This is a genomic window from Micromonospora sp. NPDC001898, from assembly GCF_042891255.1.
Classification (GTDB): domain Bacteria; phylum Actinomycetota; class Actinomycetes; order Mycobacteriales; family Micromonosporaceae; genus Micromonospora.
This window is the reverse complement of the sequence record NZ_JBIATC010000001.1, coordinates 942,186-986,744: the sequence shown is the minus strand read 5'-3', so window position 1 is coordinate 986,744 and position 44,559 is coordinate 942,186. Positions and strand designations below refer to the sequence as shown.

At 70.6% G+C, this 44,559-nt stretch carries 49 protein-coding genes and 1 tRNA gene (1 of these 50 cut by a window edge); 27 read left to right on the top strand and 23 right to left on the bottom strand.

Annotated features, from left to right (window positions below; genetic code table 11):
• Positions 1-379 precede the first annotated feature (379 nt).
• A complete protein-coding gene (locus ACFYZF_RS04710; RefSeq protein WP_387015976.1) occupies positions 380-631 on the top strand; it encodes a flavin reductase in 252 nt (83 codons plus the stop codon).
• A 164-nt stretch (positions 632-795) separates the two neighbouring features.
• Here the strand turns inward: ACFYZF_RS04710 and ssb are convergent, their stop codons facing one another.
• Entirely contained in the window at positions 796-1,635 is an 840-nt protein-coding gene (gene ssb / locus ACFYZF_RS04705; RefSeq protein ID WP_387015975.1) for a single-stranded DNA-binding protein, read from the bottom strand.
• 422 nt (positions 1,636-2,057) lie between these two features.
• Here ssb and ACFYZF_RS04700 point away from each other — a divergent pair, with 422 nt between their 5' ends.
• The 6 genes from ACFYZF_RS04700 (at position 2,058) to ACFYZF_RS04675 (ending at position 8,660) form a co-directional block, all read left to right on the top strand.
• Positions 2,058-2,483, top strand: coding sequence for an HPF/RaiA family ribosome-associated protein (locus tag ACFYZF_RS04700; RefSeq protein WP_387015973.1), 426 nt, complete (start codon positions 2,058-2,060; stop codon positions 2,481-2,483).
• Positions 2,484-2,579: 96 nt separating this feature from the next.
• Positions 2,580-3,650, top strand: a complete 1,071-nt coding sequence (locus tag ACFYZF_RS04695; protein ID WP_387015971.1) for an alpha/beta hydrolase — start codon at positions 2,580-2,582, stop codon at positions 3,648-3,650.
• Between the two features lie 152 nt (positions 3,651-3,802).
• Positions 3,803-3,875 (top strand) — tRNA-Arg (locus ACFYZF_RS04690).
• Between the two features lie 69 nt (positions 3,876-3,944).
• Entirely contained in the window at positions 3,945-5,462 is a 1,518-nt protein-coding gene (locus ACFYZF_RS04685; RefSeq protein ID WP_387015969.1) for a tyrosine-type recombinase/integrase, read from the top strand.
• Positions 5,463-5,800: 338 nt separating this feature from the next.
• On the top strand, positions 5,801-7,198 hold the full coding sequence (locus ACFYZF_RS04680; protein WP_387015967.1) for a pentapeptide repeat-containing protein: 1,398 nt from the start codon (positions 5,801-5,803) through the stop codon (positions 7,196-7,198).
• 427 nt (positions 7,199-7,625) lie between these two features.
• Positions 7,626-8,660, top strand: a complete 1,035-nt coding sequence (locus ACFYZF_RS04675) for an NAD-dependent epimerase/dehydratase family protein (protein WP_387015965.1) — start codon at positions 7,626-7,628, stop codon at positions 8,658-8,660.
• On the opposite strand, the gene ACFYZF_RS04670 is transcribed toward ACFYZF_RS04675, so the two are convergent.
• The gene (locus ACFYZF_RS04670) at positions 8,640-9,635 is read right to left on the bottom strand and encodes a hypothetical protein (RefSeq protein WP_387015963.1); all 996 of its coding nucleotides are present in this window, start codon (positions 9,633-9,635) and stop codon (positions 8,640-8,642) included. The genes ACFYZF_RS04675 and ACFYZF_RS04670 overlap by 21 nt on opposite strands.
• A 418-nt stretch (positions 9,636-10,053) precedes the next feature.
• On the opposite strand from ACFYZF_RS04670, the gene ACFYZF_RS04665 reads away from it, so the two are divergent.
• From ACFYZF_RS04665 to ACFYZF_RS04620, 10 genes are all read left to right on the top strand, one after another.
• On the top strand, positions 10,054-10,296 hold the full coding sequence (locus ACFYZF_RS04665) for a helix-turn-helix transcriptional regulator (RefSeq protein ID WP_387015961.1): 243 nt from the start codon (positions 10,054-10,056) through the stop codon (positions 10,294-10,296).
• Positions 10,297-10,644: 348 nt separating this feature from the next.
• Complete coding sequence (locus ACFYZF_RS04660) at positions 10,645-10,887, top strand: DUF6284 family protein (protein WP_387015959.1); 243 nt, start codon at positions 10,645-10,647, stop codon at positions 10,885-10,887.
• 12 nt (positions 10,888-10,899) lie between these two features.
• Positions 10,900-11,109, top strand: coding sequence for a hypothetical protein (locus tag ACFYZF_RS04655; RefSeq protein ID WP_387015958.1), 210 nt, complete (start codon positions 10,900-10,902; stop codon positions 11,107-11,109).
• The gene (locus ACFYZF_RS04650) at positions 11,106-11,897 is read left to right on the top strand and encodes an ABC transporter permease (protein WP_387015956.1); all 792 of its coding nucleotides are present in this window, start codon (positions 11,106-11,108) and stop codon (positions 11,895-11,897) included. The genes ACFYZF_RS04655 and ACFYZF_RS04650 overlap by 4 nt, the downstream gene beginning before the upstream one ends.
• Before the next feature lie 94 nt (positions 11,898-11,991).
• Complete coding sequence (locus ACFYZF_RS04645; protein WP_387015954.1) at positions 11,992-12,459, top strand: DUF3307 domain-containing protein; 468 nt, start codon at positions 11,992-11,994, stop codon at positions 12,457-12,459.
• Between the two features lie 21 nt (positions 12,460-12,480).
• A complete protein-coding gene (locus tag ACFYZF_RS04640; protein WP_387015952.1) occupies positions 12,481-12,675 on the top strand; it encodes a hypothetical protein in 195 nt (64 codons plus the stop codon).
• A 97-nt stretch (positions 12,676-12,772) separates the two neighbouring features.
• Positions 12,773-14,959: a cell division protein FtsK gene (locus ACFYZF_RS04635; protein ID WP_387015951.1), complete on the top strand. Its 2,187-nt coding sequence runs from the start codon at positions 12,773-12,775 to the stop codon at positions 14,957-14,959.
• 147 nt (positions 14,960-15,106) lie between these two features.
• Complete coding sequence (locus ACFYZF_RS04630; RefSeq protein WP_387015950.1) at positions 15,107-15,346, top strand: hypothetical protein; 240 nt, start codon at positions 15,107-15,109, stop codon at positions 15,344-15,346.
• Positions 15,343-15,645, top strand: a complete 303-nt coding sequence (locus ACFYZF_RS04625) for a hypothetical protein (protein WP_387015949.1) — start codon at positions 15,343-15,345, stop codon at positions 15,643-15,645. Before ACFYZF_RS04630 ends, ACFYZF_RS04625 begins: the two co-directional genes overlap by 4 nt.
• A 36-nt stretch (positions 15,646-15,681) precedes the next feature.
• The gene (locus ACFYZF_RS04620) at positions 15,682-17,637 is read left to right on the top strand and encodes a DUF3987 domain-containing protein (protein ID WP_387015948.1); all 1,956 of its coding nucleotides are present in this window, start codon (positions 15,682-15,684) and stop codon (positions 17,635-17,637) included.
• Positions 17,638-17,750: 113 nt separating this feature from the next.
• On the opposite strand, the gene ACFYZF_RS04615 is transcribed toward ACFYZF_RS04620, so the two are convergent.
• Positions 17,751-18,146, bottom strand: coding sequence for a hypothetical protein (locus tag ACFYZF_RS04615; RefSeq protein WP_387015947.1), 396 nt, complete (start codon positions 18,144-18,146; stop codon positions 17,751-17,753).
• Between the two features lie 260 nt (positions 18,147-18,406).
• Between ACFYZF_RS04615 and ACFYZF_RS04610 the strand changes: the two genes are divergently transcribed.
• The gene (locus ACFYZF_RS04610; protein WP_387015946.1) at positions 18,407-19,594 is read left to right on the top strand and encodes a hypothetical protein; all 1,188 of its coding nucleotides are present in this window, start codon (positions 18,407-18,409) and stop codon (positions 19,592-19,594) included.
• A gap of 726 nt (positions 19,595-20,320) precedes the next feature.
• Here ACFYZF_RS04610 and ACFYZF_RS04605 read toward each other — a convergent pair.
• Positions 20,321-21,040, bottom strand: a complete 720-nt coding sequence (locus ACFYZF_RS04605) for a hypothetical protein (protein WP_387015945.1) — start codon at positions 21,038-21,040, stop codon at positions 20,321-20,323.
• A gap of 379 nt (positions 21,041-21,419) precedes the next feature.
• Between ACFYZF_RS04605 and ACFYZF_RS04600 the strand changes: the two genes are divergently transcribed.
• A complete protein-coding gene (locus tag ACFYZF_RS04600; protein WP_387015943.1) occupies positions 21,420-22,838 on the top strand; it encodes an alpha/beta fold hydrolase in 1,419 nt (472 codons plus the stop codon).
• A gap of 65 nt (positions 22,839-22,903) precedes the next feature.
• On the opposite strand, the gene ACFYZF_RS04595 is transcribed toward ACFYZF_RS04600, so the two are convergent.
• Both ACFYZF_RS04595 and ACFYZF_RS04590 read right to left on the bottom strand, forming a co-directional pair.
• Complete coding sequence (locus ACFYZF_RS04595; protein ID WP_387015942.1) at positions 22,904-23,329, bottom strand: hypothetical protein; 426 nt, start codon at positions 23,327-23,329, stop codon at positions 22,904-22,906.
• Between the two features lie 126 nt (positions 23,330-23,455).
• A complete protein-coding gene (locus tag ACFYZF_RS04590; protein WP_387015940.1) occupies positions 23,456-23,938 on the bottom strand; it encodes a GNAT family N-acetyltransferase in 483 nt (160 codons plus the stop codon).
• Positions 23,939-24,014: 76 nt separating this feature from the next.
• On the opposite strand from ACFYZF_RS04590, the gene ACFYZF_RS04585 reads away from it, so the two are divergent.
• Positions 24,015-24,347, top strand: a complete 333-nt coding sequence (locus ACFYZF_RS04585; RefSeq protein ID WP_387015938.1) for a hypothetical protein — start codon at positions 24,015-24,017, stop codon at positions 24,345-24,347.
• Positions 24,348-24,458: 111 nt separating this feature from the next.
• Here ACFYZF_RS04585 and ACFYZF_RS04580 read toward each other — a convergent pair whose 3' ends face one another.
• A complete protein-coding gene (locus ACFYZF_RS04580; protein ID WP_387015937.1) occupies positions 24,459-25,208 on the bottom strand; it encodes a lysophospholipid acyltransferase family protein in 750 nt (249 codons plus the stop codon).
• A gap of 133 nt (positions 25,209-25,341) precedes the next feature.
• Between ACFYZF_RS04580 and ACFYZF_RS04575 the strand changes: the two genes are divergently transcribed.
• Positions 25,342-26,010 (top strand): alpha/beta hydrolase fold domain-containing protein, encoded by a 669-nt coding sequence (locus ACFYZF_RS04575; RefSeq protein WP_387015936.1) that lies wholly within the window; start codon positions 25,342-25,344, stop codon positions 26,008-26,010.
• Positions 26,011-26,078: 68 nt separating this feature from the next.
• Here the strand turns inward: ACFYZF_RS04575 and ACFYZF_RS04570 are convergent, their stop codons facing one another.
• From ACFYZF_RS04570 to ACFYZF_RS04530, 9 genes are all read right to left on the bottom strand, one after another.
• A complete protein-coding gene (locus ACFYZF_RS04570; protein WP_387015935.1) occupies positions 26,079-28,139 on the bottom strand; it encodes a glycogen debranching N-terminal domain-containing protein in 2,061 nt (686 codons plus the stop codon).
• Positions 28,139-28,510 (bottom strand): SCP2 sterol-binding domain-containing protein, encoded by a 372-nt coding sequence (locus ACFYZF_RS04565; RefSeq protein ID WP_387015933.1) that lies wholly within the window; start codon positions 28,508-28,510, stop codon positions 28,139-28,141. The genes ACFYZF_RS04570 and ACFYZF_RS04565 overlap by 1 nt, the downstream gene beginning before the upstream one ends.
• Positions 28,511-28,664: 154 nt before the next feature.
• The gene (locus ACFYZF_RS04560) at positions 28,665-29,081 is read right to left on the bottom strand and encodes a CBS domain-containing protein (protein ID WP_387015931.1); all 417 of its coding nucleotides are present in this window, start codon (positions 29,079-29,081) and stop codon (positions 28,665-28,667) included.
• 90 nt (positions 29,082-29,171) lie between these two features.
• The gene (locus ACFYZF_RS04555; protein WP_387015929.1) at positions 29,172-29,873 is read right to left on the bottom strand and encodes a TMEM175 family protein; all 702 of its coding nucleotides are present in this window, start codon (positions 29,871-29,873) and stop codon (positions 29,172-29,174) included.
• Between the two features lie 75 nt (positions 29,874-29,948).
• Positions 29,949-30,389 (bottom strand): PPOX class F420-dependent oxidoreductase, encoded by a 441-nt coding sequence (locus tag ACFYZF_RS04550; RefSeq protein ID WP_387015927.1) that lies wholly within the window; start codon positions 30,387-30,389, stop codon positions 29,949-29,951.
• 97 nt (positions 30,390-30,486) lie between these two features.
• The gene (locus ACFYZF_RS04545; protein WP_387015925.1) at positions 30,487-31,512 is read right to left on the bottom strand and encodes an aspartate-semialdehyde dehydrogenase; all 1,026 of its coding nucleotides are present in this window, start codon (positions 31,510-31,512) and stop codon (positions 30,487-30,489) included.
• A 288-nt stretch (positions 31,513-31,800) separates the two neighbouring features.
• Positions 31,801-33,147, bottom strand: coding sequence for a M16 family metallopeptidase (locus ACFYZF_RS04540; RefSeq protein ID WP_387015923.1), 1,347 nt, complete (start codon positions 33,145-33,147; stop codon positions 31,801-31,803).
• 85 nt (positions 33,148-33,232) lie between these two features.
• Positions 33,233-34,525, bottom strand: a complete 1,293-nt coding sequence (locus ACFYZF_RS04535; RefSeq protein WP_387015921.1) for a M16 family metallopeptidase — start codon at positions 34,523-34,525, stop codon at positions 33,233-33,235.
• Positions 34,526-34,707: 182 nt separating this feature from the next.
• Positions 34,708-34,923 carry a hypothetical protein gene (locus tag ACFYZF_RS04530; protein WP_387015920.1) on the bottom strand — a complete coding sequence of 72 codons (216 nt, stop codon included), beginning with the start codon at positions 34,921-34,923 and terminating at the stop codon, positions 34,708-34,710.
• Positions 34,924-35,193: 270 nt separating this feature from the next.
• Between ACFYZF_RS04530 and ACFYZF_RS04525 the strand changes: the two genes are divergently transcribed.
• From ACFYZF_RS04525 to ACFYZF_RS04515, 3 genes are all read left to right on the top strand, one after another.
• Positions 35,194-36,288: a 3-deoxy-7-phosphoheptulonate synthase gene (locus ACFYZF_RS04525; RefSeq protein WP_387015918.1), complete on the top strand. Its 1,095-nt coding sequence runs from the start codon at positions 35,194-35,196 to the stop codon at positions 36,286-36,288.
• A gap of 214 nt (positions 36,289-36,502) precedes the next feature.
• A complete protein-coding gene (locus ACFYZF_RS04520; RefSeq protein ID WP_387016074.1) occupies positions 36,503-36,745 on the top strand; it encodes a hypothetical protein in 243 nt (80 codons plus the stop codon).
• Positions 36,746-36,907: 162 nt separating this feature from the next.
• Positions 36,908-37,108, top strand: a complete 201-nt coding sequence (locus ACFYZF_RS04515) for a hypothetical protein (protein ID WP_387015916.1) — start codon at positions 36,908-36,910, stop codon at positions 37,106-37,108.
• Positions 37,109-37,253: 145 nt separating this feature from the next.
• On the opposite strand, the gene ACFYZF_RS04510 is transcribed toward ACFYZF_RS04515, so the two are convergent.
• From ACFYZF_RS04510 to ACFYZF_RS04500, 3 genes are all read right to left on the bottom strand, one after another.
• Entirely contained in the window at positions 37,254-37,793 is a 540-nt protein-coding gene (locus tag ACFYZF_RS04510) for a DUF1360 domain-containing protein (protein ID WP_387015914.1), read from the bottom strand.
• A gap of 65 nt (positions 37,794-37,858) precedes the next feature.
• Positions 37,859-38,194, bottom strand: a complete 336-nt coding sequence (locus tag ACFYZF_RS04505; RefSeq protein ID WP_387015913.1) for a hypothetical protein — start codon at positions 38,192-38,194, stop codon at positions 37,859-37,861.
• Complete coding sequence (locus ACFYZF_RS04500) at positions 38,194-38,520, bottom strand: DUF6158 family protein (protein ID WP_387015911.1); 327 nt, start codon at positions 38,518-38,520, stop codon at positions 38,194-38,196. The genes ACFYZF_RS04505 and ACFYZF_RS04500 overlap by 1 nt, the downstream gene beginning before the upstream one ends.
• Positions 38,521-38,637: 117 nt before the next feature.
• Here ACFYZF_RS04500 and ACFYZF_RS04495 point away from each other — a divergent pair, with 117 nt between their 5' ends.
• Both ACFYZF_RS04495 and ACFYZF_RS04490 read left to right on the top strand, forming a co-directional pair.
• On the top strand, positions 38,638-39,072 hold the full coding sequence (locus ACFYZF_RS04495; RefSeq protein WP_387015909.1) for a hypothetical protein: 435 nt from the start codon (positions 38,638-38,640) through the stop codon (positions 39,070-39,072).
• A gap of 51 nt (positions 39,073-39,123) precedes the next feature.
• Entirely contained in the window at positions 39,124-39,450 is a 327-nt protein-coding gene (locus ACFYZF_RS04490) for a DUF3817 domain-containing protein (protein WP_387015908.1), read from the top strand.
• Positions 39,451-39,466: 16 nt separating this feature from the next.
• On the opposite strand, the gene ACFYZF_RS04485 is transcribed toward ACFYZF_RS04490, so the two are convergent.
• Positions 39,467-39,949 (bottom strand): DUF6232 family protein, encoded by a 483-nt coding sequence (locus ACFYZF_RS04485; RefSeq protein ID WP_387015906.1) that lies wholly within the window; start codon positions 39,947-39,949, stop codon positions 39,467-39,469.
• Between the two features lie 537 nt (positions 39,950-40,486).
• Here ACFYZF_RS04485 and ACFYZF_RS04480 point away from each other — a divergent pair.
• The gene (locus tag ACFYZF_RS04480; RefSeq protein WP_387015904.1) at positions 40,487-41,482 is read left to right on the top strand and encodes an NlpC/P60 family protein; all 996 of its coding nucleotides are present in this window, start codon (positions 40,487-40,489) and stop codon (positions 41,480-41,482) included.
• 74 nt (positions 41,483-41,556) lie between these two features.
• Here the strand turns inward: ACFYZF_RS04480 and ACFYZF_RS04475 are convergent, their stop codons facing one another.
• The 3 genes from ACFYZF_RS04475 to ACFYZF_RS04465 all read right to left on the bottom strand — a co-directional run.
• A complete protein-coding gene (locus ACFYZF_RS04475; protein ID WP_387016073.1) occupies positions 41,557-42,546 on the bottom strand; it encodes an RNA polymerase sigma factor RpoD/SigA in 990 nt (329 codons plus the stop codon).
• Positions 42,547-43,034: 488 nt separating this feature from the next.
• Complete coding sequence (locus ACFYZF_RS04470; RefSeq protein ID WP_387015902.1) at positions 43,035-43,988, bottom strand: N-acetylmuramic acid 6-phosphate etherase; 954 nt, start codon at positions 43,986-43,988, stop codon at positions 43,035-43,037.
• Positions 43,985-44,559 carry the 3' portion of a MurR/RpiR family transcriptional regulator gene (locus ACFYZF_RS04465; protein WP_387015900.1) on the bottom strand. Its footprint extends 340 nt past the window's final position, so 575 of the gene's 915 nt are visible here — the last part of the coding sequence; its start codon lies off the right edge, out of view; its stop codon occupies positions 43,985-43,987. Before ACFYZF_RS04465 ends, ACFYZF_RS04470 begins: the two co-directional genes overlap by 4 nt.

Sequence of the window (44,559 nt, the reverse complement as noted above, 5' to 3'; positions counted from 1 at the left end):
ATCTCTTCACGTTCCCCCGCCGACAACCGCGCCGCCATCAGCAACCACCTCCACCACCATCAACGAAGGTGTTGCAACCACCGGTTGAGCCCAAGTGGAGGGGCCACTTCTCTCCAAGATCTTCAGTCATCCCAGGTAGTGGAACGTAAGTCCCGTTACATGGACGGCTGCGGGCAGGTTCGGCGGGGCGGGGGGCCGGGAACAGCGCGGCAGGAGGGGCTTCCGTGGGGTGGTGCAGGCGGCGGGACCAAGCAGCCGAGTTGCGCGGTGATCGCCACACCGGCGGCATCCACGTACGCGGCTCCGATCTGCGCGGCACCGGATACTCCGCGACTTTGCCGGGGTAGACGAGGCGAGCCGTCGCCCTGCGGGTGCGCGGATGACTCGCGGCCCCCGTCCCCACCTGCCCGTCCGCCCGGTCTGGCTGTGCTGCCGCTGCGGCCACCCCTGGCCCTGCGGCGAGGCCCGACTCTCCCTGCTGGTCGAGTACCGGGGCAACCGCCTCGGCCTGCTGATCTACCTCGCCGCGCTGAAGCTGGAGGCGGCCGAACACCTGAACCGGCTCAGCCCCGACTCACCCCCGGGCAACCTCACCGACCGCTTCCTGTCCTGGGCACGGGCGCGCGGGTAGCCGCCGCCGACCGCCCCGGTGCCGTCTCCTTCCCCCGTGGGAGAACCGGCACCGGGGCGGGTCTCTCCGCGGCGGCGGATCCGGGGTGACGACGCTCGACGGGCTGCCCCGTGCCGGCCCGTCGGCTGCCCCGTGCCCAGCCCGCCGAGCGCCTCGGCCGATCGTCAGGCGGACACCGGAACCCGTCCACGGCCCCGCCGGCCCCGGCGGTCGGGTGTCACCCCGTCCGGCTCCCCGCCGGGCGGTTCCGGGTCGTCGTGACCGCCCTGGGCCGACAGGCCGACCTCACCGGCCCCGGCGACATCGCCGGAGGGTGCCCCACCGTCGGGCAGCGGGGACAGGTCGTCCCCGCCGTCCCCGCCCAACTCCGTCAGCTCGTCGTCGGCGGCGGGGTCGGCCCGGTCGTCGAAGGGATCTCCCGCCAGGTCCTCGAAGCCGGGGCCGCCGGCCAGGTCCCGCCCGAGGTGTGGGGCGTCGAGCGAGCCCCGGGCCTGGTCGAAGCCGCCCGGCTCGAAGTCCTCGTCGAAGGGACGGCCGGCCGGCGAGGCGGGTGCCTGCCCCCGCGGGATCCGCTCGGTCGGCTCCCCGTGCACCCGGGTCTCCGCCTCGGCGTCCTCGACGATGCTGGTGGCCATGCTCGGCCGGTTGCGCAGGAACCGCCCCCGCCCCCGGGCCAGGTCGTGCCCGACCGCGACCGCCTCCATCTCGTAGAGGGTGCGGTGGTTGCCGGCCTCGTCGGTCCAGTCCCGGGTGTAGAGGCGACCGGCCACCACGACCGGATCGCCGACCATCACCGAGGAGGCGACCCCCTCGGCCAGCTTGCGCCAGCAGTTGACGCGTACCCGAAGGCTGTTGCCGTCGACCCACCGGCCGCTGTCCCGATCGAGCCGGCGGGCGGTGGAGGCGACCTTGAAATTGGCCACCAACGTGTTGCTCTGGGTGGTGCGCCGCCACTCGGGGGCGGTTAAGACGTTTCCGACAATCGTTACGTGGGTGTCAAACATCGTCCCTCCAGGGGAGAACCAGGACTTGCCATGGCGAGTCGACTCGCCGCCGAGCCTGGCCGTACCGGCCCCCCGTCGCCATCGACCGGTCGCCACCTGTGGACAACGGAGCGGCCTGTGGACGACGACCTGATCAAGGCCCCAGTGTGCTACGCCCCCCGGTGGAGTCAACGCCTCGGCCGGCGGCCGGTCGCCGACCGTCCGCGCGGACGGCGGGGGGAATGGCACCCGCCCCGGGACAGTCGGAGCCGGGGTGTTTCCGGACAGACCGTGGCTGGGTACAGCTTTGATCAAGCGAGCACCACCGACGGCGCGCCGGCTGACAGTAGGCGGCATGCCGTCCGATCAGAAGGGCCACGGAAGATGACTCTCTGCCGACTCCGTACGACCGGTTCCGTCCGCACCGAGGGCGAGGCCCGCCGATGAGCGCCGTGGCGAACCCCGCGACCGTGGGTGAGTGTCTGCGGGTCGGTGCCGGGTTCTCCCAGGGCGACCGGAACTGGATCGCCACGCAGTTCGCCACCCTCGACGCCCGGCTGGCCGGCTTCCACGCCGACGCCACCGAGCTGGAGGTGTCGGTGAAGGATCGGGAGGCCCGGGGGCAGAAGGTCACCCTGGAGTGCTGGATCGCCGGCCGACAGAAGATCGTCACCACCTCGTCGGAGGAGGACCTGCACGCCGCGCTCAACGACGTACGGGACGACCTGCGCCGCCGGCTCAACGATTCCAAGACCAAGCAGGAGCCCCGGCACAACAAGCACCTGCGCGACACCGGTCAGGTTGCGGCGAGCCCGGACGAGGTGGACCTCGACGTCGACGCGCTCCGGGTGAACGCCGAGACGGCCTGATCAGGACCTGAGCAGGACCGGCGGGAAGGTGGGCTTCGCCCCACCTTCCCGCTTCGGGGCTACCGCCGGGTAGGTTCCCGGCGTACCGTCGCGGTCGTGGAACCGGACGTGCTGGGGCCGCCGTACGAGCGGCAGACGATCGACCTGGGCACCGACGACGAGGGACCGGTCGTCGCGACCCTGGTCCGCCGACGGGCCGACCGCCCCACCGGCCGGGCCGTGCTGTACGTGCACGGCTACGTCGACTACTTCTTCCAGACCCACGTGGCCGACTTCTACGCCGAGCGGGGCTGGGACTTCTACGCCCTCGACCTGCGCAAATATGGTCGCAGCCTACTGCCGCACCAGACGCCGAACTTCTGCCGCGACCTCGGCGACTACTTCCCCGAGCTGGACGCCGCCGCAAGGATCATCCGTGACGACGACGGCCACGACACCCTGCTCACCATGGGCCACTCCACCGGCGGCCTGATCATCTCGCTCTGGGCGCACGCCCGCCGCGACGCCGGCATCGTCGACGGGCTCGTCCTCAACAGCCCCTTCTTCGACATCAACGCCCCCTGGTTGGTGCGCAGACCCCTCGCGGCCGCCGTCTCCCACCTGGCCCGTCGGGCGCCGCGCCGCGTCGTCCCCGCCGGCGTCGGCAACGTGTACGGCGAGAGCCTGCACACCGAGCGACGCGGCGAGTGGACGTACGACCTGGCGTGGAAGCCGCTCGCCGGGTTCCCGGTCCGGGCCGGCTGGCTGGCTGCCGTCCGCGCCGGCCAGCGGCAGCTCCGCGCCGGCCTCGACATCCAGGTGCCGGTGCTGCTGGCCTGCTCCACCCGCAGCTTCCGGGGCACGAAGTGGCACGACTCGGCGGCACTCGCCGACGCCGTCCTCGACGTGGAGCACATGGTCCGCTGGGCGCCCCGCCTCGGCCGGCACGTGACCCTGGCCCGCTTCGACGGCGGCATGCACGACCTGACCCTCTCCGGCCCCGCCGTACGCGAGAAGGTCTTCGCCGAGGTGGGCCGGTGGGCGGAGGCGTTCCTCGGCGCCGGCCCGACCCCCTCGGTGCCCCCGACGCCCTCGGTGCCCGCCAGCCGTGAGCCGGCCGGGCAGGCGGCGGGCCCGGCCGAACAACGACCGGGCGTGGCCGGGGAGCAACCGGGCTTGGCCGGGTAGGGCGCGGAGACGACCGCGCCGAGCTGACCGGGGCCAAACTGGGGTGCCCGACGCGGACGGATCATGCGACGCTGGGCGGGCGCCTACGGCCGCCCCGTCGCACCCGCCCCGGCAGGCGCGGCGGTACCCTCTTGGCGCAACACCCACGACGCGCGCCCGTAGCTCAGCGGATAGAGCAGGGGACTTCTAATCCCAAGGCCGCAGGTTCGAATCCTGCCGGGCGCACAGGTACTTCTCTCAACCGGACGGCTCTCGTGGAGCTATTCGTGGAGCCATAGAGCTACTGTCAGCCCCGTGGCAGGCGTCAAGCGGCAACGTGGCGAGATCATGAAGCTCCCCAGCGGATCACTCCGTGTAAGGGTCTATGCGGGCGTCGACCCGCTCACCGGCAAGCGGCACTACCTCACCGACACGGTCCCGGCCGGCCGGACCGCCGAGCGAGAGGCGGAGAAGGTACGGACCCGCTTCCTCAACCAGGTCGACGAGAAGCGCAGCCCGCGCACCCGCGCCACCCTGAACCAGCTACTCGACCGGTGGCTTGAAGTGGTGGACATCGAGCCGACCACCCGCATGGGCTACGAGAACAAGCTGAACAAGCACGTCCGGCCGGTGCTGGGCAAGCTGCCGGTCGGCAGGCTCGATGCCGAGACATTGGAGTCGTTCTACGCGAGCCTGCGCCGTTGCCGCGACTGGTGTGGCGGCAAGGCGTACGTGAAGCACCGCCTGGAAGGCGAGCACACCTGCACGGCGAGGTGCCGGCCACACGTCTGCAAGCCGCTCAGCGCGTCGTCGGTGCGGCAGATCCACTGGATCCTCAGTGGTGCGCTCAGCCGCGCCGTCCGGTGGCGCTGGATCGCCGTCAACCCCGCCGGGCAGGCCGAGCCACCCGCGCCGCCGCACCCCGACCCGCAGCCGCCGAACCCCGCCGACGCCGCGCGCATCATCAACGAGGCGTGGCGCGACCCTGACTGGGGCGCGCTGGTCTGGCTCGCCATGACCACCGGCGCCCGCCGCGGCGAGCTGTGCGCGCTGCGCTGGCACCATCTCGACCTGGCCGCCGGCGTGCTGACGCTGCGGCACAGCTCCTACCTGGACGAACACGGCGAGCTGCGGGAGAAGGACACCAAGACGCACCAGCAACGGCGGGTAGCGCTCGACCCAGAGACGATCGAAGTGCTGCGCGAGCTGCACGGCCGGTACCTCGACCGCCTGGCCCAGCTCGACGCGGACGTCGACCCCACCGATTACGTCTTCTCCCCCGAGCCGGACAACAGCCGCGGCTACCGGCCCGACACCATCACCCAGCGGTACGGCCGGCTCGCCACCCGGCTCGGCATCAGCAGCCACATCCACGCTCTGCGCCACTACTCGGCGACCGAGCTAATCAATGCGGGTGTCGACGTGCGGACGGTCGCCGGCCGACTCGGTCATGGCGGCGGCGGGACAACCACGCTCCGCGTATACGCTGCCTGGCTGTCGGAGTCGGACCAGCGGGCGGCCGGGACGCTGGCCGCTCGGATGCCGCCACGCCCGGTCGTGCCGACGCAGCGTACGGCGGCCAGCAGTCCGTACCAGAGAATCGCCGCCGAACTGCGCGAGCAGATCGCTGCCGGTCGGCTGCGACCCGGCGACCAACTCCCCGCGGTTGCTGAGCTGGCTGCGGCACGTGGCGTCTCGGTCGGTACCGCTCACCGCGCCGTAGCGCTGCTGACCGCAGAGGGCATGGTGAGCGTTGTCCGAGGTCGCCGCGCGGTCATAGCAGGTGTCGGCAATGAGTATCCGGCGGAAGGGCATGGCGAAGATCCGACCTAGCACTCGCTCAACTCGAACGTTCATATCCGGCACACGAGTTAGAAAGTGTGGACACAGGCAAAGCTGTTCGGCAGTGACCTGGCTTGGCCTGCGCCGCCATGCTGGCTTCCACCTCCAGGAGCTGACCGTCGTTGACCGTCGACTCCCGTCCCATCGGGCACGAAACGGCCACGCCACCCTCCCTGCCTTGCACAGGTCAAAGCGGTTGTCTGCCACCATCGGTGGAGATCCGCTGACCTGCCTGCCCTGTCGAGCTCGGATCGCGACCGCCGATGCCGTACTGCCGCATCCGGTGCGGTTGCTTGCGTTGACAGCCTTGCTGTCCGACTATTTCAGCCATGAGGAGAAGGCTGGTGGGGTTCGGGCTACTGCTGGTCGGCTTGGCAAGCGTCTTAGTCGACCTGGTCCGGAAAAATATTGACACAATCAGACACGCACTGAATGAGCTGATGGACAATTTGCTGGCTGCCGTCGGCATTGCAGGCCTCATCGTCGGGATTTGTGTCCTTTGGTCGGCACGCAAGTCCTCGCAGAGCCGCACACAAAACGACACCAAAAAAGGACTTGGCGCTCACCTTCTTTCTGATTATGGCATCGCTGCTTCCGCTTGCACTATGGCGTTTGTCGGGTGCTGCGCGCTCGTCACCATGCTGCAAGTAGCTGGAAACGCAACGTCAGAATCGGAACGCTCCAAGCTTCAGATCGAATCGATTAAGTACGGCCTAGGGGTTGCCGCTAGTGGCGGAGCCGTTGCCGCCTTGCTGCTCGCAGTCCGGCGTCAGCGCCTGTCCGAGTCAATGCATCAACTCGCCATTCAAACGCAGGTGCATACAGAAGCCGATGCCGCAGAACGACGGGTGACCGAGCTCTACACCAAGGCTGTAGAGCAGCTTGGCTCCCCGGATGCTGCCGTCCGCCTCGGCGGCATGTATGCACTTGAACGCGTGGCGCAAACGAACATCGGGCAACGCCAAACAGTCGTTAATGTTCTTTGTGCATATCTCCGCATGCCTTACTCTCCGCCTGATACTTTGCCACCGGCCACGCCCGCAGACGAGGCGAAGGAGGCGAAGGAGGAGCTGGAAGTAAGGGTGGGTGCGCAGGAGATTCTTACCAAACACTTGGAAATTCCTGGCAGGACGGAACCCATTAGGCCCGAAGACTTGCCTGGCCCTAGTCACGAATCGCCTTTCTGGCCACACCTCTCTATCAACCTCGCCGGAGCCAAACTCCGCAACTTTCGAATTTTGGCGGGCTATGTTGAAACTGCAAACTTCTCGGGTGCGACATTTTTCGGGGAAACCAGCTTTAATTTTACCTACTTCCGAAGTACGAGTTGGTGGCATGATGCTAATTTCGAAGGATCAGCACATTTCGATGGTGCCGATTTCTTCGTTGTCAGATTTGACGGCAAGACAGTTTTCAATAAGACGGCCAGCTTTTCCAATGCCAACTTTCGGGGCGTGGCCTGGTTCGATAGAGTCAAGTTTCGCGGCGAAGTCGATTTCGAGCAAGCCACCTTCAGGCGTCGGGAGTTTGGAAGTCCGCGGATGCGGAGTGCCCGTGCGCTTGCCAACCCTGACGGGCATGCACTACAGCAAGTATGGCCGGACGGTTGGCACCTCAAGGATCCTGAGCAAAACTCCAATTACGGAGTACTAGCTCGCACTAATACAACCGTCCCTCAAGCCCGGGCGGAAATCGGAGCGGCACCTCGGCCGCCTGACTCCCTTTGAAGGTTTCGCATTACGACGACACATTTCGCCCTGTCGCCATCCCGTCTGCGCCGACCCACACCTCGGCGGATCGGGCCAAGGCCAGTGACAAGGCGGAGCGCCTACCGGACGTGCGACCTTGGCACCCTGACCCTGGTCTGCTCGGCTTGCCTGGGTCGGTGGCTAGCGGGATGGCATATCCCACACCTCGACCACCCACGACCGAAACCGTTCGGCAACTCCAACCCGGAGTCGTCTGGTCCGCGCCGGAGGCAATGCTCCTATCGGCCGACGCGCCGGCCGATGCCGGCACTTGCGCCGCTAGCAGCGCGGCCGGCCACGGCCCGCATGCGGGCCCCTTGACGAGATCACTCGACCAACGCGGCACTGATTGCCGGCCTGCACCCTCCACCGACCGGCTACCGCCTCTGCTCGGCATGATGGACCCATGCGTTTGCTAGTGCTCGGCGGAACCTGGTTCGTAGGCCACGCGATCGTCGCGGCCGCCATCGACGCTGGCTGGGAGGTCACCACGTTCAACCGGGGCACCTCCGACCCCTTCCTAGAGGCTGTACGGCCCATCCGGGGTGATCGGACTCGCCTAGAGGACGTCGCTGCCCTCGCCTCTGCCGGCCCTTGGGACGCCGTGGTCGACACCTCGGGATACGTGCCGACGAACACCCTCGATGTGGCCCGCGCGCTCGCTCCCGTCACCGGTCGCTACGTCTTCATGTCCACGGTCAGCGTCTACCGAGACTGGCCATTGAAGCCGCTCACCGAACGTTCCGAGGTGCTCTACTGCCCGCCGGACGCCGGCCCCGACTACGGCACCGACGCCGAGGACGGGCCGACCCAGTACGGCTACCAGAAGTCCGGCTGCGAGGCAGCGGCAGTCGCCGCGTTCGGAACAGGCCGGACAACGATCCTGCGCCCCGGTGTCGTGCTCGGCCCGCGTGAGTACGTCGGTCGCCTGCCGTGGTGGCTGCGCCGCGTGGCTGCTGGTGGAGAAGTCCTGGCCCCCGGCTCCCCCGACCGCACCATCCAGCCGGTCGACGTACGGGACCTGGCCACGTTCGCGCTCCACGCCATCACCGAAGACTCCTCCGGCGCGTTCAACGTCTGCGCCCCGATGGACGGCGCCACCTTCGGCGAACTAATGGCGGACTGCGCCCACGCGACCCGGGGTGATGCCTCCTTCGACTGGGTGCCCGACGAGATGCTGGTCAGCCATGGCGTCCGGCAGTGGTCCGAGTTGCCCCTCTGGCGCACGTTCGACGGCGTGTGGCGCGTCGACACGGCCAGGGCGCAGGCTGCCGGCCTCCGCTGTCGGCCGCTCTCCCTGACCGTCCGCGACACCTGGCGGTGGATGGTGGAGAGCGGCGAGGCCAGCAACCACGACCGGGCCGCCGAGATCGGCATCAGCCCGGAGAGGGAGCAGCAGGTGTTGGCCGCCTGGCGGCAGTCAGGCGAGCGGACGAGCTGAGGTTTCCGACAGCCACTCCGAGATGCGCTCGGCGAGCTGGCGCGTGTCCGCGTCACGATCCCACGGCGACCCCCTGAGCAGGCGCTCGATCCGCGACAGCCGGCCTGTCAGCGAGACGTTGCGCTTCTCCGGCGGCAACTCCAAGACGGTACGCAGCGCTTCGGCCGCACCGTCCTTGTCTCGCATGTGAAGGTGAGCAGCGGCCACGTCGATCTGCGTGCCGTTGATCTGCGAGTACGGCCGCCTGGGCGACGGCAACGCCTCGTACACCTGCAACGCCTCCCGGGCGTACCTCGCGGCCTGCTCACCGTTGCGCAGATCAAGCCATGCCGCCGCAGCGCATGCCGCTGCCCGCGCTTCGCCGAAAGCGAACTCCCCACCGGCAGAGATGGCGAGTTCGTCGGGTCGCTCCGCGGCCGATTCTCTGTCGCGCTGGGCTGCTTCCAAGACAGCAGCGACCGAGGCCGAATCGGCGAGCAGAGCATGAGAGCGGGAAGCGATATAACGAAGCCTCAGTCTCGGCTCTCCATCCGGCGCCGCTCGCATAGCGCGAGCGAAGTAGCTCAGGGCCGCATCAGGCTCGTTGCGCCAGTTGGCGAGCGTCATTTGCAGGCCGTACGTCCACGCCTTCAATGATGCGTGTCCCGCCAGGTCGGCGTACTGCGTCGATGCCCTCGCTAGTGCCGCCGAGTCGTTCCAGTGCCCGAGGTCGAAGGCGGTGGAGGCCATCAGGGAAGCGCTTTGGCCAATGACCACGTAAAGATCGGCCAGCTCACCCGGCCGGCGGGTGCGCTCCACCAAGGCTCTTGCCTCGTCCCTCAGCCGGCGGGCGCCACTGAACATGTCGAAGGCCGCCATGCCTCCCGACCGGGCGAGCATTGTCACGTCTTCCTGCAAGGACTCGATGGAGTCGTGCGGCAGGGCAAGGCTTGTCAGCAAGGGATCATTGGCGATCGAGTCGGCAGCAGCGCTCACAGCATCAGCAACGATACCTCGGCCGCCAGCAATTCCCTCGGACTGGACCCTGCTAAGAATCTCGAAGAAGCGGGAACGAACCGAATCCGATACCCGACCCAAGGCGGTATCTAGCAGATCCTGATTGGCGTTCCCAGGGACCGTGTCAGGTCGACTATGCCAATACGCGACTGTCCTTGTCGCGATCCCGAGCCACCCCGCGAATCCCTCGTTCGTCATTCCGGCGGCAGCTTGCAGCGAGCAGGCAAGGTTTCCTGTCCACCGGTCCACGGTCGCCACCGTCGTCTCCCGAACTTGCGGTTGCATCGGATTGCCGCGCATTGCACTGGGTTTGCATGGGCGCCGCGCTCCTTTTCGACTTCACTGGGTCTCAGCAAACCGAACGGAACGCCAACCACAGACTACTGAGGAGACTCCCGTGGCTGAACCCCTCGCCGCCAAGAACGATCGCCCTCGGTTCCGGTCGGTCGCCGACACCGCAGCGATCCTCTGCATGTCGGAGGTGACCCTCTACCGGGCGATCCACGCCGGCCAGTTCCCCGCCATCAAGGTCCGTGGCCGCTTCGTGATCCCGGCGCGCGCCATCGACGACATGGAGGCGTCCGCACTGACGTACGGCCTGGTGGACGCCAGCAACTACGCGCTACGACCCGCTGGATGACCGCTAGGAAGCAACCCGCTTCGGCCCCGGCGGAGCAGGCGGGACGCTGTGCTCCCGAGCGAGCTTCCGGACGTAGGCACCGCTGAACGGCGACAGCCGCTCGACCTCAGTCGGGCCGACACCGCCCCGGAGCGCCGCAACCACCGCCGCAACCACCGCCTCACGTGCGGCCTCATGAGCCGCTTCGGTACGCCGATACCGCTTCGTAGCTGCTGACAGCTCATCTCGCGCATCACTCATCGGACCAACATACCGCTACCCCCTTGCGCAACAGAGCCGCGTATCGCTACCTTGTTGCGCAACAGAGGCGCACATCTAGAGCGCCGGATCAGTCAGAAGGGATACGAAGTGACTGAGTCGAACGACTCTCCCGAGATCGAGCCGAGCGGGGCCGACCTCGCCCAGATCGAGCAGGAGTTGCCGCTGATCGAAGCTGAGGTTCTGTTGCTCGACGCGCAGATCATCGTGCTGACCGGCGATGCCGGTCCGTCCGAGTTGGACTGGCAGCGGTTGCGTCGGGCGCAGCGTCGGGTGCTGCGGGAAGCGCGTGCCCTGCTCGCCGTTCGCTCGGCCGCCGGCCGGGCCGCGTAGGCGGTAGCCACCGTGAGCCGTCGATTCCCGATCCCCCGGCCTGCTGAGGACTCCCGCTTCACGTTCGGTCTGGCGCTGGATGTGGCCCAGGTCCTCGCCGCGCACGGCTACCCGTCGATGACCGAGCCGTACGACGGGTGCGGCACGGACCTGCTGGCCCTGCAACAAGCCCTGTTCTCGTTCATCTACGGCACTGACGAATCGGAGGGACCCCTTTCATGACCGCCCCCACGCTGTCGGCCTTCCCCCGGCCGGTCGAAGACCTGATCCCCGCCGCCCGCGACCTGGCCGACCATCTCGGCGAGATCCCGTCGCGCAACCGTCTCAAGAAGGAACTGCGGGTGGGTGGCCCGAAGGCAGACGCGATCCTCGCCGCCCTCACCCACACCGACACCCCGCCGCCCACTGAGCCCGCCACCGACCCGGCCGACACCACCCCAGACCCGCTCGCCGACCCGGCCCCGGTGCCGGACCTGCCGCCGGTCACCGACGACACCCCGCCGGACGTGTCGGAGCAGGCAGCACCCGCCGCAGACCTGGGCACCAATATCACCACCGAGGCGAACCCGACCGACTTGGCGGACAGCCGGCGGGCGGTGGCGTGGCCGGTGGTGCTGCTGGCCCTGCCCGCGTTCGTGGCGATCTGGTCCGGGTGGGTCGGACTCGGCGGACTCACCGGGTTCGGCCAGGTCCACCCGCTGCCAGGAATTTGGGACAGCTTCTCCATCAACTCGGCCATCACCCTGCCGATCGGCGTGGAGACCTACGGCGCGTACGCCCTCTACATCTGGCTGTCCGGCCGCGTGCCGGACCTGGCCCGCCGGTTCGCCAAGTGGTCGGCCATCGCCTCGCTGCTCGTCGGCGCGCTCGGCCAGGTCGCCTACCACCTGCTCGTCGCCGCCGGCATCACCTCGGCCCCGTGGTGGATCACCACCGCCGTCGCCTGCCTCCCGGTCGCCGTGCTCGGCATGGGCGCCGCCCTGGCGCACCTCGTCCGCACCCACGACTAGTTCCGCCCGGCGGCGCGGCCTCACGGCCTGGAAACCTGCGCCGCGCCGCCGGCCCTCACCCCTCGACCCTCACGGAATCTCAGGAGAGACACCCATGTTCGCAGACCCCACCAGCACCCGCGCTGCCGCGTTCGCGGCCGTGTTCGTCGCCCTCTACGTCGCCCACCAGATCGCCGACCACTGGGTCCAGACCCAGCACCAGGCCGACTGCAAGGGCCAGCCCGGTTGGGCAGGCCGCATCGCCTGCGCCACCCACGTCGCCACCTACACCATCACCTCCGGCCTGGCCCTGGTGTTCCTGGTCGCCGGCACCGGGCTGCGGCTGGACCCGTGGGGCGTGGTGGTCGGGTTGACCGTCTCGGCGGTCACGCACTACATCGCCGATCGGCGCACCCCGCTCAAGCGCATCGCCGCTGCTCTCGGGTCGGCCCGCTTCTACGCCCTCGGCGCACCCCGACCCGGCCGCGACGACAACCCGTCCCTTGGCACCGGGGCCTACGCCCTTGACCAGTCCTGGCACATCGGATGGCTGTTCATCGCCGCCCTGTTCTGCGCCGCCTGACCCCTGAGAGGACCCCTGATCATGGCCAAGAACCTGATCAACAAAGCGTTCGACGCGATCACGCGCTGCCTGCCCTGCAAGGGCACCGGCCGGGTGGCGCACTACACCCAGGGCTGCAACGACGTCATCGACAAGAACGGCCGCAAGGTCGCCTACACCGACTGCACCGCGATGAAGACCTGCCCCGACTGCGGCGGATCGGGCCGCTCCCGCTAGCCCTGCCCGGCAGCGCGGCCACCTGGCTACCAACCCGCGCCGCGCTGCCGGCCCCTACCTCCCGAGGAACATCCCCGAGCTTGGAGGAACACCCATCATGACGTCCCCCGACGACAACAACCGCTTCGACTGGCAGGCAGCAGAGCACGATCTGACCGACCCGAACAGCCCGGATGCCGACGTGGTCGACCTGGACGCCGCCCGCGCTGCCCGCACCACCGACCCCGACTCCGACGACGACGGCGGGCCGGCGCTGGTCGACTCGCCGGCCGCGCAGCGGTCACCGCGGTTCACCCTCGACGGCGTGCGGGCTGGTCAGCGCCGCCCGATCCTGCCCGCCTGGCTGCGCTCCCGCGCCGAGCTGGCCGACGTGATGCGCTGGGCGGTGGGGCATCTCCTGCACACCAGCGCCTACCACTCGCTGCGCCTGCCGAAGTACGCCGGCAAACTCGCCTTGCGCGCCCCGGCCGGCGCGGTCCGGCTGGTGTCCGGGGCGTCCCGGTGGCTGTTCGATTGGGAAGGCGAGACGCTGCGCCAGTCGACGTCCCAGACCCGCGACGGCGAGCTGTACCTGAAACTGTCCCGGCAGCGTGACCGGCGCGTGCGGTGGCGCGGCATCGTCACCGTCTTCACCCTCGCGGTCACCCTGGCCGGTGGCGTCGCCGTGGCCCTGGCCCCACCCTGGGCACGATGGGCGGTGCTCGCCCTGCTGGTCACCCTGTGCGGGATGCTCGGTCAGCCTGCCGACAAGCCGTTGCTCGACACCGCCGTGGTCATCCCCCGCGTGGCCCGGCTCACCTCGAACGTGGTGGTGCGCGCCCTGGCCGTGCTCGGCATCTCCGGCATCACCCAAGCCATCGCCAAACAAGGCGCCCGCGCCATCGCCTTCACCGCGCCGATTACCCGGGACGGCCCCGGATGGCGGGCCGACATCGACCTACCCCCCGGCGTCACCGCCGGCGACGTGATCGAACGGCGGGACCGGCTCGCCGCCGGCCTCACACGCCCCCTCGGCTGCGTCTGGCCGGAGGGACAGCCCGAGGTGCACCCCGGCCGGCTGCTGCTGTGGGTGGGCGATCAGGACATGGCCGCGACCCCGCCGAAGCCCTGGCCGCTGCTCAAGACCACGGGCGGGTTCGACCTGGGCCGTCCGGTGCCGTTCGGCACCGACCCACGCGGCCGGATCATCTCCTTCGAACTGCCGTACACCAACCTGCTGATCGGGTCGATTCCCGGTTACGGCAAGACCGCCGCTACCCAGGTGCCGATGCTCGCCGCCGCCCTCGACCCGTACGCGGAACTGTGGTGCTTCGACTTCAAGGGCACCGGCGGTCTCGACCCGCTGGAGAAGGTGTCGGCGCGGTATGCGTCCGGGCAGGACGACGACACCGCCGAGGAAGGGCTGTTGGCGTTGCGCGAGCTGCGCAAGGAGTGCCAGCGCCGCGCCGCCGTCATCAAGGGACTCCCCAAGGCGGTGTGCCCGGACAACAAGGTCACCCCCGAACTGGCCCGCCGCAAGAAGTTGGGCCTTCACTGGCTGGTCGTCGCCCTCGACGAGGTTCAGGAACTGTTCTCGCACCCGGAGTTCGGCAAGGAAGCCGGCGAGCTGGCGGAGAAAATCATCAAGCTCGGCCGCGCCCTGGGCGTCATCCTCGTCGTGGCCACCCAGCGGCCCGACGCCAAGAGCCTGCCCACCGGGGTCAGCGCGAACGCCGGTACCCGGTTCTGCCTGCGGGTGATGGGCCAGATCGAGAACGACATGATCCTTGGCACCAGCGCGTACAAGAACGGCATCCGGGCGACCATGTTCGCCAAGAAGGACAAGGGCGTCGGCTACCTCGTCGGCGCCGCCGACGACGCCCAAATCGTCCGCACCTTCTACGTCGACGGCCCCACCGCAGAAAGGATCACCGACCGGGCGCGCGCCCTACGGGAAGCCGCCGGCACCCTCACCGGCCACGCGGTCGGGCAGGCCACGGCGACCCCGGCCGCGCGCCGGGACACCCTGCTCGACGACATCCTCACCGTCGTCCCCGCGACCGAGGGCAAGGTGTGGGCGGAGACGCTGACCGAGCGCCTGGCGGAGCTGAACGCCGACGCGTACGCCGACCTGACCCGCGATCAGCTCACGGCCGCGCTCAAGCCGTACGGGATCACCACCGGGCAGGTGTGGGGCACCGACCCGACCACCGGCAAGGGCGCGAACCGGCGCGGCATCGACCGGGCCGACATCACCAATGCGGTAGCGGAGCGTAACAAGCGGCGGGGCGACAAAGCCGCCTAACCCGGACGGCGTGTGGTTGCTAGGTCTAGCGGCACCCCCCGCTAGACCTAGCACCCCCGCTAGCACCGCATCCCAATCCTGATCAGCGCCCTAGTTCCTAGCGGCGTCGACCCCGCACACCCGAAAACTGGCCTGTGGAGGCAATTCGTGGTCCCCATCCTGCTGCTCGCTAGCCTCACCGCCCTCATCTACGCAGCGTCATACCTGGCCGTGTGCGCGGTGTCCCCGTGGGGGGGCTGCCGGCGCTGCCACGGTCGCCGCTTCCACCGCACGGCTATCGGTACCCGCCGTGACTGCCCTCGCTGCGACGGCACCGGCATCCGGGTACGCGTCGGCCGGCGGCTGCTCGACTACGTCCGCGCCGAGTACCGGGCAGGCCAGCAGTGACCGCCCGCCCCGGCCGGGACGGTCACACCGAATGGTGCGGGCGCGACCACCGCTGCAACCTCGGCGAGCACCGATCGGCGGAGATCGTGGTCGACCTGCCCGGCCACGCCCGCGCCGTCCTCGTCCGCGTTCGGGCCAGCGACGGCCGCGACCACGCGGAGATCCGCGTACGAGTCGCCCTGGCCGACGTCGACCCGGCCGCCCGCCGCCAGCTCGGCACCCTGCTCGCCGACCTGCGCGACCTGGTGACCCGCGCCGCCGCAGTTCGCCGGCCGCGCCCCGGCCGCAAGGCCGCCTGACTTGCCCTCCCCGACTCACGACAGGAGCACGTCATCGTGACCCGACCGCCCGCACACGACCACGCCGCCGAGCAGGCCGTGATCGGCGCCGCACTGCTCAACCCATCCGTCGTCGCCGACCTCGCCCCTACGCTCGCCCCGGCCGACTTCCACCGGCCCGCGCACGGCCGACTGTGGGAAACACTCTCCGCGATGCACGCCGCCGGCGAACCAGTCGACCCGATCGCCCTGGCCGCCCGACTCGCCGCAACCGGCGACCTGGCCAAAGTCGGCGGCGCCCCGTACCTGCACACCCTGATTGCCGCCGTGCCCACCACGGCGAACGCAGGGCACTACGCCCGGATCGTCGCCGACCACGCCCGCCGCCGCCAGGTCGCCGACCTCGGCGTCTACTTCGCCGAGAAAGCCGACCAGGGTACGGACGTCGCCGACATCCTCGCCACCGGCCGCGCGATGCTCGACCACGCCGCCACCGGCACTCAATGGGCACCGCTGATCCCGCTCGACGACCGCCGACACCTCCCCGAATTCCCGGCCTACGTGCTGCCCGAGTGGGTCGCCGAGCACGTCTACGCCGTCGCCGAGTTCACCCAAACCCCCGTCGACCTGGCCGGCTGCATCGCATTGGCCGCCCTCTCGACCGCCGCCGGGGGCCGCGCCGAAGTGGAGGTACGCGGTTCCTGGCGCGAACCCACGAACCTGTTCACCGTCGTCGTGCTGCCGCCCGGCTCCCGCAAGTCCGCCGTCTTCGCCGCCATGACCGGACCGCTGCTCGCCGCCGAGAAAGCCCTTGTCGAGCGCACCAAACCGGCGATCGTGGAAGCCGAACTTGCCGCCCGCGTCGCCGGCAAAACGGCAGAGAAAGCCGCCATCGCTGCCGCGAACGCCGACACCTCCGGCCGAGACACCCTGCTTGCCGAAGCGACCGCCGCCGCGATGAACGCCGACGCCGTCACCGTCCCCGTCCTGCCGCAACTGGTCGCCGACGACGTCACCAGCGAGGAAGCCGCATCCCTGCTCGCCGAGCAGGGCGGACGCCTCGCCGTCCTATCCCCGGAAGGCGGAGTCTTCGCCACCATCGCTGGCCGCTACTCCGGCACCCCCAACCTGGAAGTCTTCCTCAAAGGCCACGCCGGAGACATGCTGCGCGTCAACCGACGCTCCCGCGCCCCCGAACACGTGGAACACCCCGCGCTCACCCTCGGCCTCGCCGTGCAACCCGACGTGCTGCGCGACATCGCCGACATGCCCGGCTTCCGCGGCAAAGGACTGCTGGCCCGGATCCTGTTCAGCCTGCCCGAAAATACCGTCGGCCGCCGGAAGATCGGCGCCGACCCAGTACCCGAACCCATCGCCACCGCCTACGCCGCCAACCTCGGCGCCTTGGTCGCCACCCTCGCCGAATGGACCGACCCGGCCGTGCTCCCGCTCACCCCGGAAGCCAACGAGCGGGTGTTGGACATCGAACGGGCCGTAGAGCCGCGCCTCGCCCCCGGCGGCGCGTGGGGACACGTCGTGGACTGGGGCAGCAAGTACACCGGCGCAGTGGTCCGCCTTGCCGGCCTGATCCACCTCGCCGAACACCTGCGCGACGGCTGGGGCAAGCCCGTCACCGCTGAGACTGTCGAGCGGGCCGCCCTGCTCGGCGAATACTTCGCCGCTCACGCCCTGGCCGCGTTCGACGACATGGGCACTGACAAGAGCACCCGGTCCGCCCGGCTCGTGCTCGCCTGGATCGAACGCACCGGCTCCACCACGTTCACCAAGAAGGAGCTGTACCGGGCCGTCCGCAGCCAAATCCCCACCGCCGCCGACCTCGACCCCGTCCTGTCACTGCTGGAAATCCACGGATACCTGCGCCAACTCGACCCACCGGCCCGCACCGGCGCCGGACGGCCCCCGTCGCCCGCGTACCTCGTCCACCCGGACGTACACCAGACCACCGGCACCATCCACGCCCTGACCGCGAGGGCAGACCGCAGACCCGCGTGAGCCGCTGGTCTAAATGGCCGCAATGGCAGAAATCCTGTGTGGCCAGGATTTCTGCCATTCTCGCCATTTAGACCAGCACCCGGCCGTCGGCTGGCCACGTCGACTGCGCCGGGCTACTTAAAGACACCGATGACACCCGTGACGGTACCGATAACGAAGCTCAGGGTTGCTAGCTTCGCCTGGGCTCCAGTCCAGATTCCCCTCGTCTTCTCGCTCCAGCCCAGAGACCACCAGTCGCGTCCGAACTTCTGCCACTTGTGCTGGCGAAGATGGCAGCCCAGCACTAGACCAGCCGAGTTGTTGCGGCAGAACTCAACTACGCCGCCACGCTTCCGATTGATCGCACCGCAGTAGACCGGCGCCTGGAAGAGCACGAAGAAGAGTAAGAGTCCGACGAGAAGCGCATAGATGCCGGGGCCGAATGAGCTGCTACCGAGGGACAGGAGGAGCACAGCTAGGACGCCGTAGCCCCAGTACCGCCACAGCTTCGACTTGCCGCGAGATGCCATGAGCGCGAAGAGTACCGACGCAACCGCAGAACGTGAATAGATCCATCTGTCGGATGGCCGTCACCTCCAGTGGCATTGATCGGGCCGAGGGGGTTGCCGAGCAAGCCGGACCAGTGCGACATTGAACTGCCGCCACATCTGTCATGGACTGTCAGCGACGGCCCACATCAAGCTTCCCTTGACTGCCTGAAAAGGCATGATTTCGCCCGCAAGCATCGGCGGTTAGGGTATCGGAAGAAACGGCCGAAGAGAGGCACCCGATGGCAACCTTGAAACACTCGCGCGGCAAATTTTTCCACACGTTCAAAATGCCGCCCGACCGAAGTTTTTGGCGATTCTTCCACGATACCGTGAGGTCCCAGACGGGTATCTCATTAGGCGAGAGTTCCTTGGGAAATCCAATCGCCTTTCCACCGTGGAAACCTGAGCGATCGAACTGTGAGCAACTGACCTCCGTCCTTGAAGAGTTAACAGGGCATCTACCGGACGACTGGAAGGCGTTAGCGCGGAATCTTTTCGTGGGACGAATCCTTGATGGAGAGATTAATGCCAGAGCTTGGTCGGAAAAGCAGGCAGGAGTAGTTGAGATAACTCTCCAGTACACACACGTCCTCGGCGCATACGCCGCGACATACAACGAATACTTCCAGTCGGTCAAGGGCCTGTTCGAAATCGTGAACCAGGTTGATGCGGACGACGACGAACTGGTAGCGGCGTTGACGGCTCGGCTAGAGCGACCATGGAAGGAGATAGAGGCTCAACAGGACCAATGGAGGAACCCTGAAGTCGTCTACGGAGGGTGCGCATCACTTTTTAGCTGGGTCGCCCCGAAGCGAATTCATTTAGTAGAGGATATGGTTCTCTGCGCGGAGGCCTTCGCCATTGCGCACGAACTGGCGCATCATCTGCTTGGCCATACGAATTCAAAGCGGGAGAAACCCAGCGCAAAGCGCGCGCTCCACGAGGCCCTGCAAGCAACTAAAATACCTCAGATCATGCTGCCACTGAACCCGTCACAACGGGAAGAAGTTGAAGCAGACGCATTGGCCTTCCTAATCTGCGCGAACGCGCTACGCAGCACGCCTTCTTTCCCTGAAATCTATAATGCCCTAGCCGGCTCCGTCCTGGCCCTGGTTGCTGCCGCCCACCTAAATGGCGACTGGGTCCCGGGTGACGTTGCACCCACCCATCCCGGCTTCTTCGAACGCATGCAGGTGGTCGCGGAGATGACAACGCTGACAACCGCAGGGCGCCCAGCAGACAACGGAATGGGGCACCCATTCGGATTCCTAGCTCAGCTTCAGACCTTCGCAGGCCTCGCACTGAATGCCTACCTGCACCAGTGCGATCCCGAAGCACATCGAAGAGTTGACCTTTTGGATGTCGTCAACCACCTCACCAAGCTGGCCGACGAAATCGAGTTAGCCCCGACCGAGACGAACGCTTGATGTGCCTGCCTCGCTCCGCCCGGTGCGCTCCCAGCCAACACCAAGCAGCCCGAACCAGCGCAACCGAAGGCCAGCTTGACGGAGCGTCACTACACCTCGAACCCGTCAACCAGGCCAGGCGTGGAGCTATTCGTGGTGCGAAATGCCGGGTACCAGGGAAAGTGAGGCAGACCAGGGAAGCAGTTCGCGCAGGTAGAGCACCTATCGAAACCAGAGACCATGAGGTGAATACCACTTCTAATCCCAAGGCCGCAGGTTCGAATCCTGCCGGGCGCACAGGACTTCCACTCGGCCGACCGAGCCGCGTGGTGCGGCGCGTGGTGCCAACGAGCCGAGCTTTCCGCGTGGTGAGGTCGAACAGCCGCGGGAACGGCACCGAGCGAGATCGAAGCCCTACCCAGTGGGTCACTCCGCGTAAAGCTGCACTCGGGCGAGGGCCCGCTCAGCGGCAGAGCGGCACTACCTCAGCGGGACCATCCCGGCGGGCCGCACCGCGGCGAAGGACCCCGAGAAGGCGCGTACCCGCCTGCTGGCCCAGGTCGATGAACGGCGCAACCCGCGTACTCGCGCCACGCTGAACCAACTTCTTGACCGGTGGCTTGAGGTCGCCGAGATTGAGCTGACGACCCGCATGGGCTACGAGAACAAGCTCAACAAGCACGTCAGGCCGATGCTCGATAACACGGCTGCCCTATTGCGGACCGGGTGCCTGGACGTCCACGTCGTTCACCTGCCGGATGAGTCAAGATCAGTGCACGCACTCTGCACGGTCCGTGGCCCGGCATGGCCCAGACGAAACCGGGCAGCAAGGTCATCGGCAAGGTCAGAAGCGTCACGCGAGCCGTCGATGGTCACCACCGGCAGGTGCAATTCGACGGCCTCACGCCGGACTTCTGCGTCCCACAGTTCATCGCGAGCAAGTCGCCGAGCGAGCGCCTTGCCGTGATCGCTGTCTCCCCAGTTCATTCGGCCTCTCGCGACGTCGGCGAATCGGACCCGCAATGCCTTTTCCCTGAACTGCGGCGTTGGCAGGAGGAAGGCGGCCTGCCCTGGCCAGGTCAGCAGCGGCGCGACCTCGCGGGGCAGGGTTCGGAAGTCATCGACCAGGACCGGACGCTCCGTGGGCATCGCCAGCAGGTCATCGACAACAAACCCGAATGTTTCCCCGTGCAGGCTCGGCATCGACTCGAAGATTTCCTGTGCGCTGCGGCCATTCCACGTCTGCGCCAGCGGAGTTTGCAGCAACGCCCACAGGTACGGCTGATTCTGGGCGGTGCACCGGCTGACGTAGTCGCGCTCCGCGCAGTCCCCGTCATAGATCAGCACGTCGTAGCGCCCGGCTAGGACCCGGGCGAGGGTGCTCTTGCCTGAACCGGTGCCCCCCGCGAGCCATCGAACATGCGAAAGGCGGCGAGCTAGGTCCACAGGATGATTGTCAGCGGCCATACCAGGAGAGACTGCCGGCACTGCGGGCAGAGAAACAGTCTTGTTCTTTCATAGACACCCCGTGAAGATTGACGAGAGGGAGCGTGCGGTGGGCCAGCGCCGCGCTTGCACGGCACCCTGACTAAACCACATGATCAGAGCGGCGCGGCCAGCAACCACGACCGGCCCGCCGAAATCGGCATCAGCCGGAGAGGGAACAGCAGGTGTCGGCCGCCTGGCGGCAGTCACGCCAGCGGAAGAGTTCAGGTTTCCGACAGCTCTAGCCGGGAGGCTACGGGCATCGGGGGGCATTTCCGGGTCCGCCCCGATAGCTTGCCGGCGTGGTGGACCTCCACGATGGTCCTGCTTCGTATTTGTTGCGACCACTTGGGGAGTTGCTGTGACGTACCGAAGTCTTGCCGCCGGCCTCGCCCTGATCTTGACCGGGGCGCTCGTCGCCGCCGCGCCGCCGGCTGTGTCAGGGGCGGACCATCGAAGAGCGACATTGACATGGGGGCAATGCCCCGACGACATTCCGGGAGTCCCGGTGGATCCCGTGGTGCAATGTGCGGCGCTGAGGCTGCCGGTGGATTGGTCCAGGCCGCGCGGCGTCACGTTCGACCTGGCGGTGGCGCGCCGTCCCGCCCGCGACCAGGCGAAACGGGTGGGTTCGCTGGTGTTCGGCCCTGGCGGGCCGGGCGATTCCGGCGTGGAACGGGTCCGGCGGGGAGACCGGTTCAGTGATGAGCTTCTCGACAAGTTCGACATCGTCAGTTTCGACCCGCGGGGGGTTGGTCGAAGTGCCGCGCCGCGTTGTTCCCCGAGCCCAACCCTGCCGAAGCCACCGCTGCTGCTGGGCAGCCAGGCCGACTTCGACGCCACGATCGCCTACAACCAGGCACTGTGGGCGAACTGTCGCCCGACGAGCCCGGTTTTCGATCACGCCGACACGCTGAGTACGGTCCACGACCTCGACGCGATCAGGCGGGCACTCGGCGAGTCACGGCTGACCTTCCATGGCAGCTCATACGGCACACTGCTCGGCGCGCAGTACGCGGAGCGGTTTCCGCACCGCGTCCGGGCAGTCGTCCTGGAGGGCGTGTTCGACCACAGCCTCGACGTGCCGTCTTTCGTCCGGTCGCAGGCGGCGACGTTGCAGGACTCGTTCGACGAGTTCGTGGCGTGGTGTGACCGCTCGACCGACTGCCTATTGCACGGAACCGATGTGCGGGCGATCTGGGCCGACGTGCTCGCCCGCGCCGACGGGGGCGAGTACGCGCCGAGCACCGCGTTCGACATCACCGTGCTCCCGCTCGGCATGCTCAACGTGCCGAGATGGACGGACCTCGCGCAGGTGATCAAGGGACTGAGTGGCGGTGTCGCACCGGCACCGAGAAGTCTTCCGGTGGCCACCGCCGTCTTCTGCGCGGATTGGCCCGTGCGCGTGCGTGACTACGACGAGTACGCCACACTCGTGCGTCTGGCTGCGGCTGCCGCGCCGGACGTGCGGTACGGCGCCGGGCTGATCGCCGTACAGACATGTCTCGGCTGGCCGACGCCGGTGCGCAACCCCCCGCACGAACTCCGTGTGACCGGCAACGCACGACTGCTGCTGCTCAACGCGCTGCATGACCCGCGCACCGGATACGAGTGGGCCACGAACGTCGCAGAACAGCTCGGGAAGCGCGGCCGGCTGCTCACCTACGAGGGTTGGGGGCACGGTTCGTACCAGCGAACCGCGTGCACCATCGGCGCGGTCGACAGGTATCTGGTCGACCTCGTCCTCCCCGAAGCCGGCGCCCGCTGCCCGGCCGCATGAGGAACTGCCCCGCCGCCATAAGGAAGCTGTCGTGGCGGCCGAGGTCCACTCGGTCGCCACGACCCTCACCCGTAGGGCGGGCCGGACGGTCCGGCCCCGGGGATCGCCGCGAGCGCCTCTCGGCACGCCCCGGCCACCTCCTGCGAGACGGCGGCGCAGTCCCGGGGCGCGCACCGCTCGGCGATGCGGCGGGCCAGCACATCGAGGTACGGGGCGAGCGCCCCGGCCGTCGAGTCACGCCCGATCTCCGAGGCCGGTACGACGACGTTGACGGTGAGCCGCCGCCGGACGGCCGAGTACCGGAGGTTGTGCACCCCACCGTCGCCCTCGGCGCCCGTGATCGATCCGCCCAGGGTGAGGAAGATGTCGACCTCGTCGAGGCCGTCGATCACGATCCGCCCGAACGACTCCTTCAGCGCCCGGCGCAGCACGACCGGCTCCTCCGGTGCCCGTTCGGGACCGCCGAGGCGGGCTCTGACCGCGACTCTCACGGCACCATCATCCTGCACAGGCCGGCCACACCGTCGCCCGGCCGGCGGGACAACGGGACGAGAAGCCCGGCCCGGGGCGGCAGCCCGCAGGCGATCCGCGCCGGGCCGGCCCAGCGCCGCCCCATATCAGGTGACGGCGAGGAACGCGGCCAGGTCCAGTTCGCCGACGGTCTGTCCGCCGCTGCGCTCTCCGTTCACCCGGAACCCGAGCCGCAGGTAGAACTCCTCCGGCCCGTCGTCACCCGGCTCCCACGTCGTGTGGATCCGGGTCTCCCCGCGCCGCCGCGCCTCCTCGGCCACGGACCGGACGGCGAAGCGCCCGTACCCGCGCCCCTGCTTCTCGGCGGCGATGTTCAGCCGCCACAACCCGGACCGCAGGTCGGTCGGGGTGTCCTCCCGCCACGGGATGCGGAAGAAGCCCATCAGGAAGCCGACCAACTCGTCGCCGTCGTAGACCAGCCGGGGCCAGGCGACATCCGGCCAGGCGTACGCCTCGGCCAACGACCGGGCGACCGGCTCGACCAGGTGTTCCTGGTCCGGCCGCACCCTCAGGTCGCACGCGGCATCGACGTTGCCCGGCGTGATCTTCTCCAGGTGCAGGGACGACATGCCGGCACCCTACCGACCACCGCCCCACGGCCGGCACGGGAGGCTGGGGGACGATGTCGGGCGTTACCGTGGGTCGGTGACGATGCAGCCGCCACCCGACCCGATCGAGGCGATGGAACAGTTCCTGGCCCGGATCGCCCCCTACGACGATCCCGATGCCGAGCCCGCCGCGACGATCGACCTGCGGGTGGGCCGGCTGCACGGCAGCTTCCGGCTGACCGACCGGGCCGCCCGGGCACTCGCCGAGGCGCTCGGCCGGTGGACCGACCCGGACGACGCCGGCCGGTGCGGCGACTGCGGCGGGCCGGTGGGTCGGGATCTGGTGTGCCGCGCGTGCGGCCGGCTGGACGGCATCTTCGGCGCGACGGTGGCGCACCACGCAGCGCAGGTCGCTGACCGCCCCGACTGACCGGATTGAGACCGCCCGCCCGAAACCCGGATCACGGCGCATAGCGAACATGACGCGCCGAGCGGGGCCAGCCCCGGTGGCCTGCCGGAACAGCCGGGCCGCCGGCCGTGCTCAGGCGGCGGGGGTACGCCGGGCGGGCCGGTCCAGGGCGGCGGCCTCCTCCAGGGTCGGCGCGGTGCCGCCGAGGTGCGCCGGCTGCCACCAGGCGTCGTCGGGGCCGGCCGGCGAGTCCGGGTACTCCCGCTGGGCCCGGTCGACCAGGGCGGTCAGCCGGGTCTTCAGTTCGGCGCTCATCGCGTTCGCGTCGGGGTAAGCGGCCGGGTCGATCGGCTCGCCGACGATGATGGTGATCGGGGTGTGCCGGCGGGTGAGGGTGCGCGGCCGGCCCTTCGTCCAGAGCCGCTGGGTGCCCCAGAGCGCGACCGGCAGCAGCGGCACGCCGGCCTCCTGCGCCATCCGGGCCGCCCCGTTCTTGAGGTCCTTCACCGTGAACGACCGGCTGATCGTGGCCTCTGGGAAGACGCCCACGATCTCGCCGCTGCGCAGCGCGTCCACCGCCGCGTTGTACGAGCCGGCGCCGGCTCGCCGGTTCACCGGGATGTGCTTCATGGCGCGCATCAGCGGGCCGGAGATCTTGTGCGCGAACACCTCGTGCTTGGCCATGAACCGGACCAGGCGGCGGGACTCGTGCGCCCCGTACCCGCAGAAGATGAAGTCCAGGTAACTCACGTGGTTGCTGGCCAGGACCGCGCCCCCGGTGCGGGGCACGTGGTGTTTGCCCTCGACGGTCAGGCGTAGGTCGAGCACCCGGAACATCGTCTTGGCGGCGGTGATCACGGGCGGGTACACGAGTTCCGGCATCCGGCGACTTTACCCTGCTGAGGACCGGACTATGTCAGGGCCGTGCGCCGCCACCCACGGCGGACGGCTGGCCAGTTCTGCCCTCGGCCGAGCGCTCTGGCGCCCCGGGGCGCGGCGACCACACGATGGCGGCATGACAGAACGCGGGGTGCTCCTCTGGATCCACGGCGGCGGTTGGCGAGCCCGGTCGAGCGAGGACGGCGCGGCCCTGACCCGGCACGGGCTGCGGGTGCTCCCGGCCGCGTACAGGTTCGTCGCCGAGGCTCGCTGGCCGGCCCAACTCGACGACGTACGGGCGGCGGCGCGGGCGGCCCAGGACCGGGCGGGCGGCCTGCCGCTGCTGGTCGGGGGCGACTCGGCCGGCGCGATGCTGGCCCTGCACCTCGCCCTGCGCGGAGTGGACCGGCCCGACGACGTGGCCGGCGCGCTGGCGTACTGGCCGCCGGTGGACCCGCTGGCCACGGACTGGCGGCGGCTGCGCGGCGGCGACGACCCGTGGGCGGGGCTGCTCGGGCGCCGGCCCGCCCCGGGTGACCCGGCCACCCTGGACGTCACCGTCGCCACCCACGTCGGCAACGGGGTTCCGGTCCTGCTGGTGCAGGGGACGGCCGACGCGGCCGTGCCGGCGAGCCAGTCGGTCGGCCTGGCCGCCGCGCTGCTGGCCGCCGGGCATCCGGTGCACGCCTGGCTGACCCACGGCGGCCACTCCCTGGACCTGGACCGCCCCGACATCCACGCCACGACGGCGGCTTTCCTCGACACCGTCCTGCCGCCGCCCGCCTCCGCAGGAACACGGAATTAGTGCCCTCGGGCGTCGGCCAAGGGCACTAATTCCGTGTTCCTGCGCGGCGGAAGCAGTTCCGCTGCGGGTCAGGTGGAGAGTTGGTGCAGGGCCAGGCGGCCTCGGGCGAAGGCGTCGACCCGGCCCCAGCGGCCCGGGATGTCGAGCACCTCGATCCGCCCCATGCCGATCGGCAGGCGCGGCTCGACCGACAGGTGCCCCGCGTGCGGCTCGATGCCCAGCATGGTGCGCAGCAGCAGCATCGGGGTGCCGGTCGACCAGGCCTGCGGGCTGCACGCCGTCGGATACTCGACGGGGAACTTGGTCAGCTCCCGGTGGTACCCGCCGAACGCCTCGGGCAGCCGCCCGTCGAAGTAGCTGGCGGCGGCGAGGATGCCGTCGGCGATGGTCGCGGCCTCCTCCGCGAAGCCGTACCGGCGCAGCCCCCAGGCGATGAACGAGTTGTCGAACGGCCAGATCGTGCCGTTGTGGTAGCCGATCGGGTTGTACCGGGCCTCCCCCTCTGCCAGCGTCCGCACGCCCCAGCCGGAGAACAGTCGCGGCCCGACCAGGTGCTCGGCGAGCTTCTCGGCCCGGTCCTGGTCGACGATGCCGCTCCACAGCAGGTGGCCGATGTTCGAGCTGAGCACGTCCGCCGGCCGGCCGTCCGGGTCCAGGGCGAGGGCGAAGTACTCCCCGTCCTCCACCCACCAGTCGCGGTTGAAGCGCTCCTTGAGCTGCGCAGCCTCCCGCTCCAACTGCTCGGCGAACGCCGGGTCGTCCCAGAACTCGCGTGCCATCCGGGCGGCCCGGACCTTCGCGTCGTACGCGTACCCCTGCACCTCGCAGGTGGCCCGGGGGAACGGCGGCAGCGTGCCGTCACGGTACGAGATGGAGTCCCAGGAGTCCTTCCAGCACTGGTTCTCCAGGCCGGTGTCGGTGTTGCGCCGCTCGTACCAGATGTAGCCGTTGCCGACCAGGTCGGCGTAGGTGTCGATCCACCTCAGCGCCGCCCGGGACTCCTGCTCCAACTCCTTGACCAGCGCGACGTCCCCGGTCCACCGCTCGTACTCGTCGAGCAGCACCAGGAACAGCGGCGTCGCGTCCACCGAGCCGTAGTACGGCGAGTGTGGCTGCTCCTCGAACGCGGCCGTCTCGCCGTAGCGCATCTCGTGCAGGATCCGCCCCGGGTCCTCGTCCCGGAAGTCGTCGAACCGGGTGCCCTGCAACGACCCGAGCAGGCGCAGCGTGGTCCGGGACAGCTCCGGGGTGAACGGCATGACCTGTAGGCAGGTCAGGATGCTGTCCCGGCCGAACATGGTCATGAACCAGGGCAGTCCGGCCGCGGGCAGCATCTGCCCGCTGAGCGACAGCGGCGAGAAGCGCAGCGCCGCCAGGTCGACCAGGCTCCGCCGGTACGTACGGGCCAGGTGCTCGCACTCGGCGTTCACCTTCGGCGCGGCGGCGACCCACTCCTCCAGGTCGCGCTGGAGGGCCGGCCGCTCGTGGCTGGGCATCCGCAGCCCCATCCGCAGGTCCCGGCCGCCCGGCCCGAGCGCGAACGTCTCCACGTCGATGTCCGTGCTCCACTGCGCGTTCGGTTCCAGGTGGACGCTGTACGCGAAGCCGTTGCGGTCGTACCGGGCGGTCTGCGACGAGGAGATCACCGTCTCCCGCCGGAAGTTGCCCCGTCGGTAGCCCAGCCGCAGGCGGTCCGCCTCGGCCTCCGCGTAGGTCTCGCCCTTCTTGTTCAGGATCTCGTCCTTGACCTGGAACAGGTCGGCGAAGTCGGCACCGGCGTCCATCCTGATCTCCAGGTCGACGGCCTTCTCGTCGTGGTTGAGGATGGTCACCTGCTCGTGGAAGCTGCCGCCGACGGTCCGCTCGCGGATGATCGACAACTTGGCGTCGACGTAGTGCGTCGGCATCCCCGGCACCAGGAAGAACCGCGCCTCGTAGTACTGGAGGTCGTCGTAGGAGAGGGCGTTGAGCCGCTCGCCGTTGATTGTCAGCACCCAGCGGGACAGGAACCGGGTGTCGATGGAGAACAGCCCGGTCGGCTCGGAGGGCGTCGCCTCGATGTCGCCGGTGTCCTCCGACACCACGAAGGTGTTGCCGTCGAGGATCCGGACCGTGTGGGCCTGCGCCATCAGTACACCTCCCGGTGGAAGATCCGGCGCGGCGCCCGGCTGCCCGGAGGGCCGGGGAAGAGCCGCTCCACCTGCACCACCAGCCGGGCGGAGCCGGTCACCGTCATGTCACCGCGCAGCAACGCCGCCAGGCCGTGCTCCCGGCCGGCGGCGAGATCCTCGAACAGTTCCGGGCTGGCCCCGACGACCGTGTCGGCCTCCCGGTCCTCCTGGCTCACCCGGACCCGCCCCCGGTCGATCGCCAGCATCCAGTGCCTGGTCTGCGGCCCCTCGTGCAGGTCGAAACGCAGGGTTCCGGAGACCTTGGTCAGCAGGGGCTCGTAACCCCGCCGGTCCAGGTTCTCGAAGAACCTGGTTGTCGCGTCCAGCATCGGGCCCTCTCCTCCCGTCGATCCGCGTTCGACGTCGCAGGAGGGTCCCCGTCCGGTGCGGGGCCAACCTCGCCCGGTTCGGGTGAGGCGGGTGGGCGCGGGCGTACGACGCGACGCCGACCCCGGGTGGGGCCGGCGTCGCCGCGGCGGACGGTCAGTTGTTGGGGTCGTCGGCGCTGATGTCCGCCAGCACCGACTGCGGCTCGCGCTCGACCGCGAGGTCGCCCATCGAGATCAGGCCGACCAGCCGCCCGTCGTCGATCACCGGCAGCCGGCGCACGGCGTAGGTGCGCATCAGGTCGGCTGCGGCCACCGCGTCGTCGTACTGGCTCACCGTGATCAGATCCCGGCTGGTGATCTGGTTGAGCCGGGTCGAGTTCGGGTCCAACTGCTCGGCGACGCCCCGGACCGTGATGTCCCGGTCCGTGATGATGCCGGCCACGTCGGCGCCGTTGGTCACCACCACGTCGCCGATGGCGCTGTCGCGCATCTCCCGCGCCGCGGCGGTGAGCGTCTCGTTGCCGTCCATCGTCACCAACCGGGTCGTCATGAACTCTCCGACCGTTGTCATGGTGCTCCCCTCTCGGTGTCGGCACCTGCGGTCTACCCGCCCGCCCCGAGGGGTAACGCGGTCCGGGCCGCCCGTGACCGGGGCCGGCCGTCAGGGCCGGGCACCCGGCCGGTGCCGCCGGGCCCACCGGCGCAGGTCGTAGAAGCCGTTGCTGGACAGGCCGTAGAAGATCGGCAGCAGCAGGAAGACCACGAGCGCCACGGGCACCGACACCAGCGAGCCGACCAGCCCGGCGACGGCGTACGCCACGATGCCGAGCACGGCGCGCAGGCGCTCGACGGCGAAGAACCGGGGCGAGACGCGCGGCCCGAGCAGGTCCCGGTGCCGGCTCAGGTGGTGGTACAGGGCGAGCCAGGCCGCCGAGAGCACCACCCCCACCAGCCCGTACAGCGCCACCGCGACCCGCTCGTCGGACCGGTCGCCGTGCTGGACCGCGCTGGAGAGCACCGCCGTGGCGAACGGCAGCAGGGCGACGCTGAAGAGCACCCCGAGGTTGACCCAGTGCAGGCCGCGGTCGGTGCAGCGGACCCGGTGGAAGGTCCCCTTGTGGTTCAGCCAGTTCACGGCGACGTACAGGTAGGACGTGACGTACGCCAGGTAGACGGGCCACTCGTCGAGCAGGCTGCGCAGCAGCCCACCCGGCGGCACCTCGGGGGTACGCAGGTCGAGCACCAGGATCGTGATGATGATCGCGAACACGGCGTCGCTGAACCCGATCGCCCGGCCGGTGTCCGAGCGCAGGTCACCGACCTCGTCGTCCGCGGTCCCCGGCCGGTCCCGGTCGCTGTCCATCGGCTCCCCCGTCCCCGTGCCGGCCGGGTGGCCGGAACGTGTGGCAGGAGCCGCGGATACCCGCTGTCGGGGGGCTCAGCCGCGCGGTGGCATGCCGTAGACCCGCTCGACGTGCAGGCGCAGCACCAGCCGCCCCTCGGCGACCATCGCGGCGCGGAAGTCGTCCCAGTCGGGGTGCTCGCCCTGCACGGCCCGGTAGAGCCCGACCAGCTCCTCCACCGTCGCGTCGTCCGGCCGACGCGCCACCGGGGTCAGCTCGGCCCGCGCCTCGGCCACCGCGTACGCCCAGCCGTCGTCGCTGCTGACGTGGAAGCTGGCCCGGGGATCCCGGCGCAGGTTGGCGGTCTTGGCCCGCCCTTCGGTGACCGAGATCCGGATCAGCCCGGCCACCCGGTCGAAGGAGTAGACCACGTTCGACAACTGCGGGCGTCCGTCCCGCTTGATGGTCGCCAGCACGCCCATCCACCGGCCCGCGATGAGCTCGGTGAGGGCGCTCCGGGTCTTCTCGTCCGCCACGGCAGCCTCCAGGTCGGGTCGTCGTACCTGGGTCCATCCAACCCGACGCGCGGCCCGCCGGCCGGCCGACGCGACGGCCCGGCCGGCGGGAGCGGGGTCAGCGGCCCTCGGCGGCGACCAGCTCGGCGAGCTGCACCGCGTTCAGCGCGGCGCCCTTGCGCAGGTTGTCGTTGGAGCAGAACAGGGCGAGGCCGTGCTCCGCCGTCTCGTCGGCGCGGATCCGACCCACGTACGTCGGGTCCTGGCCGGCGGCCAGCAGCGGGGTCGGCACGTCGGACAGGGCCACCCCGGGCGCGCCGTCGAGCAGCTCGCGGGCCCGCTGCGGGGTGATCGGCCGGGCGAACCGGGCGTTGATCTGGAGCGAGTGGCCGGTGAAGACCGGAACCCGGACGCAGGTGCCGGAGACCCTCAGCCCGGGGATCTCCAGGATCTTGCGGCTCTCGTCGCGCAGCTTCTGCTCCTCGTCGGTCTCCTCGGAGCCGTCGTCGACGATCGAGCCGGCGAGCGGGAGCACGTTGAACGCGATGGGCCGGGCGAATACCCGGGGCGCCGGGAACTCCACGGCGGTGCCGTCGAAGGCCAGCCCAGCGGCCTGCTCGGCCACCTTGCGGACCTGCTCGTCCAGCTCGGCCACGCCGGCCAGGCCGGCGCCGGAGACCGCCTGGTACGTCGAGACGACCAGGCCGACCAGCTCCGCCTCGGCGTGCAGCGGGCGCAGCACCGGCATCGCGGCCATCGTGGTGCAGTTCGGGTTGGCGATGATGCCCTTCGGGCGGTTCGCGGCGGCGTGCGGGTTGACCTCGGCGACCACCAGCGGCACGTCCGGGTCCGTCCGGAACGCCGACGAGTTGTCGATCACGACCGCGCCGGACTCGGCGACCCGGGGGGCCAACTCCTTCGCCGTGCCCTTTCCGGCGGAGAAGAGCACGATGTCCAGCCCGGAGTAGTCGGCGGTCGCCGCGTCCTCGACGGTCAGCGCGCCGTCCCGCCACGGCAGGGCGCGTCCCGCCGAGCGGGCGGAGGCGAACAGCCGCACCTGCTCCGCCGGGAACTCGCGCTCCACCAGCACCTGCCGCATCACGCCACCGACCTGGCCGGTGGCCCCCACAATGCCGATCCTCATGCCCGCGAGGCTACCCAGGTCGAGGCCCCGGCCGGGAACGCTTTCCCATCGCCCGGACCCGTACCGGCAGTGACCCGAGCCACCCCGACCAGCGCCGGAACCGCAACGACGACCCCGGCGCGGCGCCTCGCCCGGAAGATCGCAGGCGACCCGGCCGCCGGGCCGCAACATCCGCGCCCGGCAGCCGCACGCCCAGCGCCGCCGGCCCGGCAGCCGCCACGGCCCGCGCGACGGAGATCACATCTCCCTTCGCCGCGCGGGCCGGTCGGCGGGCCGCCGTCGGGCGGGTCAGCGGGGGGCGTCGACGATCTCGCCGAGGTTGGTGGCGACGAGGTCGTCGCGGATCAGCGCGGCGTCGCCCTCCACCACCAGGGTGAGCGACTCCGGGTGCAGGTGGTCCGCGGCGGCGGCCGAGACCTCGTCGACGTCGGCGGCGAGCAGCGACTCACGCAGCCGGGCGTGGTAGTCGTCCGGCAGGTCGTGCACGACCAGGGTGGTCAGCGCCGACGCGATCGCCCGGGGGCTCTGCAGCTCGACCGAGAGCTGCCCGGCCCGCCAGGACCTGGCCACCGCAAGCTCGTCCTCGGTGACCCCGCCGACCTGGGTACGGCTGATCTCGCCGACCGCCTCCACCAGCGCAGGCGCGGTCACCGCCGTCTGCACGCCCGAGCCGACCGCGAACCGGCCGAACCTGCGGGACGAGGCGAACTCGCCCCGGATGCCGTAGGTGTAACCGCGCACTTCGCGGATCAGGTGGTTGAGCCGGGAGGTGAACGCCCCGCCGAGCACCGTGCCGGCCAGCAGCGACGGCACGTGGTCGGGGTGCGCCCGGTGCGGCGACGGGTGGCCCAGCCGCAGCGTGGACTGCACCGACCCGGGCCGGTCGACCAGGATGATCCGCCGCCCGGCCCGCAGCGACACGTCGATCGGACCGCCCTGGGAGACCGGGCCGCCGCCGGTGCCGGCGAACGCCGCCGCGCCGAGCGCGTCCAGGTCGAGGCGATCCAGGTCGCCGGCGACGATCAGGGTGCCGGGACGGAGGAACCACTCGGAGTGGAAGACGGTGACGTCCTCGGGGTCCAGGCCGGCCACCGAGTCCGGGTCGCCGTACATCGGGCGGCCCCACCGGTTCTCCGCGCCGAACAGGTCGGCCCGCAACGCCGCCTCGGCCCGGGGGCCCGGGTTCGCCCAGTCCATCCGCAGGGCGGTGGCCTCGTCGTCGCGGACCCGCCGCACGTCGTCCGGGTCCAGCCGGGGCGTCCGGACGGCCTCGGCGAGCAGTTCCACTGCGGCGGGCAGCCGGTCCACCGGCACCTGGACGCTGACCTGGAACGAATCCCAGTCCAGCCCGGTCACCAGCTCGGTGCCGAGCCCCTCCACGGCCAGCGCGTACGTGGTGGCGTCCCGCTGCGCGGTGCCCTCCTCCAGGGCCTTGGCCAGCACCGCCCCGAGCCCTTCCCGGCCGGCCGGCTCCCGCCCGGCACCGGCGTCGAGCAGCAGCAGCGCCACGGCCAGGTTCTGCCCGGGCAGGTGCGCGGCGACGACCTGGCCGCCGGCCACTGAGCGGCGCACCACCTGCGGGAACCGGTACGGCCGGGCCAGCCCCGGCCCGGGACGGTCGGCGATCAGGCTCATCGGGGTTTCCTTCCGTTCACGACTGCGGGGCCGGCGGACAGCGGATCGCGGCGGCCCACCGGACGGTGCCGCTCGGTCGTCGCCCTCACGCGCTCTCCTCGGGCAGGTAGGTCAGGGTCGACCGGTCCTCGGGGCGCAGCATCTCGGCGGCGAGCTCGGCGATCTGCTCGGCGGTCACCGCGAGCCAGGCGGGCAGCCGCTCGGCGGCGACGGCCGGATCGCCGAACTGGGTGGCGTACCGGCCGAGAGCGTCGGCGCGTCCGTCGACCGTGGACATCTGCCGCCACCATCCGGTGCTCAGCAGCGCCTTGGCCCGGTCCAGTTCCGCGGCGGTGACCGGCACGGTGGCCAACTCGTCGACCACCTCGGCCACCCCGGCGGCCAGCCGCTCGCCGCTCACCCCGGGACGGGCGGTGGCGGTGGCGATCAGCGGGGCGGGGGCGTGCGCGAGGTCCACCCCGTAGGAGCCGACCAGGTCGGGCTGGGCGATCCGCTCGCCGTCGGCGAGGCGCTGGTAGAGCCGGCTGCCCCGGCCGCTGCCCAGCACGGTGGCGAGGACGGTGAGCACGTCGTACCCGGGGGTGCCGAAGGCGTGGGTGCGGTGCGCGACGTAGACGCGGGGCGCGGGCACCGCTGCCGTGACGGTCTCCGTCACCGGCCCGCCGCCGCCCGGCACGTGCCGGCCGTCCGGCGCGGCCGGGATCGACTCCCGGGCCGGGAGGGCGCCGAAGTACTTGTCGGCCAGCGCGAACACCTCGGCCGCGGTGGCGTCGCCGACCACGGTCAGCACCGCGTTGTTCGGCGCGTAGTAGGTGCGGTGGAAGTCCTGGAAGGTGGCCAGGTCCGCGGCGTTCAGGTCGGCCATCGACCCGATCGTCGCATGGTGGTACGGGTGCCCTGGCGGGTAGAGCAGCGGCAGCAGCCGCAGCCACGCGTCGCCGTACGGCACGTTCTCGTAGCGCTGGCGGCGCTCGTTCTTGACCACGTCCCGCTGGTTGTCCAGCGTCTCCTGGGTCAGCGCCGGCACCAGGCCGCCCATCCGGTCGGCCTCCAGCCAGAGCGCCAGCTCCAGATGCTCGGCCGGGACGGTCTCGAAGTAGTTCGTCCGGTCCGGGTTGGTGGTGGCGTTCAGGGAGCCGCCGGCGCCCTGGACGAGCTTCATGTGCTCGGTTTTCGCCACGTTGACCGAGCCCTCGAACATCAGGTGCTCGAAGAGGTGGGCGAACCCGGTCTGCCCGTCCGGCTCGTGCCGGGAGCCCACGTCGTACCAGAGGTTCACGGCGACCGCGGGGGCGGCGCGGTCCTCGCTCACCACCACGCGCAGACCGTTGTCCAGTCGGGTCGTTTCGATCGGCCAGGGGTAACCGCTGTCGGGCATGGCCCGACGCTATCCGATCGGGGGGACCGAAAGGTGACGCGCGCGTGGTCGGCGCGGCGGCGGGCCCACCGCCGCCCGTCGGGAGGGCCGGGCGTGGTGACGATCCGCGGCACGCCCGGACCGCCGACCAGCGGTTTCGCCGGGAGCGCGGCGCGCCGGCCGCGCGCCCGGCGCGCGCCCGCTCAGTCCGGGGGCTCGATCGGGGGCACCGTCTCCTCCGAGGTGCGCTGCTCCGGCACCGTGTCGGGGGCGGCGTTCTGGTCCTCCTCCCGCAGGTCCGACTCGGTGAGGATGGCGGCGGCCTGGGCGCGCGGGTCGTCGCTGCCGGCGGCGGCCTCCTCGGGCAGCAGGTGGGCGCGGGACTCGATCCGATCCTGGTCGCTGTGAGCATTCGTCATGCCGGCCTCTGTACCCCGTGCGCGGCTCGGCGGAACGGGCCGTACACCTCGTAGGTGATCCCGCCGCGTCGGGTACCCTGGTCACCGTGACGTGGTGCTATCGATGGTTTAGGCAGCCGGCTGGAGGAGCCGGTGACTTCACCATGATCTGACGTCACTCCTCTTCGAGCCGGCTGGGCAGGGACATTGGTTCCTGCCCTTTTGCGTACGAGCAGCCGGCTCGACCCTGGGCGCCGGCCCCGGGGCACGGTCGGCGGAAGGAACCCCACCGTGACCACCCCGGACAACCATCGCGTCATCGACCAACGGATCGATCGCATCGTGCCGTTGACCACCCCGGCCCTGCTGCACCACCACCTGCCCCTGGACGCGCCGCTCACCGAGGCCGTACTCGACGGCCGGCGCGCGGTCAGCCGGGTGCTCGACCGCGCCGACGACCGACTGCTGGTGGTGGTCGGCCCGTGCTCGGTGCACGACCCGGCCGCCGCGCTGGACTACGCGGCCAGGCTGCGGACCGTCGCAGACCGGCTCGCCGACGACCTGCTGATCGTGATGCGGGTGTACTTCGAGAAGCCGCGCTCGACGGTCGGCTGGAAGGGCCTGATCAACGACCCCGGGCTGGACGGCTCGGGCGACGTGAACACCGGCCTGCGTACCGCCCGCGCGCTGCTGCTGGACGTGCTGCGGTTGGGCCTGCCGGTGGGCTGCGAGTTCCTCGACCCGATCACCCCGCAGTACATCGCCGACACGGTGGCCTGGGGTGCGATCGGCGCCCGCACCGTGGAGAGCCAGGTGCACCGGCAGCTCGCCTCCGGCCTGTCCATGCCGATCGGCATGAAGAACCGCCCCGACGGCAGCGTCGGCACCGCCGTGGACGCCATCCGGGCGGCCGGCGTCCCGCACGTCTTCCCCGGGATCGACGTCTCCGGCACCCCGGCGATCATGCACACCCGGGGCAACGTCGACGGCCACCTGGTGCTGCGCGGCGGCAACGACGGCCCGAACTACGACGCCGCCTCGGTGGCCGGGGCGCTGGACCTGCTCCGGGCGGCCGGCCTGCCGGAGCGGGTGGTGGTCGACGCGAGTCACGCCAACAGCGGCAAGGACCACCGCCGCCAGCCGCTGGTCGCCGCCGACGTCGCGGACCAGCTCGCCGCCGGCCAGCGCGGCATCGTCGGCATCATGCTGGAGAGCTTCCTGCTCCCCGGCCGGCAGGACCTCGACCCCACCCGCGAGCTGGAGTACGGCCGTTCCGTCACCGACGGCTGCCTCGGCTGGGACACCACGCAGGAGGTCCTCGACACCCTGGCCGCCGCCGTCCACGCCCGCCGCACCACGACGGCCCCCCTCACCCCTCCGGCCTGACCCCCACCCCGTTGATCGAGAGCTTTGCGTCAGGGTCGTTGGCGACTTCTGACGCAAAGCTCTTGATCAACGCACGCCGGGGTGGGTCGGGGGCCGGGGGCGGGGTGGGGTGACGTTTGACCGATTCCGGCTCGGGTAGCCGACCGTCGTGACCGACGACGCACCCGTGAGGGACGCCGCTGTGGACGACGCCGAGCTGGCCGCCGACACCGATCTGCCCGCCGACACCGACCCGACCGGAGACGACGAGCTGACCGAGGAACCGGACACCCGGCCGCTCGACGACCTGCTCGACGAGATCTACCACGGCCAGGAGCGGATCAGCCAGGCGGACATCTACCGCCGGGCGGTAGCCGCCGAGCTTCCCGCGGTGCTGCTCACCCGGATCGCCGCGCTGCCCCAGGGCGAGTACGCGGTGGACGAGGCTGCCGACCTGCTGGGCGGGTCGGTCGCCTGACGCCTCGGGCACGGCCGGCACGAGCAGGCCCACGGCGGCCGGCACGAGCAGGCCCACGGCGGCCGGCACGAGCAGGCCCACGGCGGCCGGCACGAGCAGGCCCACGGCGCCGACGGCCGACCGCGGCACCGACCCCGCCCCGACCACGGAGAGGACAGCGAGATGACCGATCGCGAGGAGCAGCGGGAGGAGCACCTCCCGGCGCTCGGCCAGCCGCCGGAGGGCCTGGACACCACGGCCGAGCAGGACTTCGCCGACGAACACGACCTCACCGCCGTCGACCCCGACATCATCACCGGCGACGAGGACGACGAGGAACGCGAGACGGAGTCGCCGCACGGCTGGTCCGGTATGCAGCGCTGACGCCGGACCGAACGGCATGCAGCGCTGAGGGCAACGCCGGACCGAACGGCATGCAGCGCTGAGGGCAACGCCGGACCGAACGGCATGCAGCGCTAACGCCGGGCGGGTACGGGAAGGCGGCCTGCGGCCCCTCCCCGTACCCGTGTCAGTCCTTGTCGCGACCGCCGTCGGCGGCCTGCTGGGCGACGGCGTAGCCCATCTGGAGGAAGTCGGAGGCCGCCACCGCGGTCAGGGCGGTAGCCACCAGCCGGGTCAGCCGGGGGGCCAGCACCAGTCCGCCGGTGAGCCCGGTGGCCACCCAGACCGCCAGGCAGAACGGGCAGCTCAGCAGCTCGCCGATGGCGTGCCGGGTGGGGCTGCCCGAGTCCCGGACCTGCTCCATCACCTCGCCGGAGCCGCTCGGGCGGTCGTACCGGGTGAACGGGGCGCGCAGCGGGCTGGTGACCGCGTCCTTGGACAGCAGCCGGCTGAGCTTGTGGGTGGCGATGGAGAGCAGCACCACGTCCGACGGGCTGGGCCGCTCCGGCACCGGCCGGCCGGTCGCCCTGACCAGTCCGGCGAGCGTCGCGGTCACCCCGGCGTAGGTGCCCATCGCCACCAGGTAGCCGCCGAGCGGCCGGTGCTCGTGCGGCGCGTACGCCTGGCGCAGCCGCGCCACCTTCTGCTTCAGGCTGCTGTCGCTCAACCGCGTCTCCTTGTTCTCTGCGTGTGCTGGCGCGCGGCGCGCCGGCAGCGGGTCCGGCTACCGGCTCAACCGGCGGTCAGGTTGTCGGCCACCTCGCGGGCGAGGTTGGCCAGGGTTTCCTCGGCTAGTCCCGGATCCGCCTGGCCGGATGCCCCGGCCAGGTCGAGCTGGACCCGGGCGCCCCCGGCGTCCGCGGGCTCCACCCGGATCTCGGCCGACCAGCCGGGGGCGGAGGCGCTGGCCCACCGGGCCCGCATCTGCCCGGGGCTGACGTCGGGGCGGCTGCGGCCGTCGGACCGCAGCGGCTGGGGCAGCCACGCGGCGGCCCGGTCCGGGTCGGTCGCCGTGTTGAAGACCACCTCTGGTGGCGCGGACATCCCGCGCTCCGCGTGCTCCGCCATCACACGTCCCGCAGCCGGGCCGGGTCGACCTCGCGTCCCGGGTGCCGGGCCAGGTACTCGGTCTCCAGCTCCGCCGTGCGACGCAGGTGGTTCGCGAGCGCCGAGTCCGCAGCGTGCCGCAGCGTGTCGAGCCGGGTGCGGTGCAGGCTGTGTATCTCGCGGATCAGGTCCTCGTCGGCGAGCTCGGTGGGGTCGATCCCCAGCTCGCCGTCTACGACCGCGTCGTCGGTGGACATGTCGTGGACGTGGTCGCCGTCCCACTCGGGCATCCGCTGCTCCGGGCTGGCTTCCGTCGGGCCGCCGGTCTGCCGCACTGATTCGGTCATCGTCGCCCCTCGTCTCGTCTGGCTGGCGTCTAGACGGATGCCCACACCGGCCACCGCCAAACCCCGAACTACGACGCCACGTCGGAGAGCACCCCGACTCCCGGTACCCTCGACCCCATGAAACGGCTCTGGACACCGGCGTGGATCGCCCGCCACGTGGCCATGGTCGTGCTGGTCGTCAGCTTCCTCGGGCTGGGGTGGTGGCAGATCACCCGGGCCGCCGACGGCAACTCCATCAGCTGGGGTTACGCCATCGAGTGGCCGGTCTTCGCCGCGTTCGTCGTCTTCGTCTGGTGGCGTGAGCTGCGGCACACCCTGCGCTCCGCCGTGGACGGGCCGTCGGCGGGCGGCGAGGAGGCGGGCGGCGACATCATGGCCGGCGCGGCCCTGTCGTCCGGCGCCCCGACAGGGGTACGCCGACCCGTGCGGGTCGCCCGGGTGTCTGCGGTGCCGGCCGGCGGCCCCGAGGACGCCGACCTGGCCGCGTACAACCGCTACCTGGCGTGGTTGAACGCCAATCCGGGCTCCCGGCCCGGTGACTATCCCGGCTGACGCCGGTTCGCGACTACCCGGCCGAAGGCCGGTTCGGAAGGACGGACGAAGGTGGGCGGAGCCCTTACCCGGTACCGCGTGATCGCCTGGATCGTGGGCGTGGCGTTGGCCGTGCTGGTCCTGATCGGCATGCCGCTGAAGTACGGGTTCGACGAGCCGACGGTGGTCGCCATCGTCGGGACGGCGCACGGCTGGCTGTACATGCTCTACCTGGCGGCGACGTTCGACCTGTCCCGCCGGGCGGACTGGCCGCTGAAGCGGATGCTGCTGGTGATGCTCGCCGGCACGGTGCCCTTCGTGTCCTTCTACGCCGAGCGGCGGGTGAGCCGCTGGCTGGCTACCGAGCGCGCCCGCACCCCGGAGCCGGTCGCTGGCTGAGGCTGACCCGGGCGGATCAGCGGTCCGGGCGCCAGAACTCCTCCCCGGTGGGCGCGCCGCCCCAGCCGCCGTACCGCACGCCCTCGCGGGCCCGGTGTACGGCGCGGCTGACCTGCCCGAACTGCCGCTGGTCGTCGCTGCTGAACAGCAGCACCCGGACGCCCCCGTGCCAGCCCCACAGCTCGTACGGCGGCGGGCGCCAGCGGGCGCCGACCGCCGCGAGCAGCACGGGCAGCAGGGCCACCGCCCCGAGAGTCAGGTAAGCCCCGGCGGTCAGCCGTTGCAGGCCGCCGGTGAAGCCGAGCAGCAGCCCCACGCCGGCGACCATGACGGCGGTCACCGCCACCGCCCGGACGGCGAGCCGGTCGTGTGGACCCCGGGCGGTGTGCAGGTGGGTCAGGTCGGCGATCGCGAAGCTGCTGTGGCCGACGGTGAACCGGTCCGTCGTGACGACGATCCCGGGCTGGGCGTAGAGCAGGGCAGGGGGCGCGGGGGTCACCCTCGGTGACCGGTGCGGGCGGGTAGCGGAGCCATCTCGGATCACGGCTGTCTCCCACGGCTGAGGGGCCGGGAGCGGCCCCCGCGGCGCCGGTCGACGGCTGGCGGGATTCCCGGCTCCGCTCCATTGTCTGGCCATCGGGCCAGCCCAGGTCCCGATTTTCCGGGCCCGGGGGCTGGCCTGCCGTCCCCTCCGCGCCGGCAAGAGGCCACCAATTCCGGCTTTTCCGGCTATTAATCGTCGCGTCCGGCGGCATCCGCCCAGAACGACGAAAGCCGTGGAACGCCCGTTCGGCACATCCTGCCCCGCCGGTCGCGCCGGAGCGCCTCTCTGACAACTACCGAACGTGACTGTATCTCGCGACACACCTGGCCGTTTCGCCACTTTCGCCCCTGCTTCACCTGCGGGTAACTTCCGTCCCGGGTTAGGTTGGGCGAGTCGGACCGGCCGACGGCCGTCCACCCGGACAGCCCCGGGCCGACATCGCCGCGGCGTCCCGCGACGCCCGGCGACTGGCGGGAGAGGAGCCCTCCGCTCTTGTCGTACCTCAGGAATTCGCTGCGCGCACTGGCGGCGGCCGGCCTCGCGGCCGTGCTGATCGCCCCGGCGTCGGCGGCTCAGGCCGAGCCGTCGCCCGCCGAACTGACCCAGCGAATCGAGAAGTCCTCGACCGAGTTGGAACGGGTCGTCGAGTCCTACAACGAGCTCACCGAGGACATCAAGGCGAACAAGGCCGCCGCGGCGAAGCTGACGGCCCGGATCGGGCCGCTGGAGGCGCAGACCGCGCAGAGCCGGGCGGACGTCGGCGAGATCGCCGTCACCGCGTACAAGACGGGCCGGATGGACACCGCCAACGCGCTGCTGAGCGCGGGCGGCCCGAGCAACCTGCTGGACCGGCTGGACACCCTCGACCAGCTCACCCGGCAGCGCCAGCAGCGGATCTCCGGCTTCACCGAGAGCCAGCGCCGGCTGCTCGACCAGAAGGCCCGGCTCGACGCGACGCTGGCGAAGCAGGCCGCGCAGGCCAAGCAGCTCGCCGCCGGCAAGAAGAAGATCGAGAAGGACCTGGCCGAGCTCTACGAGATGCGCCGTCAGGCGTACGGGCGGGCCACCGAGCCGCCGGCGCCGAGGACGAAGTCGAAGTCGAAGTCGGGCGGGAGTTCCGCCGAGCAGGCGCCCGCCGTCTCCGGCCGGGCGGGCACCGCGGTCCGGTACGCGTACGGCGCCCTCGGCAAGCCCTACGTCTGGGCCGCCGACGGCCCGAACGGGTACGACTGCTCCGGCCTCACCTCCGCCGCCTGGCGGGCGGCCGGCAAGTCGCTGCCACACAACACGAAGATGCAGTGGGGCGTGGTCAGCCACATCAGCCGCAGCGAGTTGCGCCCGGGCGACCTGGTCTTCTACAACAGCCTCGGGCACGTGTCCATCTACGTCGGCGGGGGCCAGGTGATCCACGCGCCGACCTTCGGCCGCAACGTGGAGAAGCGGAACGTCGACCTGATGAAGCCCTACGGGTACGGCCGGGTCCACTGACGGCTCCGACCCGAACGGCGAACGGCCGGCGTCCCCCTGTCGGACGCCGGCCGTTCGCCGTTATTGCTACCAGGTCAGGCTGCCTGCAGCCCCTCCGCCCGGGCGAGCTCGCGCAGCCGGCCCAGGGCCTGGATCTCCAACTGCCGGATCCGCTCCCGGGAGAGGGAGAACCGCGAGGCGACCTCGGTAAGCGAGTGCTCCCGCCCGTCCTCCAGGCCGTAGCGGGCCCGCATGATGCCGGCCGACCGGTCGTCGAGGTGGTTGAGCAGACCCTCGATGCGCTGCCGCTCCAGCCCGGTCAGGACGATGTCCTCCGGCGACGGGGCGTCGCTGTCGGCGACCAGGTCGCCGAGTTTGGTGTCGCCGTCGTCGCCGATCGGGGTGTCCAGCGACACCGTGTCCTGCGACCAGCGGACCAGCTCGTTGACCCGCGCGACGGTGACGCCGAGGGACGCCGCGATCTGCTCCGGCTCCGGGTCGCCGCCCAGCTCGCGGGTGAGCTGCCGGACCACGTTCCGCATCCGGTTGACGTCCTCGACCAGGTGCACCGGCAGCCGCACGGTGCGCTCCTGCTGGGCGATGGCCCGGCTGATCGCCTGGCGGATCCACCAGGTCGCGTAGGTGGAGAACTTGAAGCCCCGCTCGTAGTCGAACTTCTCGACCGCCCGGACCAGGCCGGTGTTGCCCTCCTGGATCAGGTCGAGCATGGGCATGCCCGAGCGCACGTAACGCCGGGCGATGGAGACGACCAGCCGCAGGTTGGCGCGGATGAAGAGGTCCTTCGCCCGCTCCCCCTCGGCGACCACGCGCTCCAGGTCGTCCCGGTCGACCCCGGCGGGAACTCGATTCCCGTCGAGCAGGTGCTCGGCGTAGAGGCCGGCCTCGATCGCCTTGGAGAGGTCGACCTCCGTGGCGGCGTCCAGCAGTGGCGTTCGGGAGATCTCGTGAAGGTAGACTCCGACCAGGTCGCGCTCCTCGGCCACCTCGTCGGTTCGCATGCCGATGTTCTTGTCCACGTTGTCCACGGTCCCCTCGCTCGCGCCGGTTGCCCGGTTCCTTGCCATCCCCACGTCCATCAGCCCTCCCCCGTAACTTCCGCTGTGCCCACCGGTGCTGACCTGACACCTGCACAACAGTTGAGACGGGTCCGGGATTCCGTGTCGTGAGTCGAAAGTGTCACGAATGCCTGAGTAGTAGCTGAGAGCCCGATCCATGTTTGCTGTCAGCACCCCGTCGGGCGGCTCGCTGTTGACGCCACGGCCGGCTCGGCGGATCGGCGTACGCTGGCACCCCTGGGCATGGCACCATTGCCGACCCCGGGCGCACAGCGATCCGCATCACCACCGCGCTGCGATCCTGGTCACCGCCTGACACGCGCCGACGGACCGCTCGGTTCATTCATGGACACGGAATACCCTCGCCCCGGTTGAACAATCCGGGGCAGGCGCGAAGTCCCACTCCGGGCGGGGTCGTGACCAACGTCACCGGGCGTGGCCCGACGCAGCACTCCGGTGACGGAACCTCGGATCAGCCCCGGTGACGGGACCGCAGCTCAGGAGGCGAGCAGGGCGAGGGCGCCGCGTACCTGGTGAGCGGAGCGGGCCAGGGCGGCCCGGGCGGCGGACACCTCGACACCGGAGACCAACGAGACCAGGGCGGTCTTCAGGTCACCGTCGGCCGCGTGCAGGGCCTGCCCGCAGACCTCCTCGGCGCAGCCGGTGGCCTCCATCAGGATCGAGATCATCCGGCCCCGCAGCTTGGCGTTGGTGGCCACCATGTCGATCATCAAATTCGAGTAGACCCGACCCAGCCGCACCATCACGGCGGTGGAGAAGGTGTTGAGCACCAACTTCTGCGCGGTGCCCGCCTTCATCCGGGTCGACCCGGTCACCACCTCGGGGCCGGTGTCCACGCCGATGAAGACGTCGACCGCCGAGGCGGCCTTCGCCTCCGGGTTGGCGCAGAGCAGCACGGTCGAGGCCCCCTGCGCCCTGGACGCGGCGAGCGCCCCGAGAACGTACGGGGTGCGCCCGCTGGCGGCCAGGCCGACGACCAGGTCGCCGGTGCCGACGCAGTCCGCCGCCGCGGCCGCTCCGCCACCGTGGTCGTCCTCGGCGTCCTCGACGGCCCGCCACATCGCGTCGGAGCCGCCGGCGATGTGGGAGCAGAACCAGTGCCGGGGCGAATTGAAGGTGGGAGCCAACTCGGCGGCGTCGAGCACCCCGAGCCGGCCGGAGGTGCCGGCGCCGAAGTAGTGCACCCGGTGCCCGCCGCGCAGCGCGGCGACCCCGAGGTCGACGGTGGCGGCGATCTCGTCGAGGACCGCCGCGACGGCGGCCGGCACCCGGCGGTCCGCTTCATTGATCACGGTGAGCACGTCCCGGGTGGACATCAGGTCGAGGTCGACGCTGAGCGGGTTGCGTCGCTCGGTCGGCGCGCCCACCCGGACCACCGGGCGGGCCGGGACCGCGGCCACCTCGTCCGGCTGTACCCGGCCGGGGGTCATCCCCGCCTCCGGCTGGAGCCGATCCGGTGGGTCTGCACCGCCTCGGCGGTGACCTCCAGCGCCTTACGGGCCCGCGTCCGGTTGCGGGCGGCCACGCCGACGAAGAGGCAGTCGACCACGGTGAGCTGGGCCAGCCGGCTGGCCATCGCGCCGGAGCGGTAGGTGGTCTCCCGGGCCGCCGTGGTGAGCACGAAGTCGGCGACGTCCGTGATCGGCGAGCGGGGGAAGTTGGTCAGCGCGGCTGTGGCCGCACCTCGGGACCGGGCCTGCTCCAGCACCTCGATCACGTCGGCGGTGGTGCCGGTGTGCGAGATGCCCAACGCGATGTCGCCCTTGCCGAGCAGGGCCGCCGAGGTGAGCGCTGTGTGCACGTCGGGGAAGTAGAACGCTGTTCGGCCGATGCGGTGCAGCTTCTGCTGGAAGTCGGAGGCGACGAAGCCGCTGGCGCCCGCGCCGTACACCTCGATCCGGCTGGCGCCCACGATCGCCTCGACGACCTGCTCGCAGACGGCCGGGTCGAGCTGCTCGGCCGTCTCCTCGACTGCCCGCGCGTCGTTGAACGCGATGGTGG

Coding starts and splice junctions, on each gene's coding strand:
- ACFYZF_RS04710 (WP_387015976.1), top strand. CDS start 380: ATGACTCGCGGCCCCCGTCCCCACCTGCCCGTCCGCCCGGTCTGGCTG.
- ssb (WP_387015975.1), bottom strand. CDS start 1,635: ATGTTTGACACCCACGTAACGATTGTCGGAAACGTCTTAACCGCCCCC.
- ACFYZF_RS04700 (WP_387015973.1), top strand. CDS start 2,058: ATGAGCGCCGTGGCGAACCCCGCGACCGTGGGTGAGTGTCTGCGGGTC.
- ACFYZF_RS04680 (WP_387015967.1), top strand. CDS start 5,801: ATGAGGAGAAGGCTGGTGGGGTTCGGGCTACTGCTGGTCGGCTTGGCA.
- ACFYZF_RS04675 (WP_387015965.1), top strand. CDS start 7,626: ATGCGTTTGCTAGTGCTCGGCGGAACCTGGTTCGTAGGCCACGCGATC.
- ACFYZF_RS04650 (WP_387015956.1), top strand. CDS start 11,106: ATGACCGCCCCCACGCTGTCGGCCTTCCCCCGGCCGGTCGAAGACCTG.
- ACFYZF_RS04645 (WP_387015954.1), top strand. CDS start 11,992: ATGTTCGCAGACCCCACCAGCACCCGCGCTGCCGCGTTCGCGGCCGTG.
- ACFYZF_RS04640 (WP_387015952.1), top strand. CDS start 12,481: ATGGCCAAGAACCTGATCAACAAAGCGTTCGACGCGATCACGCGCTGC.
- ACFYZF_RS04635 (WP_387015951.1), top strand. CDS start 12,773: ATGACGTCCCCCGACGACAACAACCGCTTCGACTGGCAGGCAGCAGAG.
- ACFYZF_RS04615 (WP_387015947.1), bottom strand. CDS start 18,146: ATGGCATCTCGCGGCAAGTCGAAGCTGTGGCGGTACTGGGGCTACGGC.
- ACFYZF_RS04610 (WP_387015946.1), top strand. CDS start 18,407: ATGGCAACCTTGAAACACTCGCGCGGCAAATTTTTCCACACGTTCAAA.
- ACFYZF_RS04605 (WP_387015945.1), bottom strand. CDS start 21,040: ATGGCCGCTGACAATCATCCTGTGGACCTAGCTCGCCGCCTTTCGCAT.
- ACFYZF_RS04590 (WP_387015940.1), bottom strand. CDS start 23,938: ATGTCGTCCCTGCACCTGGAGAAGATCACGCCGGGCAACGTCGATGCC.
- ACFYZF_RS04580 (WP_387015937.1), bottom strand. CDS start 25,208: ATGCCGGAACTCGTGTACCCGCCCGTGATCACCGCCGCCAAGACGATG.
- ACFYZF_RS04575 (WP_387015936.1), top strand. CDS start 25,342: ATGACAGAACGCGGGGTGCTCCTCTGGATCCACGGCGGCGGTTGGCGA.
- ACFYZF_RS04570 (WP_387015935.1), bottom strand. CDS start 28,139: ATGGCGCAGGCCCACACGGTCCGGATCCTCGACGGCAACACCTTCGTG.
- ACFYZF_RS04565 (WP_387015933.1), bottom strand. CDS start 28,510: ATGCTGGACGCGACAACCAGGTTCTTCGAGAACCTGGACCGGCGGGGT.
- ACFYZF_RS04560 (WP_387015931.1), bottom strand. CDS start 29,081: ATGACAACGGTCGGAGAGTTCATGACGACCCGGTTGGTGACGATGGAC.
- ACFYZF_RS04555 (WP_387015929.1), bottom strand. CDS start 29,873: ATGGACAGCGACCGGGACCGGCCGGGGACCGCGGACGACGAGGTCGGT.
- ACFYZF_RS04545 (WP_387015925.1), bottom strand. CDS start 31,512: ATGAGGATCGGCATTGTGGGGGCCACCGGCCAGGTCGGTGGCGTGATG.
- ACFYZF_RS04540 (WP_387015923.1), bottom strand. CDS start 33,147: ATGAGCCTGATCGCCGACCGTCCCGGGCCGGGGCTGGCCCGGCCGTAC.
- ACFYZF_RS04535 (WP_387015921.1), bottom strand. CDS start 34,525: ATGCCCGACAGCGGTTACCCCTGGCCGATCGAAACGACCCGACTGGAC.
- ACFYZF_RS04530 (WP_387015920.1), bottom strand. CDS start 34,923: ATGACGAATGCTCACAGCGACCAGGATCGGATCGAGTCCCGCGCCCAC.
- ACFYZF_RS04515 (WP_387015916.1), top strand. CDS start 36,908: ATGACCGATCGCGAGGAGCAGCGGGAGGAGCACCTCCCGGCGCTCGGC.
- ACFYZF_RS04505 (WP_387015913.1), bottom strand. CDS start 38,194: ATGGCGGAGCACGCGGAGCGCGGGATGTCCGCGCCACCAGAGGTGGTC.
- ACFYZF_RS04500 (WP_387015911.1), bottom strand. CDS start 38,520: ATGACCGAATCAGTGCGGCAGACCGGCGGCCCGACGGAAGCCAGCCCG.
- ACFYZF_RS04495 (WP_387015909.1), top strand. CDS start 38,638: ATGAAACGGCTCTGGACACCGGCGTGGATCGCCCGCCACGTGGCCATG.
- ACFYZF_RS04475 (WP_387016073.1), bottom strand. CDS start 42,546: ATGGCAAGGAACCGGGCAACCGGCGCGAGCGAGGGGACCGTGGACAAC.
- ACFYZF_RS04470 (WP_387015902.1), bottom strand. CDS start 43,988: ATGACCCCCGGCCGGGTACAGCCGGACGAGGTGGCCGCGGTCCCGGCC.